General features: G+C 68.2%; 46 protein-coding genes and 4 pseudogenes. 15 read left to right on the top strand and 35 right to left on the bottom strand.

All coding sequences use genetic code 11. The features are described from left to right. Window positions 1–81: 81 nt before the first annotated feature. From IE109_RS31290 to mobF, 6 genes are all read right to left on the bottom strand, one after another. The gene (locus tag IE109_RS31290) at window positions 82–795 is read right to left on the bottom strand and encodes a RusA family crossover junction endodeoxyribonuclease (RefSeq protein ID WP_189554743.1); all 714 of its coding nucleotides are present in this window, start codon (window positions 793–795) and stop codon (window positions 82–84) included. A gap of 274 nt (window positions 796–1,069) precedes the next feature. Further along, the gene (locus IE109_RS31285; RefSeq protein WP_189554742.1) at window positions 1,070–2,149 is read right to left on the bottom strand and encodes a terpene synthase family protein; all 1,080 of its coding nucleotides are present in this window, start codon (window positions 2,147–2,149) and stop codon (window positions 1,070–1,072) included. Window positions 2,150–2,152: 3 nt separating this feature from the next. Continuing rightward, complete coding sequence (locus tag IE109_RS31280; RefSeq protein WP_189554741.1) at window positions 2,153–3,160, bottom strand: hypothetical protein; 1,008 nt, start codon at window positions 3,158–3,160, stop codon at window positions 2,153–2,155. A 497-nt stretch (window positions 3,161–3,657) separates the two neighbouring features. After that, window positions 3,658–4,110, bottom strand: coding sequence for a hypothetical protein (locus tag IE109_RS33530; protein WP_229891805.1), 453 nt, complete (start codon window positions 4,108–4,110; stop codon window positions 3,658–3,660). Window positions 4,111–4,167: 57 nt separating this feature from the next. Further along, window positions 4,168–4,752: a hypothetical protein gene (locus tag IE109_RS31270; RefSeq protein WP_189554740.1), complete on the bottom strand. Its 585-nt coding sequence runs from the start codon at window positions 4,750–4,752 to the stop codon at window positions 4,168–4,170. Between the two features lie 108 nt (window positions 4,753–4,860). Further along, window positions 4,861–6,756: a MobF family relaxase gene (mobF, locus tag IE109_RS31265; RefSeq protein ID WP_189554739.1), complete on the bottom strand. Its 1,896-nt coding sequence runs from the start codon at window positions 6,754–6,756 to the stop codon at window positions 4,861–4,863. Between the two features lie 361 nt (window positions 6,757–7,117). On the opposite strand from mobF, the gene IE109_RS31260 reads away from it, so the two are divergent. Then, a complete protein-coding gene (locus tag IE109_RS31260) occupies window positions 7,118–7,414 on the top strand; it encodes a hypothetical protein (protein WP_189554738.1) in 297 nt (98 codons plus the stop codon). Between the two features lie 33 nt (window positions 7,415–7,447). On the opposite strand, the gene IE109_RS31255 is transcribed toward IE109_RS31260, so the two are convergent. The 3 genes from IE109_RS31255 to IE109_RS31245 all read right to left on the bottom strand — a co-directional run bounded on the left by IE109_RS31255 (window position 7,448) and on the right by IE109_RS31245 (window position 9,116). Beyond that, window positions 7,448–8,464: an ATP-dependent DNA ligase gene (locus tag IE109_RS31255; RefSeq protein WP_189554737.1), complete on the bottom strand. Its 1,017-nt coding sequence runs from the start codon at window positions 8,462–8,464 to the stop codon at window positions 7,448–7,450. Between the two features lie 79 nt (window positions 8,465–8,543). Further along, complete coding sequence (locus IE109_RS33945) at window positions 8,544–8,756, bottom strand: hypothetical protein (protein ID WP_308431415.1); 213 nt, start codon at window positions 8,754–8,756, stop codon at window positions 8,544–8,546. Window positions 8,757–8,930: 174 nt separating this feature from the next. Further along, entirely contained in the window at window positions 8,931–9,116 is a 186-nt protein-coding gene (locus IE109_RS31245) for a hypothetical protein (RefSeq protein ID WP_189554736.1), read from the bottom strand. A gap of 183 nt (window positions 9,117–9,299) precedes the next feature. On the opposite strand from IE109_RS31245, the gene IE109_RS31240 reads away from it, so the two are divergent. The 4 genes from IE109_RS31240 to IE109_RS31225 are packed head-to-tail and all read left to right on the top strand — an operon-like array spanning window position 9,300 to window position 12,529. Continuing rightward, window positions 9,300–10,352, top strand: a complete 1,053-nt coding sequence (locus IE109_RS31240) for a type III polyketide synthase (protein ID WP_189554735.1) — start codon at window positions 9,300–9,302, stop codon at window positions 10,350–10,352. 44 nt (window positions 10,353–10,396) lie between these two features. Further along, window positions 10,397–10,939 carry a cupin domain-containing protein gene (locus IE109_RS31235; RefSeq protein ID WP_189554746.1) on the top strand — a complete coding sequence of 181 codons (543 nt, stop codon included), beginning with the start codon at window positions 10,397–10,399 and terminating at the stop codon, window positions 10,937–10,939. Beyond that, entirely contained in the window at window positions 10,936–12,141 is a 1,206-nt protein-coding gene (locus IE109_RS31230; RefSeq protein ID WP_189554734.1) for a cytochrome P450, read from the top strand. Before IE109_RS31235 ends, IE109_RS31230 begins: the two co-directional genes overlap by 4 nt. A 19-nt stretch (window positions 12,142–12,160) precedes the next feature. After that, window positions 12,161–12,529 carry an HNH endonuclease family protein gene (locus IE109_RS31225; protein ID WP_189554733.1) on the top strand — a complete coding sequence of 123 codons (369 nt, stop codon included), beginning with the start codon at window positions 12,161–12,163 and terminating at the stop codon, window positions 12,527–12,529. Between the two features lie 519 nt (window positions 12,530–13,048). On the opposite strand, the pseudogene IE109_RS31220 reads toward IE109_RS31225, so the two are convergent. The 4 genes and pseudogenes from IE109_RS31220 to IE109_RS31205 all read right to left on the bottom strand — a co-directional run. After that, window positions 13,049–13,324, bottom strand: a pseudogene (locus tag IE109_RS31220) (isochorismatase family protein); the annotation flags it as partial. 220 nt (window positions 13,325–13,544) lie between these two features. Continuing rightward, window positions 13,545–14,774 (bottom strand): M20 metallopeptidase family protein, encoded by a 1,230-nt coding sequence (locus tag IE109_RS31215; protein ID WP_229891803.1) that lies wholly within the window; start codon window positions 14,772–14,774, stop codon window positions 13,545–13,547. Beyond that, window positions 14,771–15,751 (bottom strand): ATP-grasp domain-containing protein, encoded by a 981-nt coding sequence (locus IE109_RS31210; protein ID WP_189554730.1) that lies wholly within the window; start codon window positions 15,749–15,751, stop codon window positions 14,771–14,773. Before IE109_RS31210 ends, IE109_RS31215 begins: the two co-directional genes overlap by 4 nt. Before the next feature lie 256 nt (window positions 15,752–16,007). Further along, window positions 16,008–17,453, bottom strand: a complete 1,446-nt coding sequence (locus IE109_RS31205) for an NAD(P)/FAD-dependent oxidoreductase (RefSeq protein ID WP_189554729.1) — start codon at window positions 17,451–17,453, stop codon at window positions 16,008–16,010. Between the two features lie 394 nt (window positions 17,454–17,847). On the opposite strand from IE109_RS31205, the gene IE109_RS31200 reads away from it, so the two are divergent. Both IE109_RS31200 and IE109_RS31195 read left to right on the top strand, forming a co-directional pair. Then, the gene (locus tag IE109_RS31200) at window positions 17,848–18,846 is read left to right on the top strand and encodes a 3-methyl-L-tyrosine peroxygenase-related protein (RefSeq protein WP_506417190.1); all 999 of its coding nucleotides are present in this window, start codon (window positions 17,848–17,850) and stop codon (window positions 18,844–18,846) included. A gap of 35 nt (window positions 18,847–18,881) precedes the next feature. Beyond that, on the top strand, window positions 18,882–19,883 hold the full coding sequence (locus tag IE109_RS31195) for a TauD/TfdA family dioxygenase (protein ID WP_189554727.1): 1,002 nt from the start codon (window positions 18,882–18,884) through the stop codon (window positions 19,881–19,883). Between the two features lie 189 nt (window positions 19,884–20,072). On the opposite strand, the gene IE109_RS31190 is transcribed toward IE109_RS31195, so the two are convergent. Then, complete coding sequence (locus IE109_RS31190; protein ID WP_189554726.1) at window positions 20,073–20,663, bottom strand: isochorismatase family protein; 591 nt, start codon at window positions 20,661–20,663, stop codon at window positions 20,073–20,075. Window positions 20,664–20,952: 289 nt separating this feature from the next. Here IE109_RS31190 and IE109_RS31185 point away from each other — a divergent pair, with 289 nt between their 5' ends. Continuing rightward, window positions 20,953–21,711: an HNH endonuclease family protein gene (locus IE109_RS31185; protein ID WP_373297808.1), complete on the top strand. Its 759-nt coding sequence runs from the start codon at window positions 20,953–20,955 to the stop codon at window positions 21,709–21,711. A gap of 538 nt (window positions 21,712–22,249) precedes the next feature. Here IE109_RS31185 and IE109_RS31175 read toward each other — a convergent pair. After that, the gene (locus IE109_RS31175; RefSeq protein WP_229891807.1) at window positions 22,250–23,239 is read right to left on the bottom strand and encodes an ATP-dependent DNA ligase; all 990 of its coding nucleotides are present in this window, start codon (window positions 23,237–23,239) and stop codon (window positions 22,250–22,252) included. A gap of 402 nt (window positions 23,240–23,641) precedes the next feature. Here IE109_RS31175 and IE109_RS33525 point away from each other — a divergent pair, with 402 nt between their 5' ends. Then, on the top strand, window positions 23,642–23,926 hold the full coding sequence (locus IE109_RS33525) for a DUF6207 family protein (protein ID WP_229891799.1): 285 nt from the start codon (window positions 23,642–23,644) through the stop codon (window positions 23,924–23,926). 116 nt (window positions 23,927–24,042) lie between these two features. Here IE109_RS33525 and IE109_RS31170 read toward each other — a convergent pair whose 3' ends face one another. From IE109_RS31170 to IE109_RS31125, 11 genes and pseudogenes are all read right to left on the bottom strand, one after another. Continuing rightward, window positions 24,043–24,873 (bottom strand): hypothetical protein, encoded by an 831-nt coding sequence (locus IE109_RS31170; protein WP_229891797.1) that lies wholly within the window; start codon window positions 24,871–24,873, stop codon window positions 24,043–24,045. Continuing rightward, complete coding sequence (locus IE109_RS31165; protein WP_229891795.1) at window positions 24,870–25,637, bottom strand: sigma factor-like helix-turn-helix DNA-binding protein; 768 nt, start codon at window positions 25,635–25,637, stop codon at window positions 24,870–24,872. Before IE109_RS31165 ends, IE109_RS31170 begins: the two co-directional genes overlap by 4 nt. A gap of 134 nt (window positions 25,638–25,771) precedes the next feature. Further along, complete coding sequence (locus IE109_RS31160) at window positions 25,772–25,996, bottom strand: hypothetical protein (RefSeq protein ID WP_189554722.1); 225 nt, start codon at window positions 25,994–25,996, stop codon at window positions 25,772–25,774. Window positions 25,997–27,447: 1,451 nt separating this feature from the next. Then, window positions 27,448–28,023: an SMI1/KNR4 family protein gene (locus tag IE109_RS31155; protein WP_189554721.1), complete on the bottom strand. Its 576-nt coding sequence runs from the start codon at window positions 28,021–28,023 to the stop codon at window positions 27,448–27,450. Then, a complete protein-coding gene (locus IE109_RS33520) occupies window positions 28,020–28,718 on the bottom strand; it encodes a DNA/RNA non-specific endonuclease (RefSeq protein ID WP_229891793.1) in 699 nt (232 codons plus the stop codon). Before IE109_RS33520 ends, IE109_RS31155 begins: the two co-directional genes overlap by 4 nt. Before the next feature lie 115 nt (window positions 28,719–28,833). Then, window positions 28,834–29,367: pseudogene (locus IE109_RS33515) on the bottom strand (RHS repeat-associated core domain-containing protein); the annotation flags it as partial. 1,452 nt (window positions 29,368–30,819) lie between these two features. Further along, window positions 30,820–31,128, bottom strand: a complete 309-nt coding sequence (locus IE109_RS31145; RefSeq protein WP_064068246.1) for a cyclic nucleotide-binding domain-containing protein — start codon at window positions 31,126–31,128, stop codon at window positions 30,820–30,822. Beyond that, window positions 31,125–31,577, bottom strand: coding sequence for a MarR family transcriptional regulator (locus tag IE109_RS31140; RefSeq protein ID WP_064068261.1), 453 nt, complete (start codon window positions 31,575–31,577; stop codon window positions 31,125–31,127). The genes IE109_RS31145 and IE109_RS31140 overlap by 4 nt, the downstream gene beginning before the upstream one ends. Window positions 31,578–33,036: 1,459 nt before the next feature. Then, window positions 33,037–33,261 (bottom strand): annotated as a pseudogene (locus tag IE109_RS31135) (IS630 family transposase); the annotation flags it as partial. 314 nt (window positions 33,262–33,575) lie between these two features. Then, the gene (locus IE109_RS31130; RefSeq protein ID WP_189554720.1) at window positions 33,576–34,106 is read right to left on the bottom strand and encodes a hypothetical protein; all 531 of its coding nucleotides are present in this window, start codon (window positions 34,104–34,106) and stop codon (window positions 33,576–33,578) included. A 133-nt stretch (window positions 34,107–34,239) separates the two neighbouring features. Next, a complete protein-coding gene (locus IE109_RS31125; RefSeq protein ID WP_189554719.1) occupies window positions 34,240–35,259 on the bottom strand; it encodes a NucA/NucB deoxyribonuclease domain-containing protein in 1,020 nt (339 codons plus the stop codon). A 771-nt stretch (window positions 35,260–36,030) separates the two neighbouring features. Between IE109_RS31125 and IE109_RS31120 the strand changes: the two genes are divergently transcribed. The 3 genes from IE109_RS31120 (at window position 36,031) to IE109_RS33510 (ending at window position 38,717) form a co-directional block, all read left to right on the top strand. Beyond that, on the top strand, window positions 36,031–36,240 hold the full coding sequence (locus tag IE109_RS31120) for a DUF6207 family protein (RefSeq protein WP_189554718.1): 210 nt from the start codon (window positions 36,031–36,033) through the stop codon (window positions 36,238–36,240). A gap of 140 nt (window positions 36,241–36,380) precedes the next feature. Next, the gene (locus tag IE109_RS31115; RefSeq protein ID WP_189554717.1) at window positions 36,381–36,896 is read left to right on the top strand and encodes a lamin tail domain-containing protein; all 516 of its coding nucleotides are present in this window, start codon (window positions 36,381–36,383) and stop codon (window positions 36,894–36,896) included. Window positions 36,897–37,358: 462 nt separating this feature from the next. Continuing rightward, entirely contained in the window at window positions 37,359–38,717 is a 1,359-nt protein-coding gene (locus IE109_RS33510; protein ID WP_229891791.1) for a NucA/NucB deoxyribonuclease domain-containing protein, read from the top strand. A gap of 37 nt (window positions 38,718–38,754) precedes the next feature. Here the strand turns inward: IE109_RS33510 and IE109_RS31105 are convergent, their stop codons facing one another. After that, a complete protein-coding gene (locus IE109_RS31105; protein WP_229891789.1) occupies window positions 38,755–39,243 on the bottom strand; it encodes a hypothetical protein in 489 nt (162 codons plus the stop codon). Between the two features lie 222 nt (window positions 39,244–39,465). Here IE109_RS31105 and IE109_RS31100 point away from each other — a divergent pair, with 222 nt between their 5' ends. Beyond that, window positions 39,466–39,603 carry a hypothetical protein gene (locus IE109_RS31100; RefSeq protein WP_189554715.1) on the top strand — a complete coding sequence of 46 codons (138 nt, stop codon included), beginning with the start codon at window positions 39,466–39,468 and terminating at the stop codon, window positions 39,601–39,603. 612 nt (window positions 39,604–40,215) lie between these two features. Further along, a complete protein-coding gene (locus IE109_RS31095; RefSeq protein WP_229891787.1) occupies window positions 40,216–40,791 on the top strand; it encodes a hypothetical protein in 576 nt (191 codons plus the stop codon). Between the two features lie 84 nt (window positions 40,792–40,875). Here the strand turns inward: IE109_RS31095 and IE109_RS31090 are convergent, their stop codons facing one another. Continuing rightward, on the bottom strand, window positions 40,876–41,988 hold the full coding sequence (locus IE109_RS31090; protein ID WP_189554713.1) for a ParB/RepB/Spo0J family partition protein: 1,113 nt from the start codon (window positions 41,986–41,988) through the stop codon (window positions 40,876–40,878). Then, entirely contained in the window at window positions 41,988–42,722 is a 735-nt protein-coding gene (locus IE109_RS31085; RefSeq protein ID WP_189554712.1) for a ParA family protein, read from the bottom strand. The genes IE109_RS31090 and IE109_RS31085 overlap by 1 nt, the downstream gene beginning before the upstream one ends. Before the next feature lie 890 nt (window positions 42,723–43,612). Here IE109_RS31085 and IE109_RS31080 point away from each other — a divergent pair. Beyond that, window positions 43,613–43,990: a hypothetical protein gene (locus IE109_RS31080; protein ID WP_189554711.1), complete on the top strand. Its 378-nt coding sequence runs from the start codon at window positions 43,613–43,615 to the stop codon at window positions 43,988–43,990. A 593-nt stretch (window positions 43,991–44,583) separates the two neighbouring features. Here IE109_RS31080 and thyX read toward each other — a convergent pair. The 6 genes and pseudogenes from thyX to IE109_RS33505 form a co-directional block, all read right to left on the bottom strand. Beyond that, a pseudogene (thyX, locus tag IE109_RS31075) lies at window positions 44,584–45,290 on the bottom strand (FAD-dependent thymidylate synthase). A gap of 166 nt (window positions 45,291–45,456) precedes the next feature. Next, entirely contained in the window at window positions 45,457–45,879 is a 423-nt protein-coding gene (locus IE109_RS31070) for a hypothetical protein (protein ID WP_189554710.1), read from the bottom strand. A 12-nt stretch (window positions 45,880–45,891) separates the two neighbouring features. Beyond that, window positions 45,892–46,110 (bottom strand): hypothetical protein, encoded by a 219-nt coding sequence (locus IE109_RS31065; RefSeq protein ID WP_189554709.1) that lies wholly within the window; start codon window positions 46,108–46,110, stop codon window positions 45,892–45,894. A 166-nt stretch (window positions 46,111–46,276) separates the two neighbouring features. Then, entirely contained in the window at window positions 46,277–46,825 is a 549-nt protein-coding gene (locus IE109_RS34180; RefSeq protein WP_373297807.1) for a DUF8839 family protein, read from the bottom strand. 103 nt (window positions 46,826–46,928) lie between these two features. After that, window positions 46,929–47,141 carry a hypothetical protein gene (locus IE109_RS31055; protein ID WP_189554708.1) on the bottom strand — a complete coding sequence of 71 codons (213 nt, stop codon included), beginning with the start codon at window positions 47,139–47,141 and terminating at the stop codon, window positions 46,929–46,931. Next, window positions 47,123–47,550 (bottom strand): hypothetical protein (locus IE109_RS33505; protein WP_229891785.1); only part of this gene is annotated, 428 nt, incomplete at its 5' end. The genes IE109_RS33505 and IE109_RS31055, both read right to left, overlap by 19 nt.

Genomic DNA, 47,550 nt, shown 5'->3' with positions numbered 1-47,550 from the left:
TCCCCACCGTCCACTCCCCATGCCCAGCACAACCGCCAACTGACCATGTAGGACACGGTCTAAATAGCTGCGCATCAATGTTCACAGGCACTGCGGTGGTTGGATCAGGCCCGCGAAAACCACATGTCCTGACCTCTCGACGACGTCGTCCTCCAGCGGATGCACTGGCAAGAGTCCGATGACGTAGTAGCCCTCAGTGTCTTGAGCAATCAACCTGGAAGCTCGAAGGTGCTGGACGTATCTGTCATCAATGATCACTGTTCCGGACAACGTATCCAGGACCGCCTTCGCCGCGTTGTCCACGTCGATTAGCCGACGATTACTGGATTGCACCGCCACGACGCTGGCGCAGATCATCAGCCCCTTCCACGTCATAGGGTCGCGGCTGCTCTGTGTGCGCTCCATCTCGTGCTTGACGGCCTTGTTCACGCGCCGTGCAGTGTCCTTGTTCTGCTTGGTGAACGGCGGTACTGGCACAGCAAAGTAGGTCGGACGCGCTGCGGTGGACTCGAAGTCCAGTACATCGCAGCTGGTGCACTTTAACTGCTGCAGCCAGCTAGCCTTGCTGGATACCGTGGAGTGCGCCTCCGCGCGAAGCGTGGCTTCCTTGCGGGCGATGCTGAATCGGTCCTGGCTCACCATCCACGCCCGGACCTGGGCCGCCTCATCCGGGGCCAACGGCGGACTCAACTGGTCGCCGGTCTCCTGGGAGTACACCTCCAGCAGACCGGCGATCCGCTCGGCCGGCGGCATGTCAGAGGTCATCTGGGTCGCAAGCCTGTCCAACGGATGCATGCGGCGAAAGTATTCGATGGCGGCTTCCCTGTCGGACGCGCCACACCCGGCGCAGCAAATCGGTGCCCGTTTGTCCCTTCCGGCGACCACTGGCGGTCACCATCAGGCTGGACCTCTCCGAGCACTGGCGACAGTTGAATACGCGAGCTCACCAGTACCATGGCCGTGATCGCTTGGTAGTCCAGGTCAACCGGCTCACTCATTGCGATCCCGACCACCAGGCACTGGCTGTAGGGAGTTCAGATACGACCTCACCGGTCGCCGAGCCTTCGTTTCAGGGGGTGTCGGGGAAGAGTCGGTGGGGGGCGCTTTCGCTGTTGTGGCTGGCGTGAGCGGTGGTGTAGCGGCGGGCTTGGTAGTGGTAGTCGAAGCAGCCGCGGACGAAGTGGCGGTAGCCGGTGATGCAGGCCAGCACGTCATCGCGGGCGGCCCTGGTGATGTCGGCGGCCTCAAGCTGGGCGATCAGATCGCGTTCAGCGTGGTGCATCGTGTGCACGCAGTCGGTGAGCATGACGTTGACGGCGTCGACCGCTTCCTGGAGCGGCAGCTGTTCGTGGTGCTGGAGGAGGAGTACCGCGTTGTGGAAGGCCCCGGCGGCCTGGTCCCGTTCCAGGGACCACAGGTCGTTGTGGAGGCCGACGTACTGGCCGATGGCGTCGCGCAGGTCGCGGAAGCTGGAGAAGTGCCTGACGGGTTCTGGCAGGTCGACGCCGGCGGCGATCTCGACCGCGTCGAGCCAGGTGTAGGCGGCGACCGCGACAGCGCGCTGACGCCGGTAGGCCGCGACGGTGGGGACCCGCTGAGCCCTCTGGTCGACGAGGCTCTCGTAGTAGGACCACAGGTAGGCGGCGATGTCACCGCGGAGCATGCGGCAGAACCCCGCAGACCTGTCTGCGGTCAATCGTTGCAGCGTTTCGGCGAAAGCCCGCGCGGAGGCCGCCTGGCCGGGCGGAGTGCCGTCGAGGATGGGCAGGAGTATGGCGAGGGCTTTGGCGCAGCGGGTGGGGTCCTGACCGTCGGGTCCGTCGTCGAACTCGTCGTCGATGATGAACGTCCAGGCGGCCCACTGGACCAGGAGTTCCAGCGCGGCCGGGCTGGCGCGTGGGTAGGCCAGGGCAGTGATCAACGGGATTCGGGTGCGCTGCAGGGACTCCCGGGAAGCCGGGGTCTGGCAGATCCCGAAAGTGTCCAGCCAGGTCTCCAGGGCGGCTTGGGCTTGAGGGTGAGCGGGGTTGGGGTCGTGAGCGGCAAAGGGCAGATGCACTGCCGGCATGCGGATGCCGTCCATGCCCGACGGAACGGGCCCGCTCTCGGGGCCGCTCAGCAGCGTCGTTGCGTCTGTCTCTTGTGGCACCGCTCATCCTTCCGTTGACATGCTGAGCCTGAGACCTGGCACCGTCGGCGCTTGGCCCAGTGGGCGGTCTTCGCGTGTGCGCAGGGCTGCCAGGGTGAAGACGGTGGTGAGGTAGGGGGAGCCGAAGTACACGGGGAAACGTCCCATGCGGTAGTAGGCGCAAGCAGGCCAGGACCCGTCGTTCTGCTGCACTGCGGCCAAGAGGGTGCGCCGCTCTTCCTGGCCTTCGGCGAGGCCCAGCCGATCCGCGGTCAGGATCCGCAGGGCGAGGTCGAGGGCCGTTCCCGGCGCAGTGGCCAGACGTGAGGAGGGGGCGCTGGCTTCGCGGTGGAGGAAGGCCATCCGCAGGTGTCCGGCCAGGTCACGGAAGTCGTGAGGGAAGCGGGCGCACAGACGGGACGCTGCGTAGAGGAAGGCATCGGGCGAGGGGTAATAGCGGGTCCCCTCGAGATACCGGCCGGACTCCACGTGGCCGGCCAGGTAATGGGTGGTGGCCGCGACAGCGGCCTGCGCGTCCTCGGTAAGAGGACTGGCGCACAGCTTGACCGCATAGAGGGCGTTGGCACACACGACCGCATCGAGTCTGCGTCCGCGGGGCGCGGTGGCAGGTTCGAGACCGTCGTCCCAATAGACCATCAGGACCCGGGGAGGCAGCCTCCCCTCGTCACCGTGAGCGGACGAACGGGGGACGCTTCCCGGCGCGGGAGCGGCCGCGCGAAGCAGGTCCGCGACGTGCTCTTGGAGGTCTCCGGCCGCGAGGAGACCGCGCTCATGCAAGGCGCTGACGGCCAGGCCCGTGCAATCAGTATCGGCGGGAAAGCCGTTGGCTGCGGAGAAGAATCGATACCTCCGCTGCCACCGGGCCGACTCGATCTGACGGCTCAGCCGCGCCTCCAGCTCCGAGTGAGCCGACGTGACGGCGGAAGGCAGAAGCACCAGAGCGACCATGGCTGTGAACACTTCATCGCCCAGATCAAACCCGGGATCCGCGCCGAAACGCTCACGAAGCACAGCCCGCGCCTGGCCGCCCGTGAACCTGTCACGGAAGCAGGCATCCCAGGAAAGCCACGCCGAGGGGGCGCCACCGTCCCCGTCCAGGGACCGGCTCAAATAGAGCGACCCCCGCGCAACAGCACGCTCCACCGAAGCGGTAGCGGCCAGCACTGTGCCCTCGAAAGCAGAACTCGTCACCGCGCGCCGCCCCGTTCTCTCCGTGGCGGACCAACCCCAGCCACACACCGTCATCATGCCGTGACAGGACCAGCTGGTACAGAGATTCCAGTCCGTACTTGATCACTCGGCGGGATCCGGCGCATCATGCGCGCCCGGTTGGCGGGGGGATTGAATGTCACTGCTCCGCCTATCGGTCCCTCCCGCAAACGCGTACCGACACGGCACGCGGCGCACCCGAAAGCTTTCCGCAGAGCCCGCTGCTGGGCCACGGCGAACGGAGAGCCCAGCGTGTAGGGAGCCCTTCACCGTGGCGTGCGTACGAGATCGACAGGGGTTCAAGGATGGGCTCTGAAGGTGTCGTCCGGGCGCAGTTCGAGCGGGGCGTAGGTCGTGTAGCTCCACTGGTCTGTGCCGCCGGTGCCCGCGTGCTTGAAGTGCTCTCCCACGACGGGCAGCCCGAACTCGGGATCGTAGAAGGTCCGGCGGCACAGGCAGCCCGATCCGCGGATGGCCGAGGGGCTGTCCTTGTCCTCCGTGACGCACGGGTGGAACAAGGCCGGGATCTTCTTCGGCTCCACGAGGGTGCAGTGCATCGCGTTCGGCTCGCAGCGCACCAGCCTGCCCAGCCACTCCTGGAAGTGAGGTGTCACGGTCTGCTGCGCCTCGATGTCCAGTACGGCGTTCAGCGACGACGTGGCGGCGCCGCGCTGGGGCTCGGTGTAGAGGACGAAGTTCAGGTAGCCCTTCGTCGGATCGGTCAGGTTCAGATCGCGGGCCTCGTAGGGCAACGTGGCGCTCCAATGCGGGGGCTTGGCGGCCGGGCGTGGCCGCGGGAAACGGGAGGGTCAGCCGACGCGGTGTTCGGGGCGCAGGGTGAGGCCGCCGTACAGGAACTGCTCGGCATCGTCCGGTCCGAGTCCGAGGGCGCGGCAGACGGCGAGTCCTTCGGTGTCGCGGACGAAGGCGAGCAGGATCTTGCGGCTGCCGGGGTCGGCCATAGTCCGGCGGGCGGCTTCGATGGTGTGGGCGACGCAGCCGGTGGTGCCGTCCTCCACGATGTCCCGGCGGGTGTGCTCATCCCAGACGTTGAGCTGGAGGTTGGCGCCCTCGGTAGAACAGTCCTCCTTGGAGTCCGCGCCGAGCACGCACCGTCCGAGCATCGCGGCGGGGGCGTGGCGTTGGAGGTAGACGACCTTCCCCAGGACTTCCTCAGCGTGCTTTTCCAGATTCTTCTGGATCATCTCTCGGGGCATGATCTGGACTTCCGAGCCTGAGGACCTCGCCCGAATGAGAAGCGCCGACACGGTCTTGGCGAGGTCGTCGGCCATGCTGAGCAGGCCCACCAGGTTCACGTCGCTGCGCTGGCGGGGTGGGGGCAGTTCGGCGGGGTAGCTCTCCAGCGGTTCCAGGGGTTCGTGCAGGTCGGTCAAGTTTCCTCCCGTGCCGGGTGCCAACGCCCCGATTCTGAGTCCGGGCCACTGCGGCTCGCGGGTGAAGTCGCCAATCGGCCGCCACGCGCTGGCCGGTTGGCGTCCTCGTCAGTGGTCGCGCCCTGCTCCCCTGCCCTGATCGGGCCGCGTCGTGTGGTGCTGCTGCTGACTGGCGGGGTCGGCCGCGTCTGCGGCCGGCTGCTGCGGCTGCGGTCCGTCGACGATGGTGCGGCTGCGGGCTTCGGCTGCCTTGGTGAGGGCGGCCAGCCGGGCGAGGTTCTGCGGTGTGCGCAGCCACGTCGCGGGGTCGGTCGTGCGGCCCTCCAGGTACTCCTCGGGCATCGCGGCCTGCTGATGGGCGTGAACAGCGGCGGCCTGCTGCGCCGGAGTGAGCGCGGCGTCCCGATCCGGATGGTCGACAGCGTGCGGCGCGGCCGCCGCCTGGTCGTGGTTGTGGTCGCCGGTCCGCGTAGTGGCTGATGTGGTTGCGGCCGGGGCTCCGTCCCGTGTGGCAGGTGCGATGCGGGCGTCGCGGATCGCGTTCTGCAGGGCGAGGCTGGCGACCCGGGCCCGCTCGTACAGGCTCGACTCCCGCGGCGGTTTGCCGCCGGTGCCGGCGATCCACCACCGGTGGGGCAGGGCGAAGTCGGCGGTGTATTTGAGCTGCTCCGGCGCTGGGGCCCGGCGGCCCTTCTGGGGCACGGTGAGCTGACGGGAGTGCCGGGACAGGGCCGCGTCGGCGATGTAGTCGTCCAGGCCGCGTGTGAACCCGCGGCCGCGCAGGGTCTCCATGAGGTGCCGGCGCGCTTCGGCCAGGACGTGGCGGCGGGCGAAGGAGTCGCGCATTGTGAAGACGACGGCGGCGACGTCGATGGCGGCGAGCGCGGTGTCCACCAGCGGGCTCACCCGGGCCCGGATCGCCTTCCCGGCCGCACGGCACCGCTCCAGCAGCCCGTCGACCATCTCCTGTCCGAAGCGCAGGATCGCGGACGTACGCCACCACGCGCGCAGCTGCTCCAAAGGCTTGGGGGTCTTCTTCGCCCGGCGGGTGTCCTGCGCCGCCCACCAGCCCAGGCCGTGGCGGCCGCGCTCCCCGGGCAGGTGCTTGTACTTCTTGACGTACTCGTCGGTGATGCGCTCCAGCACCGGCGCCATCTGCTCGCGGCGGGTGGCCGACCAGTCGATGAGCTCCTGGCCGACGCCGGCTATCTCCATCACGGGGCGCAGGCCCGGCGTCACCTCCCGGGGCACGGTCGCCAGCCCGAGCTCCTCACAGACCTCGGTCGTCATTGTGAGGGTGTAGAGCGTCCCGGCTGCCACCACGTTCTGATAGAGGCGGACCGTGTTCAGCGCGTACCAGGAGCCGTCCGGGCGCTGCGCCCGGTTGAGGACCAGACAGTGATCGTGCAGGAGGGGGAAGCCGTCGCGGTTGTCGAAGTGCCGCCACTTCGCGACCACCAGGCCCGGTGCCTTCGCGCGCTGACGGCCCGACGACCACCGGGTCTCTACGACCTCATCCTCGAGCCAGCGCAGCGCGGCGGCGATGGCCCGCTCGTGCGCCCGCTCGATGACCCGCCGGGTGTGGTCGTCTCCCAGCGCCCACAGCACGATCAGGGACGCCTGCGGGCGGAAGGTGTAGTCGAGCGCGAGCAAGGGGGTCGCCTTGCGTCGCTCGATCTCTTCGATCGGCTGGCCCAGGACGGTCGCGAGCCGGGCCGTCTCCGGGTCGGCGCCGTCGTCCAGGAGCTCACGCTCGATCCGGTCGGCGTCCGGGTGCCGGAGCTGCCCGAAGACCAGCTCCATCTGGCGCTCGGTCACCGTCTGCCCGGCGGTGAGCCCGAGCGCGGCCAGACCGCGCCCCATCCACACGCCGGGCGGGAGCCCGGCCTTCTCCAGGGCGCCCTTCAGGGACTGGCCGACCGGACGCCGGCCGTCCCCGAAGGCGACCCCGCGCACGTAGTAGCGCCACGCATTTCGTCTCTGGACCTTCGCAACACTCAGCATCCCGGCAGCGAACACCGGCTCTGACCTGCAAAGACAGCCCGATCCCGTGAGGCGGGAGGGTTCACCGGAACTTCACGGCCGATCCCGCCGGGCGGGCATCCGCGGCGACGTCGTGCCCGCCAGGCGAACACCACCTGGGGCCAGGCAAATGCTGCGCGACGACCAGCCCCACGGGCCTCACACACCCCGAAAACCGCCAGCAGACGACTCCACCGTCAACGAGCGCACACCTGCGTACCGCTCCCCCACCGACCGGCCAAAGACGCACCGCCCAGCACCACGTCACCGACTCCCTTCACCACGAGTAGGCCACCCACCGCCCCCGGCAACCCCGGGGGCTTTGTGCTTCCTGGAGGACGACGTGCCGACGTACGAGACCACGTCCCGCTTCACCGCCGACCACCGCCGCCTCACCCCCGAACAGCGCCGCCGCTTCCGCCAGGCCGTCAACGCGTTCGTCGACGACCTGCGCGCCGGACGCGGGTGCTTCCGCGCCGGCCTCCGTGTGAAGGGCGTCCGCAGCGCGCCCGGCGTCTTCGAGCTGACGTGGGACGGCAACGGACGGGCGACCTGGCAGTACGGGCCAGCGATACGCCCCGGCGTACAGCACGTCATCTGGCGTCGCATCGGCACCCACGACATCCTCACCGGCCCGTGACGCCGTACCGCATCGGAAGCGGCGGGAGGGCGGTCAGCTGCTGGCGGGCTCGGCGCCCGCGCCGAAGGGCGGGACGTCTGTGACCGCGACGTCCAGCCGGAGCCGGGCGAAGCGCACCGGGTGTCGCCACGAGCCGCGCTCCTGCGCCGTGTCCACCGTGATCTCGGCGACCAGCGCTGGTTCGACGAGCACGACGTCGAGCGGCGAGCGCGACCCCCAGGAGGTCGTGAACCGTACGCCCTCCCACGGGTGACCGGGCCCTACGGGCGTCAGCCGCTCTGCCAGGTCGCGCGCCGCTTCCGGCCGCAGCGGCGTGCTGCGGCCGACCGGCCGGAGCACACCCTTCGCGTCGAGGCGGCCCAGCACGAGCGTCTGCGGCCGCCGTACGGTGCCGGTGATCGCGCCCACCACCGCCTCAGTGGTATCCCGTCGGCGCACCTTGTACAGCGCGCGGGCTCCCGGCAGATACCGCTGGCCGCTCCCCCGGATCACCAGCCCTTCGACGCCTGGCACCTGCGTCCAGGACGTCAGCCACTCCTTGGCCGTCGCCACCTCGGTCGTCTCCGGGCACAGCGTCCACGGGGCGCCCAGCCCGCAGTCGGTGAACAGCTGCTCCAGCCGTGCGCGCCGCTCGCCGTACGGGACGTGCAGCAGCTCCTGGCCGTCGAGCTGGAGCAGGTCGAAGGCGATGAAGTGCGCCGGCATCTCCTGGGCGAAGCGGGCGGCGGTCCGGCCGCCAGAGACGGCTCGCCGCTGGAGCGCCTCAAACAACATCTGGCCCTCCACCCACACGACCAGCTCGCCATCGAGGACCAGGCCGTCAGGCAGGTGCGCGGCCGCGGCCACGAGATCGGGGAAGCGGCTCTGCAGGAGGCTGCCGCGACGGGACTGCACCAGCAGCGGGCCGGGCGCCGGCCACGGCGTGAAGACGATCGCCCGGTAGCCGTCGAACTTCGGCTGAAATCGCAGCTCCCCGGGCAGCGCGCCCGGCGCGGGCACCGTGTCGCGAGCCTGCGCCAGCATCGGCTCCACCGGCGGCCGAAGGACCATACATCCGGTCTACGGGCTGCCCGGTCTCCCCGCGACCGGACGCGACCGCTGGTGTCGAGGGCCTGCGCCGGGAGGCGGCTCAGGAGGCCGGGGACGGGGCCAGTTCCGTGAGGCGGTCGAGCCGCTCGTACAGGGAGCGGACGATCCGTGCGCGTTCCTGGGCGCAGCGGGCGGTGCCCTCGAGCGGGGCGGCGAGACGACGGTGGGCGTCGTCCAGGACGTACTCGGCGAGCGCGCGGGCGGCGCGGCGCTCGGGCAGGCGGCCGGCGGCGCGGCGTACGTCGGTGGCCACGGAGCGGGCGGCGCCGGTGAGCTGGAGGGCGATCTGGTGGTAGTCCGCGGCTTGGAGGCCGGGGTCGCCCTTCCACGCCAGGAGCTTTGACGAGGCACTGGTGGGTGGTGCGGTCGAGCGGGAGGTCGGCCTCGATGCGTCCGTCGGGGTCGTACAGCACCGTCGTCGTCCTGCTCATCGGTTCCTCGCTGCGTCATGGCGGTCGGTGGGGGCGGTGTCGGCCTGGGTGGTGCGTGCGAGGAACCGCTCGAATCCCCGGTCGGCGCGGGCCACCAGGGCCGGGGACGGGACGCCGTAGCCGTGCTGGTGGAGGCAGCGGCTGCCCGCCGGGCCTGTGGCTGTGAGGGTGGTGGGGTGCAAACGGCCTGCTGTGCAGAACGAAGCACGATACCAACCTGCGCTCAGGTGGAAGCGGGCCGCGCCGTCGTCCTCGATCCACTTGTCGACCCACGGCTACGGAGGGTGACTGGGATGGATGCTGATCGTTAAGGATGCGTCCGGGTCAACGAAGGCACTTTCGTGCCGGTGGAGTAAGGGTGTCCCATGGCGACCTTGTGTCGGCCGGCCGTCTCGGTTCCGCAATACGTCATCACTATGGAGGAGACACTCGCGCTCGCACGCTCGCGGCATGCAGGCCATCCCCAGCTGGGCCTCGCGTTGCGCCTGATCGAGAACACCGGGGTGCGCACCCGTCACCTCGTGCAGCCGATCGCCGAGACACTCGCGCACCCGGGCTTCGAGGAGCGCAACCGGTTGTATGCGACCGAGGCGAAGGCCCGTGTACCGCTGGTCGTGCGGCGTGCACTGGAGGACAGCGAGCTGCGGGCCGCCGATATCGACATGATCATCTATGTGTCCTGTACCGGCTTCATGATGCCCTCGCTCACCGCGTGGCTGATCAACACCATGGGTTTCCGAGCCGATACGCGGCAGTTGCCGATCGCTCAGCTGGGCTGCGCGGCGGGCGGTGCGGCGATCAACCGGGCGCATGACTTCTGCACGGCCCATCCGGGGGCGAACGCGCTGATCGTGGCATGCGAGTTCTGCTCGCTGTGCTATCAGCCCACCGACCTCGGCATCGGATCACTGCTGTCCAACGGTCTGTTCGGGGATGGTGTGGCCGCCGCTGTCGTCCGCGGGACGGGTGGCCACGGAATTCGCCTGGAGCGCAACGGCTCGTACCTGATCCCGGGGACGGAGGACTGGATCGCGTACGACGTCCGGGCAACCGGTTTCCACTTCCTGCTGGACAAGCGTGTGCCGGGCACCATGGAGCCACTGGCCCCCGCGCTGCGTAGCCTCGCCGACCATCACGGCTGGGATGCCGCGGACCTTGACTTCTACATCGTGCATGCCGGCGGGCCGCGGATCCTCGACGACCTGAGCACTTTCCTCCACGTCAAGCCGGAGGCGTTCCGTCACAGCCGCGCCACGCTGACCGAGTACGGGAACATCGCGAGCGCCGTCGTACTGGACGCGCTGCGCCGGCTGTTCGATGAAGGCGGTGCCGCTGACCAGGCGCGCGGCCTGCTGGCCGGGTTCGGGCCCGGCATCACGGCCGAGATGGCACTGGGCCGCTGGAGCCGTACGCCGTGACCCATGCAGCAGGAAACCCGGCGACGGCCCACCCTCTGACCGCGATGGCCCCGGGCAGCGGCCTGATCGTGCCACCCGGTGAAGGCCGTACCCTTCGTGCAGCCGCCCAGCACGTGACGTTCAAGGTGACCGGCGAGCAGTCGCGCTTCTCATCGAGCTTCGAGGTGCTCGTACCGCCGGGCTTCGACGTCGGCGCGCACGTCCACGCGCGCAGCGAGGAACTGTTCTACGTCCTGGAGGGCGAACTCGACGTTCTCGCCTTCGAGCCGCGGGTGCGTACCGCGGACGGCTGGCGGGGGTGGCGGTCGCCGAAGGGTGAGCGTGTGGTCCGTGCCACGCCCGGCACGGTCATCCTGGTGCCGCCCGGCTGCCCGCACGCCTTCGCCAACCCCACTGACGTCCCGGCCCGGATGTTCTTCCAGTCGTCCCCGCCTCCGGACCACGAGCGCTACTTCGAGGAACTCCTGGAGATCCTGTCCCCTGATGGGCCCGCGGACCACGACGCCATCGCCGCGCTGCGCCGCCGCTACGACATCGAGCAGCTCACACCGCTGCGCCATGACCAGCCAGGCAGGGGGCGGCAATGAAGGACGTCACCGCGCCGTTGTACGAGGTGTCGGACTTGGCTGCCCTGGACTTCGACCCGTTTCTCCGTGAGGCGCTGGAGGCCGAACCGGTCGTCCGGATCCGGCTGCCGCACGGAGCTCCCGGCGAGTGCTGGTTGGCGACACGGCACGACAGCGTCCGGTTCGTCACCTCTGATCCCCGGTTCAGCCGTGACATCGTCGGCCGGCCACTGCCCAGCATGAACAGGTACCTCATCCCGCTGGACCGTGCGGTCAGCTTCGTCGACCCGCCCGACCACACCCGCGTCCGCTCCGTGGTCTCCTCGGCGTTCAACCGCTCCGGCGTGGCAGCCCTGCGCCCCCGCGCCCAAGCCGTACTCGACCGACTTGTCGACTCCATGGTCGCAGCCGGGCCTCCCGCTGATCTCGTCGAGCACGTGACCTCCCCCTTTCCGATGCATGTCATCGGGGCTGTGCTGGGTGTGCCGGAGGCCGACCGGCCGCGCCTGCGCACATGGGCGGATGCCGTGCTGACCCGGGCGAAGGACGAGACGGAGGTCGGGCGAGCACGGCAGGCCAAGGAAGAAGCCCGCGCCTTCTTCCTCGAACTGGTCCGCGAACGCCGGCGTCGACCGCAGGCCGACCTCATCAGCGAACTCGGAGACGCTGTCGACAGCGGCAAGATCGAGGAAGAGGAACTCCTCGCCCTGGCTACGCTGATGGCGCTCAACGGCTGGCACGCGGTGCGCAACCACACCTCCAATATGGTCTACTGCTTGCTCACCGATGACAGCCTGAAGAGCCGGCTGCGCTCCGACCCGCATGTCGTACCGGCGGCCGTGGAAGAGCTGCTGCGTTGGATCCCCCACAAGCACGGTGTGGGACAAGCACGCATCGCCACCGAGGACGTCGAGGTGGGAGGCGTCCTGATCCGACGTGGCGAGGCCGTCTACGTCTCCTACGTGGCAGCGAACTGGGACCAGCGGTGCTACTCCGAACCGCACCGGATCGACATCGACCGCAAAGGGCCGCCCCACCTGGCCTTCGGCTATGGCCCCCACCACTGCGTGGCGCCACTGCTGGCCCGCATGGAAGCCGAACTGCTGCTGACCACGCTCCTCACACGCCTCCCCGACCTGCGGCTGGCCACCGACCCCGCAAATGTTCCCTGGCAGAAAGACGTACTCATCCGAGGACCGGTAGCACTACCGGTCACCTGGTAGACCCGACCCCGGCTGCACGATGACGCCAACGGAACCCACCACGCACGGGGCCCGCGGTCTGGACATCGACCACCTGGTGCCGCTCGCCGAGGCCTGGGACTCCGGTGCCGGCATCTGGAGCGCCGCCGAACGCCAGGCCTACGCCAACGACCTCGACGACGCCCGCGCACTGATCGCGGTCACGGCGAAGTCGAACCGGTCCAAGGCCGACCAGGACCCCGCCACCTGGCAACCCTCCGCCACCAGCTACCGCTGCCGGTACTTCACCGACTGGGTCGCCATCATGACCCGTTGGAAGCTCGCCATCGACCCCGCCGAACAGTCCGCCCTGAACCAGCTCGCCCAGGCGTGCCCGAACGAGCCCGTCGCCGGCGCTCCCGCACGATGAGCCCCGCGGGCCCGGCCGGTACCGGGCCGGGCCCGCCGCACCCCTCAGACTCGGAGGCCTGTCGACGCGCAATACGCAAGGGCCGCCCTGATCCCCCGGCCGCACATCCACCGCCCGTCCCTCCCCGTTCCCTTTCGGTCCGGGGGCAGTGTCGGGGGGTGTGCAGAGGGGGATGTCGGCCTTGCGGCCACGCCGCGCGGGCGGCGGCTCCAGGACAACGCGGTGGACCCCGGAATCCGCGCCGGGCGCTCCCACCACCGTTCCGCCCCTCCTCCGTGCCGGACACGACCGCCGTCTGCATCTCCGCCCCGAACGGCAGGGACTCAAGAACTCGTCCGACGGGAGTCACGCTGCGGCCACCCCGCTCCCCTGCCGCCCGCTCCTTCGGTAGCGGTTCTGGCGCCCGGGCTCACACGGTGACGGGACTGCTACGCGGGTACAGTGCCGGAGACGGTGACACCGGTCTGGGGGAAGTCTTCAAGGGTCGTTGCCGTGGTGTCCTGGGCGACGCCGACGGAGTAGTCCAGGCGTACGCGTGGGGTGGAACTCGCCACCCTCGCCTCCGGCCACGCAGTGGACGGGGAAGCTGTCCTTGAAGTCGGGAGTCTCCGAGAAGTGGCCGCCGGGGTCGATGTGGTGGTCCCGGGTGGCCACGACGTACTGGTAGTCGACACCCGCGCTCCGCTGGACCAGATCGGCGATCGCCGTCGCGATCCGCGCACCGCCCTTAACGGGAACACTGCCTCCCTCGCAGAAGTCCTTCTGCACATCCACGACGATCAGACCTCGGCCCATGGCACCCACCCTTCACTTCACTCGGACAGGAGATAGCCGCGGCGTTCTACCAGCCCTCTCATCTGCGTCGAAGCCGTGAGGGATCCGCACCACTCAGCCCAGGACAGTCACCGCAGGAACGATTCGCACAGCCGGTAGTGCCCGGATCGCATACAGCGGGACCTGTCACTCCTCCAGGGGAAGCTGGCCGCCGACGGCGCCGACCGGCGCAGTCAGGGGATCATCTGGCGAGAAACTCGAGGGCTACCGCGGTATGTACGGCGGTTCCGATCGCCATGGCTTCCTCGTCGTAGACGACGTGGCTGGAATGGTTGTCCGGGGTCTGTTCGGGGGCCACGCCAGGGGGGCGGGCGCCGAGAAAGGCCATGGCGCCCGGTACGTGCTGCAGGACGTAGGAGAAGTCTTCCGCTCCCATGACCGGTTCGGGCATCTGGTGGACGTGGGCCGGGTCGATCACCGTGCCGGCCGCGTCGGTGACGAAGGCGGTGAAGTCGGCGTCGTTGACGACGGGAGGGTAGCTCTCGATCAGGTTCGTCTCGACGGTGGCTCCGTGGGCTGAGGCGACGCCCTTGGCGACGCGTTCGATGCCCTCACCGACCGCCGTACGAGTCTGAGGAGACAGGGTGCGGAAGGTCCCCGAGATCTCCGCGGTGTCGGGAATGATGTTGGTGGTGGTACCGGCCGCGATGCGGGCCACGGTGAGCACAGCGGGGTCGAAGACACTGACCGTGCGCGTGACCATGGTCTGCAGGGCCTGGACGATCTCGCAGGCGACCGGGATCGGGTCGAGCGCATGGTGCGGCGCGGAGGCGTGGCCGCTGCGCCCGTGAACGGTGAGGTGCATCAGGTCTGCGGCGGCGAAGAGAGGTCCGGGCCTAAGGTGGACCGTTCCCGTCTCGTGGCGTGTGGTGATGTGCAGGGCGAAGGCCGCATCGACGCTCGCTCCGCCCGGGAGGGTGAGTACTCCTTCGTCGATCATGTCCTGGGCGCCGCCGCCCGCCTCCTCGGCGGGCTGGAACATGAAGACCACCCGACCGACCAGCTCCGCGCGCCGGCCGGCCAGTAGTCTGGCCGCGCCGATGAGCATGGCCGTATGCGTGTCGTGACCGCAGGCATGCATGGCGCCGGGGATCTGGGAGGCGAAGTCCACACCGCTGTCCTCCTGCTGTGGCAGGGCGTCCATGTCGGCGCGCAGCAGGATCGTGCGTCCCGGTCGGCCGCTGTCGAGGACGGCGACGACCGAGCTGAGGCCCTTGCCGCAGGTCACAGTCAGGTCGAGCCCTTTGAGGGCGTTCAGGACGGTCTGCTGGGTGCGGGGAAGGCGTTTGCCCAGTTCAGGGGCGCGGTGGATGGTGCGGCGCACTGCGATGAGATCGGGAAGGATCCGTTGAGCGTCTGCGAGGACGCTGGCCGGCTCGTCGCCCGCGGACGTGGGGGTCGGGGTGTTCACCGGGCGCTCCCGCATGAGTGAAGCAGGTCTTCGATGACCTCAGGGCTGCGGTCGGGAAGGCCGAGCGCGAGGCGTTCGTCGAGGCCGCCGGGGTTGACCACATTGAACTCGAAGACGTACGGGTAGGCGAGATCGATGCCGGCGAACCGGATGCCGTGGCGCAGCAGGCGTTCCCCGATGTGCTCACACAGTCGCCGTTCATCAGCGCTCAGCGAGGTGTCGGAGCAGTGGGCGCGGTGGGCCGTGTTGCCCCGGTGCTCGTCGGTTGCGAGCCGGTGGGCCTGTTGGGCCGCGGGCCTGCCGGCGGCGAGGATGACGCGCTTCTCCTCACTGTGCGGTACGTACTCCTGGAGGATGCAGTAGCGGTCGCGGAAGCCCATCAGGCCGCCTTTGGTGAGCAGGTCGGTGACCGCCGTGTTTCCTGTCATGGACTGCAGCAGCACCCGGTTGTTGCTCGATCCCGGCTCGAGCAGATAGACGTCGGCGCCCGCGTCCGCGTCCGGGGGTTTGACCAGCCACGTGGCATCGGGGTCCTGTTGGTATGCCGTCCAGAGTTCGTCGAAGGAGTTGGAGACCAGGGTGCGCGGCAGGTGCTCGGGCGGCACCACCACGGACAGGTTGGTCTTGCTGCCCAGCATCAGGATCCCGGTCACATCATTGACGAACCGCACATGCTGGTTCAGCCGCCACAGCAGCTGCCACGCCTCTGTCTCCACCGAGGGCTGCGGGTAGTTGAGCACCCACACGACGTCGATGTCCTCGAAACCACGCCGTTCGGGCATCCCCGGATACGGCTCGTAGGCTTTGACCGGGCCGTCCACCCTCCCGGCGGCCACCAGGACCTCCTGCCCCGCTCCGGTCAGACTGTTGATCGACCCGATCCATACCTCGTGCCCGCCCGCCACGAGTGTGTTGGCGTACAAGGCATGACAGCTGTCGAGTTCGGTCAGGGTGCCGATCAGTAAGGCCACACGCACGCGGGCACACTCCTCAATTCAGCGATGGGCAAGACGCCGCAGACAGAGAGCTCCCCCATACGGCGGCAAATAACACGACCAGTCACGAGACAGGGCGCCCGCCCCAGACCAGCCACACGAGGCGGGTCAGGGCGACGACGTCGACTCCCTCCGTCCACGTCGGCAAGGCGTTCGCCCCGCGCAGGTACCAGCCCGGGTTCAGTCGGCGCGCCGCCCAGCGAGGCGTACGTCTCAGCAGTCGGCTCTCAGTGGGTAGTCACCCGACGCTTGCGTCCCCCTTGTGGGAGCGGTCGACGTAGCTGCGGGCCAGGGCCGCGAGGGCTTCCTGGTGTTCGTAGCCGAGCGGGGCCAGGTCGGGCGGCAGGACATAGCCCTCTGGCATAGATGCATAGACCTCGTTCATGTGGTGCCGGTACGCCTGCTCCAGCGCATCGGGCCAGCTTCCGGTCAGCGGTGGGCGCATCCGGGACTCCGCTGTCAGGGCATGGTGGTGCACTGCGGCTTCCCGGACGGCGTCTTCGACGCTCCAGTCATTGATCAGGATCCGGTCGGGGCGCCAGGGGGCCAGCCATGAACTGGGGCGCTCGCCCAGGATCGCCTTGGCGAGTTCCTGGGCGATGAGCGGGGATGTGTGCAGGCCGTCGCGGTGGGTGCCGGTGGCCACCCACAGGCCGGGCCGGGCGGTGGGTCCGAGCAGCGGGTGGCCGTCGAGGCCGATGGGCCGGTTGCCGTGGTGCACCTGGTGCACGGCGGATGTGGCCAGGTGGTGGTGGAGCTGTCCCAGTGCCGCGTCGAGGAGGAACCGCAGACCTCCGGCCGTGGGGGCGGAGCCGGGGCCCAGTGCGGGTGCGGCGGATGCTCCGACGTACCAGGCGCCGTCGGCTTGAGGGACGGTGTGCAGGCCGCAGGCGTACGCACGATTTGGTGTACGCAGCACCGCCGGCAGCGGGGTGGGGGCGCCGATGGTGAGCGCGGTGCCTTCGACCGACAGCACTGGTAGGAGGTGTATGTCCGGGGCGAGTTCGCTGATCAGCGAGGAGGTCCAGGCTCCGGCCGCGATGACCGCCATGCGAGCGGTGCGTACTGCCTCGGCAGTATGTATGGCGTATCCGCGGGCGGTGGTGGTCAGGCGTGCGTTGCCGGTCCGGGTCGCGTTGGGCAGAGCGTCCAGGGCCGCGTCCAAGGTGGCCAGCCAGCGCCGGGCGTCCAGGAAGCCTTCCTCGGGCAGGTGCAGTGCCCGCAGTGCGCGGTCGTTGTCCAGCGGGCGGTATGCGGGAATATCTGTGGGGTCGATGTCCTCCACCGGCAGCCCGTGCTTCTGGCCGGCGGTCCGCACGGCCGCGAAGGCGCGTTCGTCCAAGGGTGCGGAGACGGCATTGAGGAGCATGAAGGTTCCTTTGCCGTATCCGTCGCTCGCTGGGGCGGCGGCTGCGGCGTGCCGTCGGACGGCGTCGCGCCATGACGGCCAACGGCCGGCCGCCTCGATGGCCATCTGGAGCCTCAGCGCGTTGTGGGGTTTGTCCAACGAGGCCGGGGTGACCTCGCCCAGCACGCCGAGCATCGCCCCGGCCGCCGGTGACGCCCCGGGCCCCGAGCGGCCACACAGGACGACCCTGACCCCCCGGTCCGCCGAAGCGAGCGCGTAAGCGATCGAGCGTCCCAGCACCCCGTCCCCGACCACCACGACATCCGCGCTGACCACGTCCTGCCCCACCAGATTGCCCCCGTCTGCCGCGTGCGAGCGTTGAGCCTCGGTCCAGGAGGCAACTGCACAGACCGAGCGTCACGTCGATCGACTCAATGCGGTACCGCGATTTTGGTCAAACCATCCTGCGGGCTGGCCGTCCGCGCGCTCTTGACGCCGGCGGTCATGAGGGCACCCCACCGTCGTCCATCAGCCGGTGCACCATGGCGGCGCCTGAGAATGGCGCAGATCAGGGTTTCGGGGGAAAGGCTCATGGCGAATTACTGTGACTATGGGCTTATCACCGGTTGCCGGGCATCCTGCTGTCGCTGTCTTTCGCGAGCCCCGAGGCGGGCGGCCCGCCCCTGCGTTGGGCCTGCGGGTCGAGGTCGAGGCAAGGCGGACCGTACGGGTGCTGGCCGGGGTGTCGACCCATGCCAGACCCCGCGAGCGGGCCCTTGCGCTGCGACAGGCCACCGCAGCTGCCGGGAGGTTGGCGGCTGCCCTGTCGGATCAGGCTCCGGCCGTGGCCGGCGAGGGACTACCCGCCCAGTCGGTCAGCCAGTCGTTCTTCCGGGTCCGTGAGGAAGAGCTGTCCGATCAGCAGGCCGCCCTGCACGGCGTCCTGGTCATCCACCGCGCTCTGGAGGACCTGTGTGATGCTCCGCTGTCGGGCGGCGACCTGGCACTGGAGATGGCCGGGATGCGTCAGGCGGTCCTCGACCTCACCGGCGCGACAGCGGGCACCGACCGTGACCTCGACCCGCCGGTCGCCGGTCCCGAGCCCGGTGCGGGGGCGTCGTTGGAGGAGGTGTGGAGCGCTCGGTGGCTCATCGGTCACCAGGTCCATGTCCTGTTCAACGTCTGCGCCGCGGTCGCCGTGGCCGACGCCGCCGGCCATCTGCGTAACGGCGACAGCGACGCCGCGCTGCTGAAGCTGGCAGACGCCACGGTGTACGTGCGGGGTTTCCCGGCGGCCATGACCCACGCCAGCACGATCCCGGCCGACTACTACATGGCGGCGATACGCCACACCATGGCGCCCCCCTCGGTGGACATCCCCTTGAGCGGCCGCCAGCACCGCGGATACAAACTGTTCCGGGCGGCGATGAGGGACCTGCTGTCCGTCGTTCCCGACACCTACGAGCGCCTGGCGGCCCGCGCCCCGGAACTGGCCGAGGCGCGGGGCGACCTCCTGGAAGCCGACATCGTCGACGGTGAACGGCACGTCACCCTCGCGTACTCGTTGGTGCACCTGGACCGTTCCATCGCCCAGAGACCCGAAGGCCCCGACAACGCCGTCGCCGAACTGCGGCTCATGCGGCACCGCCGCGCCGCCCAGTACGCCCCCCTGATCCGATTCGGGGACCACTACGTCGCCGACGCCGTAGCCGGCCTGCGCCACGCGTGAGCCCTCGTGTTAGCCCACCCCGGCAGGAGACTTCGATGGCCGAGACAACACCTGACAACACCCCCAGCAGCGGCGTCGCCCGCCGGGAACTCGACCCGGCCGACACCGACGCGTGTGAGCGACTGGCCCGCACCCTGTGCACCGGTGAGGACGACCAGGTCGACAGCCCCGAGTGGGTGGAGCGCGCCCGCGACGCCTGGGAGGACCTTCCCCTACAACTGCGTCGCCAGGTGCGCCGGTTTCGAAGGCATTCCGGCCCGACGGGCACCCTGGTCATCACCGGACTGCCCACCGGGCAGGAGGCCCTGCCCCCCACACCAGACAAACCGGGCTCGGTCCAGCGCCAGGCCACCATTGCTTCCGCGGTGCTCACCATGGTGGCCTGCGGACTCGGAGAGCCCATCGCCTACCTCGCGGAGAAATCCGGCGCCCTCGTACAGGACGTCGTACCCGTGCCCGGCCAGGAGACCTTCCACGGCAACGCCGGATCGGTTCCGCTGTCCTTCCACACCGAGAACGGCTTCCACCCCCACCCGCCCGACTACGTGATCTTCCTGTGCCTGCGCGCCGACCACGACCGACGTGCCGGCATGCGCATCGCCGGCATCCGCCAGGCACTGCCACACCTCACCCCTGCCAGCCGCCAGGCCCTGTTCACACCGGAATTCCGCACCGCCCCACCCCCCTCCTTCGGCCCCGCCGCCAGTGAGCCGGACGCCAAGCCCCGAGCGGTGCTCTCCGGAGCCGTCGAGGACCCCGACATACGCATGGCCCAACTCGTCACCACCCCGCTCACCCCCCGGGCCGCCACAGCCCTGACCGAATTCGGCCACGCCTGCGAGGCGACCGCCCACACCCTGCACCTGACCCCCGGCGACCTGGTCATCCTCGACAACCGCGTCACCGTCCACGGACGCACCGCCTTCCACCCCCGCTACGACGGCGCAGACCGCTGGCTGCAACGCACCTACGTCACCACCGACCTACGCCGCTCCCGCGACCACCGCCCCCACGACGGCCACATACTCGCCCAGTAACCGCCCGCCAATAACGAGCAACGACGATGCGCCGGCAGCTCACCGTGGACAACGGCTAGCGCGAGATCCCGGCGCAGGGCACCGCAGACTGCCCTACCAACCCGGCGAGAGTGACGTTCGCCCGCGAACGCCGACCGCGCGGACATGGCAGCACCGACCTTGACCTGGCTTCCCCAGGGCCTGCCGGGACTACTGCGCGGTGACGGCACCGGATACAGCGACGCCGGCCTGCTGGAAGTCCTTCAGGGTGGTGGCTGTGGTGTCAGGGGCGACGCCGACGCAGTAGTCCAGGAGCACGCGAGCGCGGAAGCCAGCCTTCACGGCATCCAGCGCGGTCGCCCGGACGCAGTGGTCGGTGGCGATGCCCACCACGTCGACGTCCTCCACTGCGCGTTCACGCAGCCAGTCCGCCAGGGAAGTGCCCTGCTCGTCGGCCCCTTCGAAGCCGCTCTTGGAGGCGCTGTGGGCGCCCTTGTAGAAGACCGCGTCGATCTTGCCTGCGCCGACGGCGGGGGCGAAGTTGGGGTGGAACTCGCCGCCCTCGCCGCCCACCACGCAGTGAACGGGGAAGCTGTCCTTGAAGTCGGGAGTCTGGGAGAAGTGGCCCCCGGGGTCGATGTGGTGGTCCCGGGTGGCCACGACGTACTGGTAGTCGCCACCCGCGCTCCGCTCGACGAGGTCGGCGACCGCCGCCGCGATCCGCGCACCGCCCGCGACAGGCACACTGCCTCCCTCGCAGAAGTCGTTCTGCACATCCACCACGATCAGGCCTCGACTCATCACACACGTCCTTCGACACAGGGCTACACGACCCCCGCGTTCTACGGGCATCTCACCTCCGGCGGAAGCAACGACGGGCCATCCTCACCCGCACGGCGCACGGACACTCACCAACGGAAGCAACTCACGCCCACCACAGTGACCAGCACCAAGGCTGCAAGCCCTCGCCTGGCGACTCCCACCGGCCGCCGTGGGCAGGAGCGTTTCTCCGGTGAAACCGATCGCCCGGACAGCCGACCCGCAGCCGATTCCCCCACGTCACCACCGCCCGGGCCGCTATGCCTGACCCGTGATCACCAACATGGTGCGCGGTCTGGCCGCGCTCTCCCTCGCCCTGACCCCGCTCGCCCTCCCGATCTCCGCCCACGCCACCCCCGCGGGCACCCCCACCGCCGCCGCGGCCCTGAGCGCCCACGCAGCTCTGCGCGCCCCTGCCACACCCACCGCCTCCGCAGCTCCGGGTGCCGCACAGGCGTTCCCGCTCAGCTACGCCATCGGCCAGATCCCCGTGGCCGACGAGTCCCGGGCCGGGTACACCCGCGACAAGTTCCGGCACTGGAACGCCGGCCTGGACCCGGCCGACGGCTGCAACACGAGGGCGGAGGTGCTCCTGGCCGAGGCGGCCGAGGCACCGGCCGTCGCCACGGGCTGCAAACTCTCCGGCGGTGAGTGGCTCTCCTACTACGACGAGCAGGAGGTCACCGACCCGGCGAAGTTGGACATCGACCACATGGTCCCCCTCGCGGAAGCGTGGGACTCCGGCGCGAGCGCCTGGACGCCGGCGCGGCGGGAGGCGTACGCGAACGACCAGGACGCCGCCGCCTCCCTCGTCGCGGTCACCGCGCGGACGAACCGTCAGAAGGCCGACCAGGACCCGGCCACCTGGATGCCGCCCGCCCAGAGCGCGACCTGTCGCTACCTGGCCGAGTGGACCGCGACCAAGCTCCGCTGGGGCCTTACCGCCGACCAGGCCGAGATCGACGCGATCAACGTCTACGCCGGCGGCCCCTGCCAGATGACCGTCGTCCACTACACCACCGTCCCGTAGAAATCAGACCCGCAGGCGCCCCCACTCCCCCATGGCCATCCACCGGTTCAAGGGGGCGCGGCCGCGGCGGCCACAGGACGGGCGGGCTACTGCTCGCCCCGGCCGCCGCTCCCGAGCGCCCACCCGGCGCCCACCCGGCGCCGGGTGGGCGCCCAGGACTCCGTGGGCGCGCAGCGGGAAGACGTGCCGGTGAGCGGCCCGATGAGCAACCTCGCCGACAGCGTCAGGGGGCCGCCACGCCTGGACGTGAGGATAGAAAAGGCTCCATGAGTTTCGACATCCTCGTGTGCCCCCGGATGAGGCGCACCTCGAGCACCTGAACCCGCTTTTCAGACCGGCCGCTGAACAACGCCGAACGATTCAGCCCGCACCCGACTCCGCCACCATGTACAACGGCAACGGACGGGCGACCTGGCACTACGGGCCGGCGATACGCCCCGGCGTGCAGCACGTCATCTGGCGTCGCATCGGCACGCACGACATCCTCACCGGCCCGTGAGGCTGCCCGGACCGCGTCGAAAGCGGAGGGCAGGGGCGGTCAGCCGCTGGCGGGCTCGGCGCCTGCGCCGAAGGGCTGGACGTCCGTGACCGCGACGTCCAGCCGAACCCGCGCGAAGCGCACCGGATGCCGCCACCAGCCGCGCTCCTGCGCCGTGTCCACCATGATCTCGGCGACCAGCTCCGGTTCGACCAGCACGACGTCAAGCGGCGTCCGCGACCCCCAGGAGGTCGTGAAACGCACGCCCTCCCACGGGTGACCAGGCCCTGCCGGTGTCAGCCGCTCGGCCAGGTCCCGCGCCGCGTCCGGCCGCAGCGGCGTACTGCGCCCGACCGGCCGGAGCACCCCGGCCTCGTCGAGGCGGCCCAGCACGAGCGTCTGCGGCCGCCGCACGGTGCCGGTGATCGCGCCCACCACGGCTTCGGTGCTGTCCCGTCGGCGCACCTTGTACAGCGCGCGGACCCCCGGCAGATACCGCTGGCCACTCCCCCGGATCACCAGACCTTCGACGCCCGGCACCTGCGTCCAGGACGTCAGCCACTCCCCCGCCGTCGCCGGGTCGGACGTCTCCGGGCACAGAGTCCACGGAGCGCTCAGCCCGCGATCGGTGAACAGCTGCTCCAGCCGTGCGCGCCGCTCGCCGTACGGGACGTGCAGCAGCTCCTGACCGTCGAGCTGGAGGAGGTCGAAGGCGATGAAGTGCGCCGGCATTTCCTGGGCGAGCCGGGTGGCGGTCCGGCCGCCGGACACGGCTCGCCGCTGAAGCGCCTCGAACGACATCTGCCCCTCCACCCACACGACCAGCTCGCCATCAAGAACGAGGCCGTCGGGCAGATGGTCGTCCGCGTCCACAAGATCAGGGAAGCGGCTCTGCAGGAGGCTGCCGCGGCGGGACTGCAGCAGCAGCGGGCCGGGCGCCGGCCACGGGGTGAAGACGATCGCCCGGTAGCCGTCGAACTTCGGCTGGAACCGCAGCTCACCAGGCAGCGCGCCCGGCGCGGGCACTGTGTCGCGGGCCTGCGCCAGCATCGGTTCCACCGGCGGCCGAAGGACCATACATCCGGTCTACGGCCTGGCCGGCGTCTCCGCGACCTGGCACGGCCACCGGTGTCGGGAGCGCTGCTTGCCGAGTGGGACGCCACGGCCCCGGCGGGTCTCTCGGGCTGGGCAAACATCGGCTCGACGGCCGGGCGCCACACGCCAGGTCCTCCTGGTGGGGAGCCGTGCCGCTCGGGGTTGACACGGCTCCCTCACAGGGGGGCGCAGCCTGCCCGGTCCTGTCAGCGAAGCGCGGCCGCCCCCTCCCTGTCTACGGCCATGCCGCCCTCCGCGCGACCGGCGCCGAGCGAGTTGGGGGTTTGAGTTCTTCGTACGGGTTGTCTCCCCCATGATGGGCGAACCGGCCGGACGGACGTAACCGTCGGTCGAGGGATGGAAATCGATCAGCAGCACATCGCCGAGCCCGGGCTCGTGGTCCTGGATGAGGAGACCGCCCGCGCGGTGATGGGGGTCCTTCAGAAGCAGTGGGCAACCTCCGGCATCACGACTGAAACACGGCCGCCGACGGCACGACCTACAGCTGCTGACGTTGTCGCCGACGGGCCGCGGTCCGCCTGTGGGAGCCGACAACACCCGCACAGCGGCGGCGACCCCCAGCACAGTCGGAGACAAGGCCAAGGCCCCGGGGGCCGTGGCTCAGGGGCGGCCGCGGCCTGAGTCCGGAAGTGATTCCGGCGTGACGGGCAGCGCGGGCCAACCAGTCAACCGGCATTTACGGGTTTCAAGATCGAAGTTGCACAGCCTTTACATCTTCGATCTTGAAACTGCGGCGGTCAGAGGTTGGTCCGGGGGGCGGGGTGTAACTGGTCGGGGTGGCGCAATGTACGGCGTCTCGCCGCGGCGATCGCTGAGGTCTTACGTGGTGAGCGGGCTGGCAGGGGGGACGTCGTTCTGGAGCCGGGCGGACGCTGGGGTGTGTGGGTCAGGGCGCGGATGTGGTCGGTGAAGTCGGGGTCGGGCAGGGGCAGCTCGACGTCGTCGTCGACGTAGCTGACGGCTGCGGAGACGTAGTCGATGACGGCTTCTACGGCGTGCGTCTCGTTCTTCGCCTGGTCGGCGTGGATCTTGAGGGCTTTCAGCACGCGAAGGGTGGTGGGGAGGCTTGCGTCGGCGGCGATGTTGCGTGCTGGGTCGACGAACCGCGCTGGGGGATCTTCGTCAGGAGTCGGTGCCGGGGGTGCCGGGGTGGCTTGTTGCTGCCACCAGGTGGCTTGGTTCTGCTCGCCGAGGGCGAGGTGGTGCAGGTAGAGGCAGTAGGAGGCGGCGGTGTCCCCGGCTCCGGCTGCGTACTGCCACCAGAAGCGGGCGGAGTCCTCGGCGTCGGTGAGCTGGAGGATGCAGCCGAGGACGCGGGCGCCGAAGGGCTCGGTGAGGAAGTCGCCCAGGGCAGTGACGGCCGCGTCGTCGCTGACGACCGTCTGACATAGCGCGGTCAGGTCGTCGGCCGCCGCGCGACGGTCAGCCTCACCCTGCATCACGCCTGCAGCGGCGGCGGTCGCCTGCGGTGGGATGGAGGGCCTGCTGGTGCGGGTGATGTCCAGCGGCACGTAGGGCCGGTCGACAAGGCGGGCGCGTGCGAGGAGTTCGTCGATGGGCGAGGTCACCGGGGTGTCCCTCCTTGATGGTGCTGGGGATAGAGCAAGGCGTTGAGGCTGCGTCTGGCATGACGGGCTGTGGAGCGTACCGCCGCGAGGGAGATGCCCATTTCGTCGGCGATCTGTGTGTCGGTCAGGCCACGCAGGTGCTTGAGGACGGTGACGTCCAGCTGCCGGGGTGGCAGATGGCTGATGGCCCTGAAGAGGGTCATGGATTCGGTGATCTGATGCATCGGGTCGGGGCTGTTCTTCAGGGCGAGCGTGTCGAAGGCCGCCTCGATGAGGGTGGGCCGGCCATTGTCCTTGGGGGCCCGTTCCAGGACCGTCTCGCGCAGCAGCTGCCAGGCGTACCGCTCGAGCCGTTCGCTGCCCAGAGCATCGGGCCACAGCAGCAACAGCAGCGTGAAGACGTCCCTCACCGCCTTCTCCGCGGTGACAGGGCTGCGCAGGAAGGCCAGTGCGTAGGCGGTGTAGTGGTCCTGGTGCATCTCGCGGAAGGCGTAGTAGTCCAGGGGTACGGCGTCGGAATCGGCCAGGGTGGAATCTCCGCTCTGGGCGAGGCATGCGGTGATCCAGGCGGTGCGCTTGTTTGCCTCGCGGGCCGCCTGGACCCATTGCAGGCGCACGACCTCGTAACTCATACCGGACCAGTGAAGGCCCGTCATCACGTCACGTGTGAAGGACCAACGCGGGTAGCGGCCAGCGGCCCGCAGGAGTTCGGAAAGCTTCGACTTGGGCCAGCCGGTGCGCTGGTGCAGCTCCCCTAGGGTCATGCCACTGGCGTAGAAGGCTTCACGCAGCGGCTGGAGCCAGGCCCGGTGCGCGGGCCCAGTGCCGGACAGGATCGGGCCGAGCCGGCGGCCTGGCTTGCCGCGCGGGGGAACGCCCTGGGGTGCGGGAGGAGTCGTCATCCGGGCCACTCCCGCTCTCGCTCCTCGCCGGGAAGCTGCGCCGGAGGAGGTGGTGGGGCGGATGTGGCGGTGGCGTGCACGATGTGCTGCACGCCGAGGGCCACCGAGGGGATGAGCGCGGTGATCGCTGCGACGGGCTGCTCCGCCGCGATCATCACCACGCTTAACGCGAAGATCACCACGAGTGCCACCACCGTGATGATCACTTTGCCGTGCTTCATACGTGTCCTCAGCCTTATGCCTGCTGTCTGTCCGGAAGGCCCGCAGCGTTTGCTGACGCCATGTGAGCGAGCCGGGACAAGCATGGAGTCAGCAGCCCGAGACAGGCGCATGAAATTGAGAACCGGGAACATTCCGCTCCGCCGGTGCACACCGAACCGCAGCAGGGAGCGCGCGCGGTGCCTCGTGCGCCGTGGCGCACAACCCCTGGCGGAAGGCCCCAGTCAGCGGAATGTTCCCCGTTTTGCTTGCGCCGTCGGGCGCCACCCCCTTCCATTGGAAGGCAGTAGGTGCCTCGGCGCCGATACGCCTTTCTGTCCGGAAGGCCCCACCGCCCCCCTTGTTGCTGCGAGGGGGGCGCTTCCGTCATAGCGGGGCCCGCGCCCAGGTCATCCGCACGCCAGTAAGGCTCGGCGGCATCTCGTCACGCGGCGGCAGCGGTCGACTCAGCCTGGACGAGAGATATCTACACGTTCGAGTTCACCACTGCAGCCCTCCCTTGACGACCTTCGGTCGGTCTATGAGCGGATCCGAAACGGACCGGGAGGCGGTGAGCCGGGGGTGCACCGTCGGCAGGGATGATGCCGTTCGCCACCAGAGCCTCGCCCATGTCGGCGACCCCAGCAGGTCACGGACGTCTCACCCTCGGACGCTCTCGGAAGAGAGCGAGCCGCGGCCGCGTGGACGAGCACCGCCGCTCTGCACTGGGCAGGCCGCACTCACCTGCGGCGCCGCCGCAGTCCGGCCTCTGGCTGCACCAGCGTGGTCGCCATGTGAACCGCCGACATCGCCGACGAGCGCACCACATCCACGCCTTACCCAGACAGAGACCCCCGGCCACCGGCCGGGGGCTTTGTGCTTTCTGAAGAACCGACGTGCCGACTAGGAGGCTACGCCCTGCTTCTCCACCGACCATCGTCGCCTCACCCCGAAAAGGGCCGCCGCTTCCGTTAGGCCGTCACCGCCTTTGTCGACGACCTGGGCACTGACCGCTTCCGCCCGGGATTACGGATCAAGGGCGTGCGCCGTACGGCCGGAGTCCACGAGCTCACGTGGTAGGGAACGGGCGGGCGGCCACCTGGCCGTGCCGGCCGGAGAAGGTGCGCGGCACGCAGCACTCGTCTGGTCGGCGGATCGGCGGCCACGAAATCCTCAACCGTGCCGTGACCGGGTGCTGTGCTGGGCGGCGGCTCAGGAGGCCCTTGCCAGGCCAGCTGCGTAAGGCGGCCGAGCCGTTGCACATGGGTGCGAACGATCCGAACACGCTCCTGTCCGCAACACGCGATGGAAACGCATGATGCGACCGTCCAAGAGCCACAAGTTTGCCCGGCAATGGCCCTGGTTTTCCCAGTAGCGATACTGGGAAAACCAGGGCCCGATAGACTTGCAGGACTAAGTGGTGGCTGGCTGCGGAACGCCCAAGCCCCCTTCACCTAACCCTCAGTTGCCCATCCTAGTCCCACGGATAAACGCCTTGCTCCGCAAGACGCTCTTCCTCCCTGTCGTGCAGGAAACGAGGATTCTGAAGCCCCATGAGAGATGCGTCGGTGATGGGACATTCAGAGAATTCGCCTCGCAGTAGCTTCACGAGAAATTCGGCCATTCCGCAGCGATAGACCGTCCATGCTGCATCGCCCCTGACATACACAGCCACTGGCCAGCCATCAGGGTTCGATCCCACAGCGATCCAGCACAGCACGTCGGCGCTGTCGGTTTCCCCCCACACGAGGAGCTGATCAAGCGTGTAGTCCATATTTGGGTCAGCCCACCTGTTGAAAGCTGGATCCGTGCGGATCGAACTGGACAGTGGAGCTACCCGTCTAACCATTGGATCAACGGTGACAATCGGAATTCTCACTCCGATCATACCTTCAACGGTTCCATTTCCGAACAGCCGCACAAACGCTTTATAGTCCTCCGGGAAGTCGGTTCCGTAGGCAGATTTTACCGCCTCCCAGTCCACTACATCCCCGATGTCATCACCGAATGGCGTCAACATCTCGGACAGTGCTTCAACTTGGTCGCTCACTTGTGGTAGCCCTCCGGAACCTCGGTACCCAAATTATGGAACCGCCGATCATTCAAGCCATACATGATGTTTGGCACTTCGTCGTCGAACTCGATTCCCTTCCCTCCGCCTGCGGTCACCCCACGGGCTTGCATCCGGAAGCTGACCGGAACGACGCGATTCCCTTCGTATTTTGGGGTCACCTTGTAGTGAACCACCTGGTTGGCGTCGATCGCCTTCTTCACCTTGTCCTCATAGAAGTACATGTTGGGGTGCTGTCCGGGATCTCGTCCCGCCATGGGCGCCGCGTTGGCCGACCGGGAGCAGGTGGCCAGGTTGTCGTAACGGAGTCCGTCGCCGCTCAGCTGCTTAGCCAGCAGGTGACAGGCATTGCGCCAGAACTTGGCAGGCCGATTGCCCTTGTTCGAAGCGTGAATGGCCGCCCAGGTGTAGGCAGGAGGTGCAACTCGGGCCGTCTCGGTACCGGTGCCTGGGTTAGCCGCGAGAAACGCCTTGTCCAGACATGCCTCAACCCCCGTGGCGCGATTCCCATGCAGCGGATCAACAGGCCCGTACTTCCGCCAACCGCCAAAGGCACCCCGGCAGTCTTCGGAGCTGTCTCGATCGTTGCCTCCATCAGGGTTGGCGCCGGGCGCCGCATGGGTGCTTGGGTCCTGGGAGGGGTCGAACTGACCGCCATCAATCAGATCCAGCATTTCCAGGGCGCCGGCGATGATGTTCCAGCCGTCGCCGGGCTTCCACCCTCCGCCCTTCGGGTCCCAGTCGGGCCTGGGGGTCGGGCGCTCAGGTGCCGGCCTGGGGTTCTTCCCATTATTGGGGTTCTGGTCTATCGGGGGGCGTGGCGGACGAACAGGCGCGTAACGGATGGCTTGGTGGATGATCTGGCTGACGCCATTGCCGCCGCCGCCCCATGGGCGAACGCCGCCGCCACCGCCACCACCGCCACCACCACCGCCACCCCGGGCGGCGGAAGCGGCTGGCTTGGGCCTCCAAGGCGCTGGCCATTGAACCGGCGTAGCTGTCGGTGAAGACGTTGGTGTTCGCCCAGTTGGAGGAGCTTCCGTAGTCGGAGCTCTGGTACTTGTCGTAGACAAGGGCGCCGCCGCCGACTATGACCGTGCCGAAGACGCCCCAGCCAAGGCCGGTCCAACCTGCTGACGCGATAACAGGAATCGCCGGGATGAAGAAGAAGTGTCCCGTCGGGTCGGTTCCGTTAAGCGGGGATCCGAACCCGTACGAGTACCGGTTGGCCCGCTGTGCCGACTGAGTCGGGTCAAGCAGCCATGTATCGCGCGAGGTGAATGCGCCCGTACCCGGCTGGTACCAGCGGGCTGCCATGTTGACCTCGCCGGACGACGGGTCGGTCCACCCGGACTGGTAGCCGAGGGAGGCGCTGGCACCTGTCGAGGCGACAGCCTCGTCCGTGGTCCTGCCTCTCTCGCGGCCCGCTACGCCCCCGGGAGTTTCAGGTGGTCCTGGGGTCTCGGCGGACCAAGCGGTGCTCCCCTCGCGAGGCGGGAACGACGATCACACCTCACCATCGAAACTCACCTTCGAGGCCTCACCCCTTCGGGGTGCACGTTGAGCTATCGAAGCCCTCCAGCACTCCCCCGGAGCCCGGACATGAAGGTAGGCCCGTCAAAATCTGTCGGGGTGCAACGGTCCTATCTTCCGTGCGGGCGGGCCCACCCTGTTCGCTCTTGGGCTCGGTCCGTCGACATGCCACACCGCCGACATCAACGCCCACGCCGCCGCTTTCGAAGTCCGCTGCTGGCTAGATCAAAGGTCAACACTCACCGTTCGCCGCCCTAGCATGAGCCGACTCAGCGCTGGTCGCCATACAGGGCGGAAGCGGTGAAACCGAGCAAACCACCCAAAAAGCGACTCCCAGAAAGGGTATGTGGACGGCCGATCTCCAAGCCGCTGGTATGACGCGTCCTGGCGCCGCCGGTAAGCCGTCAGATGGCCACACAGGCCATCTCGTCTGCCGAAGGCCGGTGTTGTGTGCTCCGAAAGCCTGGCAGTGTGGCTGGCGAAGCGGCCGGGAGCCGGTGGTCTTCCAGACCGGGCGCCATTCTTCGGCGAGGGTGCCCATCCCCACCCCTCCCCGAGGCACCCGGGCAGCCGCCCGCCTGCAGGCCGCCATCGGCCGCACCGACAGTGTGTTGAACGCCGTCAAATCCAGTAGCTGCGGCCCCCGACCCAAGTCCGCGATTCCGTGCGGTAGCAGCGCCAGCCAGCCGGACGGCATCCTCATCCCGATACTCAGCATGGCTGCACCACCGATCCTGAGCCGGAACCCGAACTGGCTCGACGCCGTCCGGAAACGACCTGCTCAGCCTCTACACTCTCGCCGCCGGCATCGACCGCGGCCTCGACGCCGTCATCGCCGGACTCACTCTGCCCTGGAACTCAGGCCCTCCGAGATCGATCTGTATGCAAGGCCGGTATAGCTGTCTCTGCGGTACGACGCTGCAGGCTTTGCCATGCGAGCAGGACGCGCTTGCGCGGGTCGATTCGGCGCGGCCAAGCATGTGGCGCTTGATCTCTTGATCCGGTTGACGCGACCTTCGAGGACGTCTGAGCTCGGGGCAGTATCAGGCCGCGTGTGGCCCTCCTGTACCTGCAGCCCACTGGTGGATGGGCCCAGGAGGCACCCGTTGCTGAAGATCGGCGGGCACAGCCGCGTCCCGTACCCTTCCCGGGCCCCGCTCATGTACGTGAGGTCAATGAGTACCGATCCTTGGATCGGTACTCATTGACCTCACGTACATGAGTTCTGACTACCGAAGCGGTTCAGGCGCGCCGCAGGGGGACGACAACGTCCTCGCCGGTGCTTTTCGCGCTCAGCCGGTAGTAGCTGATATGGGCAAGCCGCTCGGACTCCTCCAACCATCCGGCTTCCACGACCTGGCGCCGTGTCCGGGAGAAGACGGTCGGGGACATGCCGACGAGCTGGGCCAGGTTGGCGCCCGTCTCGATGACGGCGCCGGCGCGGTCGGTGGGGTGCATCGCATAGAGCATGACGACCAGGCGCTGGTTGGCGGTCATGCCGGCGGTGCGGTGGAGGACGTCAAGGAGCTTCCGCTTGTCGTCGTTGTTCACTGGGCCTCCCACCGCGAAGGGATCGTGTTGTCGAAGCCGGGGATGTCCGGCGGGTTGCATGTCTTGATCGCTTCCCGTTGCTCGACCCCCGTCCCGTGAAAAGCAATGTACGGGCTGATCCGGTAGAGCCTGTAGTTGCCGATGCGTCCACGCTCGATCAGGATGCGCCGCTTGAGCAGTTTCCGATTGATCTTGCCTACGGCATCGGCGGTCATACCGACCTTCTTGGCGATGTCGGCGCCCGTCGCCCTCAGCGGTGCCATGCCCTGAGGGGAGACTCCGATCCACCACAGCACCAGGTACTTCTGACTTGGTGTGAATTCCTTGCTCTCAGTGATCGCTGCCACTCTGGCCTTGTCGACCTGGATGTGCTCCCCGGAGAAGGCATAGGGCGCATATGGGATGGCCTCGCCTGTGTCGGCATCAACCAGTCTGCGTACTGCTCCCAACAGGCCCTCCATTGCTGGCATTGCCTCAACGTTCATGAGCGGCGGCCCTCAGGCCGACTAGATGAACTTAACGTACATGAGCACAGGGTTCATGAACTCCGCCTCCAGGGCGTGTCGCTCAACCCGGCATCGATCCACCGCTCCGGTCACCCGCTCAGACGCAGCGCTAGCTCATGAACGTCAGGTCAATCTGATCAGTCCCTGCAGCCGTGGTCACAGTTCTCGAGACATCGGCACTCAGGCCCTAAGAACCGCCTGCCCCGCTCTCAGGAACGTGGTCCAGGATGCTGAGGACTGGGTGCCAGATCTCAGGAGCGTGGTGCAGCAAGGTGTTTTCGCAGGTCAGGGCGCTTTTGGCGCTGGCGCCCTCTTTAGCAGTAGGACAGGCTGTCACCTCCACGGCCCCACGCCCTCACCGTGCCCCCACAATGCGGTCGCGCGAGGCGGCGCTCAGGCCTTACTGCCGAGCGTTCGCGTCCGGGCCGCCCTCCCACAGGTCGACGAAAGGTCTCGGGCACTCTTCCTCACCTCAGCCGACGAAAGCACGCCACGACGCAACCGCAGCCGACGAAATACCCGCCACGTATGCCTCCGTCAGCCCATGTCCACCCCCGCCACGCTGATCCACAAGGCCTGCAACGAGCCGCAGTCGCCGGATCCCCGCAGGCCCCGTCGGTGCACCGGAGGCCCCTAGGGCCGAGGATGTACCGACCCGTAGGCGCGGAGAGCCGCACTTGCCACAAGGGTTCTGCTTACCTCGGCCCGCTGATGGCAGCGCCGACCGGACCATGCAAATGCTGCGCTGCAATCACGACATCCGCCACGAGCAGCACCAGCCAGCCTCCGTGCCTCGCGGATCACTCCGCCATAGCCGCGACACGGACGGAGAAGTGATCAAAGCCTGCTGGGACAGTCCCTGGTGCTGTGGCAGTGGCAGGGAAGACTTGCCGGGTTGCTCGTGGTGCCGGGCGGAACCTCACCAGTTCACCTTCACCTGCGACAGCACCAAGCGCTACGTTGCGGCGATGATCAATGACGCGGTTCCGCAGAAGGAAGCTTGATGGGTCGTCCTCGTAGAGGCCGAGACCTGCCCCGGTCACGAGGACCACCGCTGGCAGCTCGTCGCGACGCGTGCCGTCCCGGAAGGAGGCTATGCGGCGGCCGAGAAACTCGCGCGCAAGATCGCCATGGAGTACGTCCCCAGAGAGGTCAGCATGGACTCGGGAGACACACCTGCGCGCAAGGTGTTCCGAGTCGCCGACGGCTCGTGGCTCGTAGAGGTCCGAGGAAATGACCACAAAAGAATAGTGTGCCGGGTCAACACTGCCGAGTTGGTGCGTGAGCGGCCATATGTACCGGCCGGGGAGACCCTGGCTGAGCGCAGACGCCGGTTGACGGGCCAGATCTGACAGGCTGGTACACGGCCGGTCCGCCAGCGAACGTTGCAGTCTTGGTTGAGTCACGCAGCGAGAGCAGTTCGTCCGCCCCAGCGGGCTTCTTTCTCGCTGCGGATGCGGGCCCGTTCGCGGCGTTGGGAGGCCAGGACGTCGGGATGGCGGGTGTCGGCGTGGCGCCACCGCAGGTAGCGGTGCAGTACACGGGTCTTGACCGTGTAGTTGAGGTGGTTCGAGTTAGCGAGCATGAACTGCCGCAAGGGCCCGAAGTGCGCCTCGATCGGGTTTGACCGTCACGGGGCTGGCGGACGTTGATCGTCGCGGTGAGCGTCTCCACCACGGTGCGCTGGTCGTCCCTGCCGTGGTCAGGTGGTGCAACGGGGTGCCGAGCGAGATGAAACCGAGGGAGACGGACAGCCGCAGCATCACGGTCAGCTAGCAATTGAGTTGGCCGGCATCGTGGCGGTGGCGCCAATCTGGGTGCGCAGCACCCACTCCTCGATGAGGACGATGAAGGATGCCAGCCCCACTCGCCGAAGAGGTTGCGCAGCTGCTGCTCGGTGGCCTCCTCCCCCGCGCTCGACATGACCCGTGGTTCGTTTCCTCAGTTCTCGCTTGCTCGGGAGCGTACGCCGGTGGTGTCGGTCGTTTTGTAGCACGTCTCCTGGGCACGGGGGGCGGGCCAGATTTGAATGTAGTGCTGCTCGAGGGGGGTGCCGTCCGGGTGGGTGGGCTGGTCACCTGCGGCGGAGGCTACGTCGCGTCCGCGGGCGTGGAAGCGGAAGCGCCACCACTGCTCGCCCTCGGTTTCGGGCAGGTCCAGTTGGTCCAGGTCGCCGGTGATGAGGCTGCCCATCAGGGGGCCGTCACCGGTGAAGTGCATGCTGACTTCGGCGATCTCGTCCCAGGCGGTCACATCCACGCTGTCCGGTGCGCTGGTGCGAATCTCAACGGTGGTGTCGACAACACCCCAGGAGGTCCCGGTCATCACGTTGACCTGGTTTCGCTCGGTGTTGGTCCACAGGAAGCCGTTGCTGGCCGGGGCGGAGTCATCGGGCTCTTCGGCGTCGGTGTCGGTGACGACGTACAGATTGTGGGTGACTTCGAGCCGCAGGGAATGCTCGCGGTTCGGCATGGCAGTTCTCCCGAGGTGTGGACTGTGGGCCGCCCCCGGGCCGGGGGCCCGGGACGGGCGTCGTACGGGGCGGTCCCCGGGCGATCGCCCGGGGACCGCATCATGACAGTGTGCTTCGGGGAGGGGGAACTGGTCAGACCTTGACCCAGAAGCCGTCGCCGTGGAGGATTCGCTCCTTCTTGTGGAAGGTCTGGATGCGTCCTCCCTGTTTGCGCTGTTCGTCGATCGGGACCCATGCAGTGCCGCGGCTGTTCGCCGGCACGTTGGTGCCCCCTTCCATGGTGGAGGCGAAGGGGTACTCGTCACAGCTCAGGCCGGGGCTGGGCGGACGCTGGCTGCTCGGGCATACCGCGTTGCGGTTGGCCTGGATGTTGGCCTCCCTGGCCTCCCGCCGGATCACCGCGCCTCCCGGGGCGCCGAGCTTGCGTCCGCGGGACTGGACGTTTTTGATGTTCTGGGAGATGCCGGGCAGGCTGTGCATGGTGGTCATGGTGGAGGTGAAGCTCGGGAACACGTATCCCGGGCTGAGAGTGCGGGCGGTGTTGGCCCGGTTCCAGAACGTGTCGTCGCACCGGAACTTGAGGCTGCTGTAGCTGATGACCCCCGGGGTGAATCCGGGTTTAGTGAACGTGAAGGTGTACTTCGCGGCCGTCGCATCGTGCTTGTTCTTCTGCACGCTGCTGGTGTACCCGACGCTGCCGTTGATCGCAGAAGAGCCGAGTGTGCGACCGACGGGGAAGCTGGAAGTGGCCTTGCACTTACCCGCGCACGAGACCGCGAGACTGGCGCGGATGCCGCTGGCGTTGACCAGGGTGGCCTTGCTGATCGACGTGGCCTCCGACCACTTGAGCTTCTTCTGCTGCAGCGTCATGCGGTTGGTGATCTTGAACTTGGCGTTGCCGACAGGCCGGCCATTGCGCAGCAGTGTCACCGTGGCGTCAGCCACCGCGCAGGCCTCGAAGCGGTTGTAGACGACGTGGTTGACCTGACACGAGACGGCTCGCGCGGAAGGACCGGTGGGTGCGTCGATCTTGACACGGATCGAGAGCTCCTCCGGCGGCGTCGGCTGAGCCGCCTGGGCGGGCACCATCAGTGCGCCGGTGATGGCGAGTGCCGCGACACCCGCTCCCCCGATGTTCTTCACTGACTTCATTGCTGCAAGTCCCCCAACTCCTGCCGCACCCCCGGCAAGCCCCGTGCTTCCTGGAGCTGTGGCAGGGCCCCTGACGCTACGACCGTTCGCACGCCCGCATGACCCGACCTTCCCTAAGTGACCGGATCTTAGGGACCACTTGACCAAATCCACTCGGGACACCACGAACGCCTCGTGACGGTGAGTGGCGGAGTCAGGGGTGTATGTCAGACCGACGCCGCCTCATCCGGCAAGCGACGCGGGTTCGGCTCCGTCCCCCAGGGCATCGCCGCCCCTTGTCGGCGGCCACACTGGTCTCTCCTGCCGTGAAATCCTCTAGGAGGCAACGACCGCTACGACGCCACCCAAGCCCGTCCGAACGCTGGCGGCTCGGGCGGGCGCAGCTCAGTCGAGCATGTGAGGTCCGCGCTGGCAGTACCGGGACCCCGATCCCCTGCTCCATCAGCCCACGGCGGGGTTCCTGCTCCATGAGGGGCGTGGAGTGACCCTGCATGTGGCAGTCGGCCTGGTGGAGCCAGACCGGGGTGGCCTGGTTTCGGCGGCGCCCTCTGGTGGGGAGCCATGCTGCTCGGGGTGGGCACGGCTCCCCGACAAAGGGGGTAGCAGCCACGCCCGGTCCTGTCAGCGAAGCGCGGCCGCCCCCTTCCTGTCTACGGCCGGGCCATGGCCTGCGCGACCGGCGCCGGGCTAGTCGGCGGCTTGAGTCCCTCGTACGGGTTGTCTCCCCGCGATCGTCGAACCGGTCGGCCGGGCGGAGCCGTCGGTCCGGGTATGGAGATCGATGAGCAGCGCATCGCCGAGCCCGGGCTCGTGGTCCTGGACCTCGCCGCCGCGGACGAGGACACCGTCCGCGCGGTGATGGAGGTCCTCCAGAAGCAGTGGGCGACCTCCGGCATCACGCTGGTATGGCACACGCCGGGTGAACCCGGCGTGAGGGCGCGGGTGTACGCCGACGTACGTCGTCCCGGCACCGCGCGCTAGCAGGCCGGGCAGCGCTCGTACAGGGCAGAGGGCGGCTGCTGACCGTCCTTCCCCGCCTTCTCATCCGTAGCGCTCGTCGGGTGTGAGGACCATGCCCGTCCCGACGCCACCCCCATTCCTCGTACTGCAGAAAGGTCCTCGTGAGCCGCACCGTACGCACCACCGCTCTCGCTTCCGCCGTGCTTGCGCTCGTGGCCCTGGCCACGCCGAGCCAGGCTGCTTCCACCACCGGCGCGCTGATGCTCACGCACGTGCGGCCGAACGCCGCCGGCGCCGACAGCCGCGACGGCACCCAGCTGAACGTCAACGGCGAGTACTTCTTCATCAAGAACGTCACCACCAGGACGGTGAATACCGGCGGCTACGTCCCCGACATCACTACCAACACCTACGGGCGCGTGCTGCCCTCGTACAACCTGCCGGCCGGTGCGAGGGCGTACGTGCACACCAGCAACGGCCGCCACTACCGCGACAGCAGCGGCGTCCACCACATCTACCGCGGCTACGCCCGCCATGTCCTGCTGAACACCTCCACCGCGAAGAACCCCGACCTGCGGCTGAAGAGGCCCGGTTCCCTGGACGACAACAGGGCCACCGGCAGCATCACGACCTGCAACTGGAACACCGCCGCCGACGGCACCACCTATGCCTGCTAGCACCCCACAGGCAGGCCCGAGCGGCAGTTCTGGTCGGCTGGGCGCAGGTTTTCGGCGTGCCCAACACTCCCGTTCGACGGCACATGACGCCGTTTCCTGCACAACGTCACCGACTTCCCTCCACCTGCAGAAAGAGAACCACCGCCCCCGGCAGATGCCGGGGGCGTCGTGCTTCCTGGAGGACCGACGTGCGGGGCGTCCAAGGCCACCGCTCGGAGTTCCGCTCTCACCTCCACCACTGCGGATCGGGATCCACCGGCCACTTTTCTGATGGATCAGGACAACCGGCGTACATCAACGGCAATACCGATCAATCATTCGATAGATCTTGGTGTCGCGCCAGCCGCAGGGCTGGTCGCTGACCACACCTGACCGCACGCCCTTGGGGGAACTATCAGCACCGTCATACGACTTCGCCGCTTACGCACCCCTCTGATATCCGCGCTGACGACGATCGCCCTGTTGCCGCTCTCCTCCACCGCCTCCGCAGCGCCGGCAAGCGAAGCCACTCCTGGGCACGCCCGCACCTACGTGGTGCCGGCAGGCTCCCCACTCCCCTCCCTGTCCGAGATACGCGCAGGCGCCGAGCAGCAGCTGTCTGCAGCGGAGGCCGCCGTGGAACCGACCACGCCTCTCGAAGTGGTTGGACCGGCGGCGGCGTACGGGACGAAGTCCACGGTCCCCGCCGCGATCCCCCGCACGCCGTCTGTTCCGGCGGCCCGGTCGCTGGCCGCTCCGGCGGCCGTGTCGTATCCCGAGCCAGCCCGGACGATGTCGCTCGCCGAATGCAAGGCGAACATGGGCGGCACCGCGAAGCTGTACATCAAGTCCCGGTTCGCTGTGTGCACCGCTTTGCAGGTCACCACGGTCTGGGCCAAGTCGGAAGGACAGCTCGGGACCAGCTCCTACACCGTGTACATCCGCGGGACGGTGCCCAAGGAGTCCGACCGCACGATGTTCTTCGACTACGACCTCACCGACTTCGTCTCTGTCGGCACCACCGGGGCCGCCGGAATGCGCATCGGCCTCAAGGGCGTCGTACCCCAGAGCTGGCCCGCCGCCGCACGGCCGGTCCTCAGCAACACGCTCCCCGTCACCAAGACGCAGCCGCAGATGCAGGCGAGCCCCCACTACACCCACACCCTGCGCTATGCCCCCGGCCAGGGCAGCGGCGCCGGCGCGGCAGACGTCATCGCGGCCGTCTACCAACCCGAAATCGTCAACACCCTGCCCCCGGGGTGGATAGGGCCGAGCCCGGTGACGGGCAAGCCGTTCATGTTCGCGCCAAGGTGGGACGCTGCCTCCTACCTGCGGAACTCCACGGGCGCGGGCAACCCGGCAAACAAGGGCGGCGCAGCGTTCAGCATGATCGCCACCCTCGAATACAGCTCGAAGGCCGGCGCGCCGGAGAAGGCAGTGGCCGATCACATCAAGCAGGCGTTCACCAATCCCAAGGCGACGAAGCCGCCGAACGCGCTTAAGAACGTACCTGGTGACAACATCAACGAGCCTCTGCACCGCCTGTATCTGGATCAGAAGCGGCGGGACCGCAACCGTGCGGTCGCGGTCCGCGAGTGCACGCGTGCCTGGGGCGCGAACTACACCGCCGACGGCAAGGAGTGCGACGAGTTCCCCTTCGCCACCACCTATGAGGGCTCTGCCGCATCCGAGTTCGACGTACGCGTCGAGAAGGACAACTTCTCCGTCATGCCGGTGCCCGGCGCGCAGAACGGCGCGGCAGGGAACCTGCTGAGCGGCTTCTACACCGCCAACCGGATCATCGACGGTCCGGATGACGGCTTCATAGTCAAGATCAATTAACGGGATGTGTGGCCGGCGCGCCGGCGCCGGCCACACCTCAAGCCTTCGGCCAGAAGTCGATCACGTACTTTTCCACCCCGTACGCGACGCCTTCCGTCTGCGTCAACCTCGCAACCTCCTCCCGGCCTGTGCAGCCGACACGGACCCGCCACCACCCCGGCTCGCCCAGCCGAATCAGGTGATCCGACCGGCCCAGCGTCATCGTCCATACCGCGACATCCCCGGTGGTCGTCTCGAAGTCAACCTCACCCTGCTCGTCCCACTGCCCCTGTGCGGCCGGCGGCTCGGCTGCCCACACCCTGACCTCCACGCCGGCGGTGTGGGTGTGGCCGGCGCTGAACAGGTCGAAGCGGCGTTCGTGCTCCTGGAGGAACACTCCCCACTCGAAGTTGTCCCCGAACGGCACGGGAACCATGTTGTCGTCGGACTCCTGAAACCCGAAACCGCGGAACGCGACCTCGACGTCCAACACCTCCTGGCGCAGCAACTCAGACATGGTGCCTCTCCTCTCCTGGAGCCTCTTCATGGGCCCATCTGCGTCCATGGGTACACGGGATACGGCGTCGCCCTCTTAGATCCCGCCAAACCCGCCGAGTGTCCCCTATGCCGCGCAGGCGGTCAGCACCGTACGTGTCAGGGTTCCTCGTTCACGCCGGAGATTGTGGTGAATGTGCGTGCATATTGGCAGCTGCCGTCTCTTCCGCGACAGCCGCAGCGCCCACCACATCTACCGGGTTAAGCCCACCACGTGCTGCTGAACCCCAGCACCGCCGAGACTCCGGACCAGGCTGAAGAAGCCCGGCAGCCAGGACGCAACACCGCCGCCGGCAACGTCACCGCCTGCAATTGGTACACCGCCGCCGACGGCACCACCTGCACCTGCTGACCCATCACCCCTGAGCCACAGCAGCAGAACCACACACCAGCGAAGGCCGTGCGCTGCGAGTTTCAGTCCGTTCAGCGGCCTACCTTGGGTCTGCCCGGGTACGTCACGCGGGCATGTGGGCAATGTGGCCCCTGGCATGTGTGCTCCCTCGGCGGCACGCGGCCCGGCGCGCCTTCCGTCGCCCCCGGCAAGTTAGGTCCGGGGGCGACGGCATGCCGGTTCAGCGGGTTGCAGCTTCGTCGACTGGCCACCCCACCTACGGTCTTCAAAACCGGGTTTTGAAGCGAAGTCCTGACAGCTCTGACACGCCCAGAGGCTGGTACGCCTTCGGTCTCACTAAGGTGCCAGTCTCTAAGCGGCCGCCCGGGGCCGTGTCCTCAGGTTCGGCTCGGCGTTGGTGAGGCACGGGAGCGGGAAGTGCTTCCCGACAAGCACGAGAGAGGTTGCCGAGTCATGTGGGAAGCATTGGTGGAAGAGTGGCCGCAGGCAGCCCCTGTGGGACCCCTCATCAGCGCTTTGCGGCACCAGGAGTACAGAGTTTTCACCAGTCGCGATGAGGCGGCGGGGGAGACATCTAGATGGTCGCATGCGCTTCTGCGGGTGACGTCGCACGTGAACAACGATGCCTGTGGATTCCGAGCCGTGCACGCCGCCTACTCGTTGGCGTACTCCATCCCAGTGCTGTGCCGGTATCCGGTGGAGTTCTGCGTTTCTCCTGAACTCGGCGCAGATCTGCTGCGCCGGACGTGCGCCGTCTGCTTCACGGGGAGCGGCGGTGAGGGTGGGCCGGAGCTTGGGGCGTTTCAGGTCGCTTGGAAGGACGTCAGTGTCCCGCAGACGCTTCGGGCTGAGGCGGTGTCAGCCGAGGAGCTGCTGGAGCGGGCGGAGCGGGCTCGGCGGGTGAAGGTGTCCCCGCCTGAGCCCGGACCGTACCGATGGCGTGAGCTGGCGGAACAGATCTTTGTGTGGGAGGAGGCGCATCCTGCGCCCACGCTCAGTGCTGGGGATGAGCTGGCACTGGCTGGAGTCCAGCGGTATGTGAAGCAGCGCGAGCTCTCCTTCGTGGACAGCAGGATGCGTGCCTTGATGCGGCGGGCCCACGCGGACGGGCTGGGTCCGACCCGTCTCCAGGCCCTGTCCGGAGTGAGCAGGCGGACGATCCCAGGCTGGTTGCGAGCCGACGCCTGAGTGTTCCGCCTGAGCTGCGGGTCCGGATGTGCGAAGGACCCTGCCCTCCAATCGGTGCGGGCAGGGTCCTTCGGGTCGGGTCCGCTACGTGTCCTGGAGCAGGCCTGCTGAGACGCGCTGGAGGATGGCGGCGAGTGAGGCGCGGGCCTGCGAGTCGATGTTGCCGCGCATGTCGGCGATGACGGCTTCGACTCCGCTGCTTCGCTGGAAGTAGCGCAGGATGAACGCGCTGCGCTGGGCCGGATCCAGCTTGTCGAAGGCAACGTCCATGAGAGCTGCCCCGTCATGCCATGGGATCTCGACCGCATCGATCTCGGGCGCCGCTGTGGTCCGCGGCTCGGGAACCATGATCGGGGGCTTGCTCGGCTCGGAGACGGTGGTGACGGCTCCCCCGCTCGTCGGGGCGGGCTCGCTGCCGGAGTTCAAAACCGGGTTTTGAACCGGCGTCGACTCCGGGACGGTACTGCGCTTCCGCGGGGCCTTCGGCTCCTTCGCCTTGCGGATCTCCTCGGCCGCGATCGCTTTCTGCTCTTCGGGGTCCTGGATCTTGGCGATCTTCTCGGCGGTCTTCACCTTGATCTGCTTGGTGTCGACAACGTCCCGGAGCTCGGGTGCGAGGTTGAGCAGGGCGAGGCGGTTGGAGACGTACATCTGCGACTTGCCGATGCGCTCTGCGACCTTCTCCTGGGAGCCGTGGCGCTCCACCATCCGCTGCAGGAACTCGGCCTCCTTGTAGGGAGGGATGTTCTTGCGGTGGATGTTCTCGATGACGACGGCTTCGTCGACCTTGTCGTCGTCCTCCTTGCCGAGGCGGTCCCGGACACGGATTTCGAACTTCGTCCAGCCGAGCTGCTTCGCCGCGTGGAAGCGGCGGTTGCCGAGGATGACGACCCACTGGGCATCGCCGAGACGGGCGCCGTGCTCGGGCTTGACCCGGAGGAACGCCTCGCGGGACATGGCGACGGCCGGCTGCAGCTGCCCGACTGACTTCATCGACGCCTTGAGCTCTCGGAAGTCGGCGTCGTCGTCGGTGTAATCCGCTTCGGTGCGCGGGTTCTCCGGGTTGCCGATGATCGTGTGCATGTACACGGTGGTCGGCTGTGTTTCCGTCTTGGCCGGCTCGGGGGCGGTTGCGCCCTTGGCGCCCGGCTTGCCGGGGCCTTCGAGCAGGTCGGACCAGGGCTTCTTCGGCGCCATCAGCGCGCCCCCTTCTTCCCCGCGCCCAGCTCGAGGGCGAGCTGGTAGAAGTCTTCGCGGGCTTCCATGGCGACCCGGTTCTTCTTGTACTGGGTGACGACGGTGCCTTCGAGCGCCGCCCGGGTGTGGACCTTGTAGTGGCGAACGACAGTGTTGGCGAGGTTCCACCCCTGGGCGCGGACGAAGTCCTTGGTCTGGTCGAGATCGGCTTCGCCGTCGCGCGGGTCCCAGTTGTTGATGACGACCAGGTAGGGGATCCCGAGAGGCTTGACCACTTCCTCGATGGTGTCGCGGGTCGGCATGAAGCCGAGAGGTTCCGGCTCGACGGGCACGATGATGTCGTCGGCGTTGGCCAGCACGGCGCGCATGGCGTCGGCGGCAGTGCTCTTGCCGAACGGGTCGCCGGCTTCTTCCTTCTCGTCCTCTGGCAGGTCCATCCAGCCCGGAGTGTCGATGAAGGCGTGCTTGACCTTGCGGGACTTCTTCAGCGCGGAGAACAGTTCCAGGTCGTCCTTGGAGTTGATCTGCTCGAAGGAGAAGGGCAGGTCCTGGCCGACTCGCTCCGACCACCACGTGGTGGATCCCTGCGGGTCAGCGGAGACGGCGGCGACGTAGTGGGGGTCGCCTTCGGGGGATTCGCCCAGGACATGAGCGGTGATGGCCGCAGTGTTCACGGTGAGAGTCGACTTGCCGACTCCACCCTTGCGGTTGATGATCGCGGTGATCCGTGCCATGGGTGGTACTCCTGATGCTCCGTATGCTTCCCGGCCCGGTTTGGGTCGGTACTAGCGGACCGGGACAGGATGCCACGTACCGCCCCCTCTTAGGCACCCACGGCGTGTCGGATTCAAAAACCGGGTTTTGAAACCGACGGGCACGCCGGTACCCGCCCGACCGGCGGCCTGCATCAAAACCCGGTTTTGAAGCAGAGGTATTCCCAGCTCTGCTTTTCGCGTGCCCGTGAAGAAGAGGACGCACTGGGCGCGTCGTACAGTGTCCCCTCACCGAGCTGGCGGTGGTTGAGCGGTATCTGCGGCGGGGGAGCGGAGCGATTGTGGGGGCCTATCACCTCGTGTGACCAGCGCCGGGCGGGCGAACGGGTGGCACTGGTCCCGCGCGGGAGGCATCCCCCGTGCTCTGTACGATGCGGTCGCTCGACAGACGTTCCGAGGGACCTCACGGGCCGTCATGCCCCAGCGTCAGAGAAGACACCGCCCATGCACCGCCCGCCCGCTCCTTCCTCGCCATCGCCGGTCCCGGCCGTTCTCCGCACTCGGTGGTGGCTGACCATCCGCGCCCGGATCGGCTTCTTCCTCGCTGTTCCCGTGCTGGGGCTGATCAGCCCATACCTGGGCTTCGTAGTGATGGTCGTCGCGATTGTCTTGGTCTGGAAGGACACGTCCTGGAGCAAGGGCGTGAAGGTGGCCGCCACATTTGCGGCGTTTACTCTGCTCGGGTCGGTCGCCCCGGACCAGCCGAGAATCAGACCACAGGCACCGCGGCGCCGGCGGACGGGAAAGCCGCGGTAGGTGCGGGCAGGGCGGACATCCCGGCCCGGACTGCGCCGACATCCCCGCCGTCACCGACGTCCAGGCCCCGCCCGGCGGCGAAGGACTACCGGGGGATGTCTCTGGACGATGCGCAGGAGGCCGCGGAGGCCGCCGGTTTCGGTGTGGACGAACACGACGCGTCCGACGAGGACAAGAGCATCATGATGCGGCTCAACTGGACCGTCTGTTTCCAGCGCACTGGCTGGACCTCGTCCGGCACAAGGACGATCGACTTCGGCGCGGTGAAGAAGGGCGCCCCGTGTCCCCGGGAGGACGGGGGTGCGATCCCGTGGCCGACGATGCCGGAGCTGGTCTGGAAGACGTGGAGGACAGCGCACAAGGAGGTCGCCGCTCTTGGGACCGTCCCGGCCGACCACATCATGGCGTCCACGGCGTCATCAACGACCAGCTTCCCGACGAGGGTGAGTACGACGACTGGCGGGTGTGCGTGACCGACCCAGCCAGGAGCAGGGATGTCACCGTCGACATGTGGGTGACCATCGGACTGACTCACCCCGACAACGGCTGCCCCGACTCCGGCAGGGACGACGGCGACCGGCCGAGGCTGCCGAACCGGGACGATGACGGCGACCCCGACTACCACGACCCGTTCCCCGGTGACCGGCGCCGCAACAGCTCCTATCCGGATGGGCTGCCGAGCGGGTCGGGCGACTCGTCAGACGGTAACGGTGGGGGAGGAGATGGAGGGTGGAACTGCCCCCGGACCCGCTGGTGCTGACGTGTCCCTCGCCAGGGGCGAACCCAACGGTGCCCTGGAGCGTGTCCGGTGCACAGTTGCCGTTCACGGCGGCGAGCAGGGCGGCGAGATCGTGCACGGCGTCGTCGACGATGCGGGCCGCGCCCGGCGTCGCCAGGACGTAGTCGCGTACGCCGGTGTCCCGTCCGGTCTGGCGGGCGACACGTCGGCCAGGGCAGGGTCGTCCGGCGGGTTCAGCAGGGGGTGGGTGAGGTTGATGGACAGGACGGCGGCGCGGTGTCGCGTGGGCGGCGGGTCCTGCCAGCGGGCGTCGAAGGAGTCGATGAACTACGTCGTACGTCGCGGGGCCCAGTAGGCCTCCGTCTGCTCTCCGACCATTTCAATCTCCCGTTGCGGGAACGCCGGGGCGGCAGCGTCGGGGTGGCTGGTGCGGAGGCCGAGGAAGTGCGTGGGGGAGTGGGCATTGCACGTGGCGTACATCGAAGAGAAGAGGCCGACCGGGAGCACCAAGCTGGCGATCTCGCGTGCGACGCCGTCGTGGAGCAGGAGCTGGGTGTTGTAGGCAGCGGCGTACGCCTGGCCCATGGTGTCGACGATGAGCTGGTGAAGATTCTCGGGGGCCGTCGATGAGCTTGTACTTCCCGGGCCAGCCGGGCTGCACGAGCTTGCGGTCGGGGCCGGGGACGTAGAACACGGGCTGGAGCTCGCTGTAGCGGCCGGACTCCTCGTTGTACGACCAGCCGACGCGGTGCCGCATGAACTCGCGGAAGACGAAGATCGGTGCACTGATGAGGAAGGTCATGGAGTTGCGCTCGAAGGGGCTGCCGTGCCGCCGGTCGCGCATCAGGTAGTTGATGAGGCTGCGGTCTTGTTCGTCGTGGGGGTGTGGGAAGGGGATGGACAGGTCTGGTCCGGAGAGCCGATAGAAGGACTGCTCGCCGAGGGTGGAGACGCGGGGCGGCTCAGAGGACGTCGGTGGCGGTGTGCTTGACGAGGTCGACACTGACGTCGGAGCGGAGCTGGATGTCGGTCATGGGGGGCCTCGCTGGCGGGGAAGGGGGGTGTCTGGCAGCGGGCCGACGGGGTGTTGCCTGGGGTCGGCGCCGCAGGGCCGCCCGCCGCATCGACGTGGGGAAACGACGACGGCCGCCCCAGGTGCACGCCTGGGACGGTCGGCACGCTGATTGGACCGTCGGCTATTTACCAGTCGCGGGAGCTGTTGTTGATGGCCATGCGAAAGGTGCTGGTGAGGTGGTCGGGCATGCGGTAGCCGGCGACCTTGCCGAAGCCGGGGCCTTGGGCCTGGATGGGGGGTTCCATGCCGTCGGGCCACCAGCCTTCTCGTACGCCGCGGTCGAGGATGCGCTTGAGGGCGGCGCTGTGGCCGCGGAGGCTTGCGTCCTCGCTGTCGCGGAGGTCGTCGGCGCTGACGTAGCCCTTGCGGTGGGCGGCTTCCTTGACGATGCGCTGCGCGCGTGCGGGGAGGGCGTGGTAGTAGCGGGCGGCGCGTTCGCAGGTCCAGGTGGTGTCGACTTCGACCTGGCCGGCGTGGTCGGCGAGGAGGGCCAGGAGGCGTTCCTGGAAGTCGCCGGTGGGCTTGTCCACGGTGATCGTGATCCGCATGGGGGTGTCCTTCTACTCGGCGTGCCAGGTGTTGTCGGTGCGTACCCAGCGGATCCATTCGTCCCAGCGGCCGTCGGCCCACTTCTCGACGATGATCCGGTCGGCGGTGGTCTGCTTCTCCTCGTCGACCGCGGTGTGGGTCGCGGCTTCGGAGCGCTGTGGCTTGGTGACGGGTCCGCCGGGTGACGAGACGACGAGGCGCCAGGGCTTGGACGGGCAACGCGCGTGCACATCCTCCCCCTTACGTTTAATGAGAATTCACGTGTTCTAACGAGTCCACCGTAACGACCGGAGCCTCGTTCATCCAGCATCTACACACGTTCGCTTGAACGAGGTTGACGGGGATCGAGCGCCGCCCCGGGCCGGGAAGGCGGGGCGGCGCTCGAGGCAGCGGGTATTACTGGGTGAGGGCGTCGGTGACCACCAGGAACTGGTCGCTGCCGAGGTCCATCACGACGCGGGTGGCAATGCCCCGAACGCGCTGGGCGGCGGCATATTCGTCGGCGGGCCAGGACTGCGGGGGTGGCCACCAGGGAACCTCCCCAGGACAGTGCGCTGCGCTGGAGCACCGGCCGTCATCGCGTGCCGCCCCGGTGATGCGGGGGTTGTCGGCCAGGTGCGCTGCGTTCCAGAGCTCCGCGCAGACCTTGTGCGCGAGCTCCTTGGGTGGGATCAGGAGCTGGACGGGAGTCACGGGCTGCTCTGGCGGCGTGGGCACCGCTTGCGGGGAGCCAGGCGGCCACGGCCGCAGGTCGGGGAGCGGCTGGAGCACCTGGGCGACGAGGTCCGGCGTCGGTCTCCAGGCGGGAAGCGCGTCCATGGCGGGGACGGGCAGGGACAGATCGCGGACGTCGTCGATGACCAAGTGGTGCGCGCCGCGCTGCGCCCAGGGGCTGGTGCAGTGCTCGGCTGATCGATAGGGGAGTGGTGGGCTTACTGCATACACCGGTGCAGGAAGCGAAGCAGGCGGCGCCCACCCCGTGGGGTGGGCGCCGCCTGACTGCTATGGGGGTCACCGAGAAGCTCAGGACGCGACCGAGGAGCCGTCCCTACTTCTTGCGTTTTCCGTTGATGTACATGACTACTTCTGCCATCAGCGCCAGAGTGACGAGTAGAAGGAGGACCTTCTGCGCCGCACCGATCAGCCCCATGTCCATCGGGCTGTCGAGCGTAAGGACGGCGATGACACACCAGAAGACAGCCTTCTGACCCAGCGCCTTACCGTTGGTCTTCTCGCCCGTGATCAAAAACGTCCCTTCCACTTCCACTTCCTGTAGCGCGGGTAGGGAGACATGGAGTTCAGGAGGTCAGCTTTGAAGTTGACGTAGAACCGGTTGACGTGCCGGAGGGTGTTCTTCCCGTACCAGTAGGTCGACTGCACCTCGGATGCAGCGAGCCCGCCACCAACGCATCGGGCCCAGCCCCACCGTCCACGGCAAGTCTGTCGGAGGCTCCGAGCCCTGTAGATCGTCCGCGCAGTACGCGCAAAACGGAATGGGGTGAATCCGAGGGCGAACATTCCCGCCGAGTGGACGAAGTCTGCGCTGGCATGCCTCCTCCGAGTCTTCCTCCAGCTCCTCCAGGCATGGACCGGGTTGTACCACGCTCGTCCGTCGAGGTCGTATTGGTTGATGGGGTCGCCGGGGTAGCCGTAGCGGTTGTCGCCGCCGC

The sequence above is a fragment of the Streptomyces lavendofoliae genome (genome assembly GCF_014649735.1).
In the GTDB taxonomy this organism is placed as follows: Bacteria; Actinomycetota; Actinomycetes; order Streptomycetales; family Streptomycetaceae; genus Streptomyces; species Streptomyces lavendofoliae.
This window is presented reverse-complemented; position numbering and strand designations above follow the sequence as displayed.

What these genes read in the sequence shown, in the direction of transcription:
- IE109_RS31290 (WP_189554743.1), bottom strand. Translation starts at nt 795, where the DNA reads ATGCATCCGTTGGACAGGCTTGCGACCCAGATGACCTCTGACATGCCG.
- mobF (WP_189554739.1), bottom strand. Translation starts at nt 6,756, where the DNA reads ATGCTGAGTGTTGCGAAGGTCCAGAGACGAAATGCGTGGCGCTACTAC.
- IE109_RS31255 (WP_189554737.1), bottom strand. Translation starts at nt 8,464, where the DNA reads ATGGTCCTTCGGCCGCCGGTGGAGCCGATGCTGGCGCAGGCTCGCGAC.
- IE109_RS31240 (WP_189554735.1), top strand. Translation starts at nt 9,300, where the DNA reads ATGGCGACCTTGTGTCGGCCGGCCGTCTCGGTTCCGCAATACGTCATC.
- IE109_RS31235 (WP_189554746.1), top strand. Translation starts at nt 10,397, where the DNA reads ATGGCCCCGGGCAGCGGCCTGATCGTGCCACCCGGTGAAGGCCGTACC.
- IE109_RS31230 (WP_189554734.1), top strand. Translation starts at nt 10,936, where the DNA reads ATGAAGGACGTCACCGCGCCGTTGTACGAGGTGTCGGACTTGGCTGCC.
- IE109_RS31225 (WP_189554733.1), top strand. Translation starts at nt 12,161, where the DNA reads ATGACGCCAACGGAACCCACCACGCACGGGGCCCGCGGTCTGGACATC.
- IE109_RS31195 (WP_189554727.1), top strand. Translation starts at nt 18,882, where the DNA reads ATGGCCGAGACAACACCTGACAACACCCCCAGCAGCGGCGTCGCCCGC.
- IE109_RS31190 (WP_189554726.1), bottom strand. Translation starts at nt 20,663, where the DNA reads ATGAGTCGAGGCCTGATCGTGGTGGATGTGCAGAACGACTTCTGCGAG.
- IE109_RS31175 (WP_229891807.1), bottom strand. Translation starts at nt 23,239, where the DNA reads ATGCTGGCGCAGGCCCGCGACACAGTGCCCGCGCCGGGCGCGCTGCCT.
- IE109_RS33525 (WP_229891799.1), top strand. Translation starts at nt 23,642, where the DNA reads ATGGAAATCGATCAGCAGCACATCGCCGAGCCCGGGCTCGTGGTCCTG.
- IE109_RS31165 (WP_229891795.1), bottom strand. Translation starts at nt 25,637, where the DNA reads ATGACCCTAGGGGAGCTGCACCAGCGCACCGGCTGGCCCAAGTCGAAG.
- IE109_RS31160 (WP_189554722.1), bottom strand. Translation starts at nt 25,996, where the DNA reads ATGAAGCACGGCAAAGTGATCATCACGGTGGTGGCACTCGTGGTGATC.
- IE109_RS33520 (WP_229891793.1), bottom strand. Translation starts at nt 28,718, where the DNA reads ATGCTGGATCTGATTGATGGCGGTCAGTTCGACCCCTCCCAGGACCCA.
- IE109_RS31130 (WP_189554720.1), bottom strand. Translation starts at nt 34,106, where the DNA reads ATGCCGAACCGCGAGCATTCCCTGCGGCTCGAAGTCACCCACAATCTG.
- IE109_RS31125 (WP_189554719.1), bottom strand. Translation starts at nt 35,259, where the DNA reads ATGAAGTCAGTGAAGAACATCGGGGGAGCGGGTGTCGCGGCACTCGCC.
- IE109_RS31120 (WP_189554718.1), top strand. Translation starts at nt 36,031, where the DNA reads ATGGAGATCGATGAGCAGCGCATCGCCGAGCCCGGGCTCGTGGTCCTG.
- IE109_RS31105 (WP_229891789.1), bottom strand. Translation starts at nt 39,243, where the DNA reads ATGAAGAGGCTCCAGGAGAGGAGAGGCACCATGTCTGAGTTGCTGCGC.
- IE109_RS31090 (WP_189554713.1), bottom strand. Translation starts at nt 41,988, where the DNA reads ATGGCGCCGAAGAAGCCCTGGTCCGACCTGCTCGAAGGCCCCGGCAAG.
- IE109_RS31085 (WP_189554712.1), bottom strand. Translation starts at nt 42,722, where the DNA reads ATGGCACGGATCACCGCGATCATCAACCGCAAGGGTGGAGTCGGCAAG.
- IE109_RS31080 (WP_189554711.1), top strand. Translation starts at nt 43,613, where the DNA reads ATGTCTCTGGACGATGCGCAGGAGGCCGCGGAGGCCGCCGGTTTCGGT.
- IE109_RS31070 (WP_189554710.1), bottom strand. Translation starts at nt 45,879, where the DNA reads ATGCGGATCACGATCACCGTGGACAAGCCCACCGGCGACTTCCAGGAA.